The 57152-nt window shown below is 61.5% G+C and carries 53 protein-coding genes (2 of these 53 only partly in view); 27 read left to right on the top strand and 26 right to left on the bottom strand.

Annotated elements, in window-relative coordinates; genetic code table 11:
- Positions 1-200: the 5' portion of a hypothetical protein gene (locus AB5Y84_RS07455; protein WP_005359354.1), read on the bottom strand. 145 nt of this gene lie to the left of the window's left edge; 200 of the gene's 345 nt are visible here — the first part of the coding sequence; it begins with the start codon at positions 198-200; its stop codon lies off the left edge, out of view.
- 200 nt (positions 201-400) lie between these two features.
- On the opposite strand from AB5Y84_RS07455, the gene asnS reads away from it, so the two are divergent.
- The 4 genes from asnS to AB5Y84_RS07435 all read left to right on the top strand — a co-directional run bounded on the left by asnS (position 401) and on the right by AB5Y84_RS07435 (position 5213).
- The gene (asnS, locus tag AB5Y84_RS07450; RefSeq protein ID WP_368176698.1) at positions 401-1801 is read left to right on the top strand and encodes an asparagine--tRNA ligase; all 1401 of its coding nucleotides are present in this window, start codon (positions 401-403) and stop codon (positions 1799-1801) included.
- A gap of 110 nt (positions 1802-1911) precedes the next feature.
- Complete coding sequence (locus AB5Y84_RS07445; RefSeq protein WP_368176697.1) at positions 1912-2667, top strand: substrate-binding periplasmic protein; 756 nt, start codon at positions 1912-1914, stop codon at positions 2665-2667.
- Between the two features lie 373 nt (positions 2668-3040).
- A complete protein-coding gene (locus AB5Y84_RS07440; protein ID WP_005337916.1) occupies positions 3041-4384 on the top strand; it encodes an anaerobic C4-dicarboxylate transporter in 1344 nt (447 codons plus the stop codon).
- A gap of 172 nt (positions 4385-4556) precedes the next feature.
- On the top strand, positions 4557-5213 hold the full coding sequence (locus AB5Y84_RS07435) for a hypothetical protein (protein WP_368176696.1): 657 nt from the start codon (positions 4557-4559) through the stop codon (positions 5211-5213).
- 137 nt (positions 5214-5350) lie between these two features.
- Here AB5Y84_RS07435 and AB5Y84_RS07430 read toward each other — a convergent pair whose 3' ends face one another.
- Positions 5351-6490 (bottom strand): M20 family metallopeptidase, encoded by a 1140-nt coding sequence (locus AB5Y84_RS07430; RefSeq protein WP_368176695.1) that lies wholly within the window; start codon positions 6488-6490, stop codon positions 5351-5353.
- Between the two features lie 134 nt (positions 6491-6624).
- Positions 6625-8001 carry a C4-dicarboxylate transporter DcuC gene (gene dcuC / locus AB5Y84_RS07425; protein WP_005350454.1) on the bottom strand — a complete coding sequence of 459 codons (1377 nt, stop codon included), beginning with the start codon at positions 7999-8001 and terminating at the stop codon, positions 6625-6627.
- Between the two features lie 285 nt (positions 8002-8286).
- Between dcuC and AB5Y84_RS07420 the strand changes: the two genes are divergently transcribed.
- The 8 genes from AB5Y84_RS07420 (at position 8287) to AB5Y84_RS07385 (ending at position 15642) form a co-directional block, all read left to right on the top strand.
- On the top strand, positions 8287-8601 hold the full coding sequence (locus tag AB5Y84_RS07420; protein WP_005337929.1) for a hypothetical protein: 315 nt from the start codon (positions 8287-8289) through the stop codon (positions 8599-8601).
- Positions 8602-8920: 319 nt separating this feature from the next.
- Positions 8921-9271 carry an ArsC family reductase gene (locus tag AB5Y84_RS07415; RefSeq protein WP_076492392.1) on the top strand — a complete coding sequence of 117 codons (351 nt, stop codon included), beginning with the start codon at positions 8921-8923 and terminating at the stop codon, positions 9269-9271.
- Between the two features lie 19 nt (positions 9272-9290).
- Positions 9291-10418, top strand: a complete 1128-nt coding sequence (gene dapE / locus AB5Y84_RS07410; RefSeq protein WP_368176694.1) for a succinyl-diaminopimelate desuccinylase — start codon at positions 9291-9293, stop codon at positions 10416-10418.
- Positions 10415-11104 carry a M15 family metallopeptidase gene (locus AB5Y84_RS07405; RefSeq protein WP_368176693.1) on the top strand — a complete coding sequence of 230 codons (690 nt, stop codon included), beginning with the start codon at positions 10415-10417 and terminating at the stop codon, positions 11102-11104. The genes dapE and AB5Y84_RS07405 overlap by 4 nt, the downstream gene beginning before the upstream one ends.
- The gene (locus AB5Y84_RS07400) at positions 11101-11247 is read left to right on the top strand and encodes a hypothetical protein (protein ID WP_005337933.1); all 147 of its coding nucleotides are present in this window, start codon (positions 11101-11103) and stop codon (positions 11245-11247) included. Before AB5Y84_RS07405 ends, AB5Y84_RS07400 begins: the two co-directional genes overlap by 4 nt.
- A gap of 279 nt (positions 11248-11526) precedes the next feature.
- Entirely contained in the window at positions 11527-13254 is a 1728-nt protein-coding gene (locus tag AB5Y84_RS07395; protein ID WP_005337934.1) for a potassium/proton antiporter, read from the top strand.
- Positions 13255-13297: 43 nt separating this feature from the next.
- Positions 13298-14401 (top strand): beta-N-acetylglucosaminidase domain-containing protein, encoded by a 1104-nt coding sequence (locus AB5Y84_RS07390; protein ID WP_368176692.1) that lies wholly within the window; start codon positions 13298-13300, stop codon positions 14399-14401.
- A gap of 32 nt (positions 14402-14433) precedes the next feature.
- Positions 14434-15642, top strand: a complete 1209-nt coding sequence (locus tag AB5Y84_RS07385) for a cation:proton antiporter (RefSeq protein ID WP_368176691.1) — start codon at positions 14434-14436, stop codon at positions 15640-15642.
- A 73-nt stretch (positions 15643-15715) separates the two neighbouring features.
- On the opposite strand, the gene AB5Y84_RS07380 is transcribed toward AB5Y84_RS07385, so the two are convergent.
- Positions 15716-16348 carry a LysE family translocator gene (locus AB5Y84_RS07380; RefSeq protein ID WP_005344345.1) on the bottom strand — a complete coding sequence of 211 codons (633 nt, stop codon included), beginning with the start codon at positions 16346-16348 and terminating at the stop codon, positions 15716-15718.
- Positions 16349-16580: 232 nt separating this feature from the next.
- On the opposite strand from AB5Y84_RS07380, the gene AB5Y84_RS07375 reads away from it, so the two are divergent.
- From AB5Y84_RS07375 to AB5Y84_RS07365, 3 genes are all read left to right on the top strand, one after another.
- On the top strand, positions 16581-18203 hold the full coding sequence (locus tag AB5Y84_RS07375) for a methyl-accepting chemotaxis protein (protein ID WP_368176690.1): 1623 nt from the start codon (positions 16581-16583) through the stop codon (positions 18201-18203).
- A gap of 175 nt (positions 18204-18378) precedes the next feature.
- A complete protein-coding gene (locus AB5Y84_RS07370) occupies positions 18379-18909 on the top strand; it encodes a DUF1523 family protein (RefSeq protein ID WP_005350438.1) in 531 nt (176 codons plus the stop codon).
- On the top strand, positions 18906-19202 hold the full coding sequence (locus AB5Y84_RS07365; protein ID WP_005344341.1) for a helix-turn-helix domain-containing protein: 297 nt from the start codon (positions 18906-18908) through the stop codon (positions 19200-19202). The genes AB5Y84_RS07370 and AB5Y84_RS07365 overlap by 4 nt, the downstream gene beginning before the upstream one ends.
- 186 nt (positions 19203-19388) lie before the next feature.
- Here the strand turns inward: AB5Y84_RS07365 and AB5Y84_RS07360 are convergent, their stop codons facing one another.
- Positions 19389-19856 carry a hypothetical protein gene (locus tag AB5Y84_RS07360; RefSeq protein ID WP_100646349.1) on the bottom strand — a complete coding sequence of 156 codons (468 nt, stop codon included), beginning with the start codon at positions 19854-19856 and terminating at the stop codon, positions 19389-19391.
- Positions 19857-19889: 33 nt separating this feature from the next.
- On the bottom strand, positions 19890-20825 hold the full coding sequence (gene rihA / locus AB5Y84_RS07355; RefSeq protein WP_368176689.1) for a pyrimidine-specific ribonucleoside hydrolase RihA: 936 nt from the start codon (positions 20823-20825) through the stop codon (positions 19890-19892).
- A gap of 222 nt (positions 20826-21047) precedes the next feature.
- Between rihA and AB5Y84_RS07350 the strand changes: the two genes are divergently transcribed.
- Entirely contained in the window at positions 21048-21776 is a 729-nt protein-coding gene (locus AB5Y84_RS07350) for an RluA family pseudouridine synthase (RefSeq protein ID WP_279498036.1), read from the top strand.
- A 154-nt stretch (positions 21777-21930) separates the two neighbouring features.
- On the opposite strand, the gene udp is transcribed toward AB5Y84_RS07350, so the two are convergent.
- Entirely contained in the window at positions 21931-22686 is a 756-nt protein-coding gene (udp, locus tag AB5Y84_RS07345) for a uridine phosphorylase (RefSeq protein ID WP_005337975.1), read from the bottom strand.
- A gap of 382 nt (positions 22687-23068) precedes the next feature.
- Here udp and yiaY point away from each other — a divergent pair, with 382 nt between their 5' ends.
- The 3 genes from yiaY (at position 23069) to AB5Y84_RS07330 (ending at position 25507) form a co-directional block, all read left to right on the top strand.
- Positions 23069-24220 carry an L-threonine dehydrogenase gene (gene yiaY, locus AB5Y84_RS07340; protein ID WP_368176688.1) on the top strand — a complete coding sequence of 384 codons (1152 nt, stop codon included), beginning with the start codon at positions 23069-23071 and terminating at the stop codon, positions 24218-24220.
- Positions 24221-24356: 136 nt separating this feature from the next.
- Positions 24357-24695, top strand: coding sequence for an outer membrane protein assembly factor BamE (bamE, locus tag AB5Y84_RS07335; protein WP_368176687.1), 339 nt, complete (start codon positions 24357-24359; stop codon positions 24693-24695).
- Positions 24696-24877: 182 nt separating this feature from the next.
- Positions 24878-25507, top strand: coding sequence for an NAD(P)H-binding protein (locus tag AB5Y84_RS07330; protein WP_368176686.1), 630 nt, complete (start codon positions 24878-24880; stop codon positions 25505-25507).
- Positions 25508-25651: 144 nt separating this feature from the next.
- Here AB5Y84_RS07330 and AB5Y84_RS07325 read toward each other — a convergent pair whose 3' ends face one another.
- The 11 genes from AB5Y84_RS07325 to AB5Y84_RS07275 form a co-directional block, all read right to left on the bottom strand.
- Positions 25652-27346, bottom strand: coding sequence for an aspartate aminotransferase family protein (locus AB5Y84_RS07325; protein ID WP_368176685.1), 1695 nt, complete (start codon positions 27344-27346; stop codon positions 25652-25654).
- A gap of 222 nt (positions 27347-27568) precedes the next feature.
- Positions 27569-28585 carry a lipoate--protein ligase A gene (locus tag AB5Y84_RS07320; protein WP_368176684.1) on the bottom strand — a complete coding sequence of 339 codons (1017 nt, stop codon included), beginning with the start codon at positions 28583-28585 and terminating at the stop codon, positions 27569-27571.
- Positions 28586-28686: 101 nt separating this feature from the next.
- Positions 28687-29886, bottom strand: coding sequence for an ABC transporter permease (locus AB5Y84_RS07315; protein WP_368176683.1), 1200 nt, complete (start codon positions 29884-29886; stop codon positions 28687-28689).
- Positions 29886-31100 carry an ABC transporter permease gene (locus tag AB5Y84_RS07310; RefSeq protein WP_021231144.1) on the bottom strand — a complete coding sequence of 405 codons (1215 nt, stop codon included), beginning with the start codon at positions 31098-31100 and terminating at the stop codon, positions 29886-29888. Before AB5Y84_RS07310 ends, AB5Y84_RS07315 begins: the two co-directional genes overlap by 1 nt.
- On the bottom strand, positions 31101-31790 hold the full coding sequence (locus AB5Y84_RS07305) for an ABC transporter ATP-binding protein (protein WP_368176682.1): 690 nt from the start codon (positions 31788-31790) through the stop codon (positions 31101-31103).
- A complete protein-coding gene (locus AB5Y84_RS07300; protein WP_368176681.1) occupies positions 31783-32922 on the bottom strand; it encodes an efflux RND transporter periplasmic adaptor subunit in 1140 nt (379 codons plus the stop codon). Before AB5Y84_RS07300 ends, AB5Y84_RS07305 begins: the two co-directional genes overlap by 8 nt.
- Before the next feature lie 27 nt (positions 32923-32949).
- Positions 32950-36114, bottom strand: a complete 3165-nt coding sequence (locus AB5Y84_RS07295) for an efflux RND transporter permease subunit (protein ID WP_368176680.1) — start codon at positions 36112-36114, stop codon at positions 32950-32952.
- Positions 36107-37162 carry an efflux RND transporter periplasmic adaptor subunit gene (locus tag AB5Y84_RS07290; protein ID WP_368176706.1) on the bottom strand — a complete coding sequence of 352 codons (1056 nt, stop codon included), beginning with the start codon at positions 37160-37162 and terminating at the stop codon, positions 36107-36109. The genes AB5Y84_RS07295 and AB5Y84_RS07290 overlap by 8 nt, the downstream gene beginning before the upstream one ends.
- 41 nt (positions 37163-37203) lie before the next feature.
- On the bottom strand, positions 37204-37674 hold the full coding sequence (locus AB5Y84_RS07285) for a YeeE/YedE family protein (RefSeq protein WP_076492366.1): 471 nt from the start codon (positions 37672-37674) through the stop codon (positions 37204-37206).
- Between the two features lie 13 nt (positions 37675-37687).
- Positions 37688-38101, bottom strand: coding sequence for a YeeE/YedE family protein (locus AB5Y84_RS07280; RefSeq protein WP_042018672.1), 414 nt, complete (start codon positions 38099-38101; stop codon positions 37688-37690).
- A complete protein-coding gene (locus tag AB5Y84_RS07275; RefSeq protein ID WP_005338008.1) occupies positions 38101-38415 on the bottom strand; it encodes a helix-turn-helix transcriptional regulator in 315 nt (104 codons plus the stop codon). Before AB5Y84_RS07275 ends, AB5Y84_RS07280 begins: the two co-directional genes overlap by 1 nt.
- Before the next feature lie 88 nt (positions 38416-38503).
- Here AB5Y84_RS07275 and AB5Y84_RS07270 point away from each other — a divergent pair, with 88 nt between their 5' ends.
- The 4 genes from AB5Y84_RS07270 (at position 38504) to AB5Y84_RS07255 (ending at position 41748) form a co-directional block, all read left to right on the top strand.
- A complete protein-coding gene (locus tag AB5Y84_RS07270) occupies positions 38504-38689 on the top strand; it encodes a DUF2892 domain-containing protein (RefSeq protein WP_005344304.1) in 186 nt (61 codons plus the stop codon).
- 55 nt (positions 38690-38744) lie between these two features.
- Positions 38745-40016: an NAD(P)/FAD-dependent oxidoreductase gene (locus AB5Y84_RS07265; RefSeq protein WP_005350342.1), complete on the top strand. Its 1272-nt coding sequence runs from the start codon at positions 38745-38747 to the stop codon at positions 40014-40016.
- A gap of 380 nt (positions 40017-40396) precedes the next feature.
- The gene (locus AB5Y84_RS07260; RefSeq protein WP_335812598.1) at positions 40397-40801 is read left to right on the top strand and encodes a hypothetical protein; all 405 of its coding nucleotides are present in this window, start codon (positions 40397-40399) and stop codon (positions 40799-40801) included.
- A gap of 218 nt (positions 40802-41019) precedes the next feature.
- The gene (locus tag AB5Y84_RS07255) at positions 41020-41748 is read left to right on the top strand and encodes an MgtC/SapB family protein (protein WP_368176679.1); all 729 of its coding nucleotides are present in this window, start codon (positions 41020-41022) and stop codon (positions 41746-41748) included.
- Between the two features lie 91 nt (positions 41749-41839).
- Here the strand turns inward: AB5Y84_RS07255 and AB5Y84_RS07250 are convergent, their stop codons facing one another.
- The 8 genes from AB5Y84_RS07250 to grpE form a co-directional block, all read right to left on the bottom strand.
- On the bottom strand, positions 41840-42850 hold the full coding sequence (locus AB5Y84_RS07250) for a LacI family DNA-binding transcriptional regulator (RefSeq protein ID WP_201974204.1): 1011 nt from the start codon (positions 42848-42850) through the stop codon (positions 41840-41842).
- Between the two features lie 27 nt (positions 42851-42877).
- Positions 42878-44293: a glycoside hydrolase family 32 protein gene (locus AB5Y84_RS07245; RefSeq protein WP_368176678.1), complete on the bottom strand. Its 1416-nt coding sequence runs from the start codon at positions 44291-44293 to the stop codon at positions 42878-42880.
- Positions 44293-45657 carry a sucrose-specific PTS transporter subunit IIBC gene (locus AB5Y84_RS07240; RefSeq protein WP_368176677.1) on the bottom strand — a complete coding sequence of 455 codons (1365 nt, stop codon included), beginning with the start codon at positions 45655-45657 and terminating at the stop codon, positions 44293-44295. Before AB5Y84_RS07240 ends, AB5Y84_RS07245 begins: the two co-directional genes overlap by 1 nt.
- 83 nt (positions 45658-45740) lie before the next feature.
- Complete coding sequence (locus tag AB5Y84_RS07235) at positions 45741-46697, bottom strand: aminoimidazole riboside kinase (protein WP_368176676.1); 957 nt, start codon at positions 46695-46697, stop codon at positions 45741-45743.
- Positions 46698-46812: 115 nt separating this feature from the next.
- Positions 46813-48303 carry a carbohydrate porin gene (locus AB5Y84_RS07230; RefSeq protein WP_368176675.1) on the bottom strand — a complete coding sequence of 497 codons (1491 nt, stop codon included), beginning with the start codon at positions 48301-48303 and terminating at the stop codon, positions 46813-46815.
- Between the two features lie 264 nt (positions 48304-48567).
- Positions 48568-49710, bottom strand: coding sequence for a molecular chaperone DnaJ (gene dnaJ, locus AB5Y84_RS07225; protein ID WP_005338032.1), 1143 nt, complete (start codon positions 49708-49710; stop codon positions 48568-48570).
- Between the two features lie 101 nt (positions 49711-49811).
- Entirely contained in the window at positions 49812-51740 is a 1929-nt protein-coding gene (gene dnaK / locus AB5Y84_RS07220) for a molecular chaperone DnaK (RefSeq protein WP_368176674.1), read from the bottom strand.
- A 298-nt stretch (positions 51741-52038) separates the two neighbouring features.
- Complete coding sequence (gene grpE, locus AB5Y84_RS07215; RefSeq protein WP_005338036.1) at positions 52039-52614, bottom strand: nucleotide exchange factor GrpE; 576 nt, start codon at positions 52612-52614, stop codon at positions 52039-52041.
- A gap of 291 nt (positions 52615-52905) precedes the next feature.
- Between grpE and nadK the strand changes: the two genes are divergently transcribed.
- The 4 genes from nadK to macA form a co-directional block, all read left to right on the top strand.
- Positions 52906-53790 (top strand): NAD(+) kinase, encoded by an 885-nt coding sequence (nadK, locus tag AB5Y84_RS07210; protein WP_005338038.1) that lies wholly within the window; start codon positions 52906-52908, stop codon positions 53788-53790.
- A gap of 230 nt (positions 53791-54020) precedes the next feature.
- Positions 54021-55685, top strand: coding sequence for a DNA repair protein RecN (gene recN / locus AB5Y84_RS07205; RefSeq protein WP_368176673.1), 1665 nt, complete (start codon positions 54021-54023; stop codon positions 55683-55685).
- Between the two features lie 279 nt (positions 55686-55964).
- Complete coding sequence (locus AB5Y84_RS07200; protein ID WP_368176672.1) at positions 55965-56855, top strand: manganese-dependent inorganic pyrophosphatase; 891 nt, start codon at positions 55965-55967, stop codon at positions 56853-56855.
- A gap of 249 nt (positions 56856-57104) precedes the next feature.
- Positions 57105-57152 carry the 5' portion of a macrolide transporter subunit MacA gene (macA, locus tag AB5Y84_RS07195; RefSeq protein ID WP_213389203.1) on the top strand. The gene runs 1116 nt beyond the window's last position, so only the first 48 of its 1164 coding nucleotides appear in the window; it begins with the start codon at positions 57105-57107; the stop codon falls past the right edge of the window.

Raw genomic sequence — 57152 nt, 5'->3', positions numbered from 1 at the left:
CCGTAGACCAGCCAGGGGGTAAGGGCCGGGTCCCAATAATCGCGCACCTCGATCCCGCCATAGACCAGAAAACCGTAGGCAATTTCGGGCCGGGCATAGTGGTAAAGGGAAAGCAGCACGATAAAGCCGCCCCAGCAGAGCATCACCAGCCCCTGCAACACCCGTGTCAGCCAATCTGGCCCATGCCGCCGATCTTTCACCCACCTCTCCTGCGCCCGTGACACTCTTGTTGAGTGAACCATGCCGAAAACCCCACCAGAGTCCGACATTTTTGCTTGTTTATCAAACCCGCGCGGGTAAGATTGACGGCTTAGTCTGCCATGGTGGGCCATCTGTGCCCGGGCCAGACTCCCTAGTGTTGCAAATAGCGCTGCAAGAACAAGCTGGAGACAATATTTCGATGACGCACGCATCCGTAGTAGATGTGCTGGCCGGTAAGTATCCGGTCGGCACCACCCAAACTGTCAAAGGGTGGATCCGGACTCGCCGTGATTCCAAGGCGGGGATCTCATTTTTGGCCATTTCCGATGGCTCCGGTTTCCATCCGGTACAGGCAGTTGTCCCCAATACCCTGGCCAATTACGAGAATGAAGTGCTGCGTCTGACCACTGCCTGCTCCGTGGAAGTGACCGGCGTGGTTGCCGCCTCTCAGGGCAGCGGCCAGGCTTTCGAACTGCAGGCGACCGAGGTGAAGGTAGTCGGCTGGGTCGAAGATCCGGACACCTACCCGATGGCCGCCAAGCGCCACAGCATCGAATACCTGCGTGAACAGGCTCACCTGCGCCCGCGCACCAACATCGTTGGCGCCGTGACCCGCGTTCGTCACTGCCTGGCGCAAGCCATCCACCGCTTCTTCCACGAAGAGGGTTTCCTCTGGGTTGCGACCCCGCTCATCACCGCTTCCGACACCGAAGGTGCCGGCGAGATGTTCCGCGTCTCCACTCTGGACATGGAAAACCTGCCGCGCACCGACGCCGGCAAGGTGGACTACAACGAAGATTTCTTCGGCAAAGAGGCTTTCCTGACCGTATCCGGCCAGCTGAACGCCGAAACCTATGCCTGCGCCCTCTCCAAGGTCTACACCTTCGGCCCGACCTTCCGCGCTGAAAACTCCAACACCAGCCGCCACCTGGCCGAGTTCTGGATGGTTGAGCCGGAAGTGGCCTTCAACGATCTGGAAGATAACGCCGCACTGGCCGAAGCCATGCTGAAGTATGTCTTCAACGCCGTACTGACCGAGCGTCGCGACGATCTGGAGTTCTTCGCCCAGCACGTGGACAAGGATGCCATCGGCCGTCTGGAGCGTTTCGTCTCCTCCGACTTCGCCCAGATCGACTACACCGACGCCATCGAAGTGCTGAAAAACTGCGGCAAGAAGTTCGAGTTCCCGGTCTCCTGGGGTATCGATCTCTCCTCCGAGCACGAGCGCTATCTGGCCGAGGAACACTTCAAGTCTCCGGTGGTGGTGAAGAACTACCCGAAAGATATCAAGGCCTTCTACATGCGCCTCAACGACGACGGCAAGACCGTTGCCGCGATGGACGTACTGGCACCGGGCATCGGCGAGATCATCGGTGGTTCCCAGCGTGAAGAGCGTCTGGACGTGCTGGATGCCCGTCTGGCCGAGATGGGCCTGAACAAGGAAGATTACTGGTGGTACCGCGACCTGCGTCGCTACGGCACAGTCCCGCACTCCGGCTTCGGTCTGGGCTTCGAGCGTCTGGTGGTCTACGTGACCGGCATGGGCAACGTCCGCGACGTGATCCCGTTCCCGCGTACTCCGCGTACCGCCGAGTTCTGATCAGCGGCATCTTGCCACTGCATTGCAAAAGCCGACCTGCGGGTCGGCTTTTTTATTGTCACCGTTATGGGTGATACTCAGGATCAACCGGCACAAGGAACTCGTCGCCTATGGGATATCGCCTGCTGCTTTCGCTACTGCTGTCCTGCATGCCTGTTCAACTGTGGGCCGAGCCCGTTCGTCTGACCACCCTGGAGTGGCCACCCTACACCAGCCAGAGCCTGCCCGATGGCGGCCTTACCGGTCATATCGTCAAGCGCGCCTTTGCCGAAGCGGGACTGGAAGTGACATTCGACTTCTACCCCTGGCAGCGGGCGGTGCGGCTGGCGGCCGACCCGACCCAGCCTTATAGCGGCTATTTTCCCGAGTACCTCTCCGATACCCTGCCGACCCTGTGGCGCAGCTCCCCCAGCGTGGGCGATAGCGTGCTGGGCATGGCGCAGCGCTCAGGCCACCCCATCCCCTGGCAACAGCTCACGGATCTCGCCCCCTACCGGATCGGCGTGGTGGAGGGGTACGTCAACACCCGTGAATTCGATGCCCTGATGGCCAGCAAGCACCTCAACACTGCCGCCGTCGATGCAGACCTGCTCAACCTGCGCAAATTACAGCGCGACCGGCTCGATCTGGCGGTGATCGACCGGGATGTCTTTCACTGGCTAATCAACCATGATCGCAAGCTGAGCAGCGCCGGATTGCAATTTCACCCGAAGATCCTCGAACACAAGAGCCTGCACATCATGTTTCGCCCCGATCAGCAGGCGTTGCAGCAACGGGTGGCGCAGGCCATTGCCAGATTGGATATTGCCAAGCTGAGCGAGGATTATCAGCGCCGCTATCTGCAGCAAGCACCTGCGGCCAAATGAGCCAACCCGCCGAAGTCAGCCCTTGCTGGCAAAAATAGCCTGAGCGCTGGCTTTTTCACCCTCTTCTGCCGCAATCGAGCCCTTTTTATGCCCCTCCCCTGCAGCCCTGCTGCCACTCTGTGCTGCCCCCATGACCACCCGCTGGCTTGGCCCCGAGTGATACCACTTTGTGAAAAAATGATGTTTTTGTTAGTACGTGGTTTTTAAGTGGTTTAATCAAAAATTCATCGAGTTATTGAAGTAACTCAATTTTTTCACTTTTTCAGGGGAGCAGAATAGCAACTAACCCTTTTGGGCTAAATAAAACAGACAATGACAATTCATGGTTCAGGCTACCCGCGGCAATATGGGTTGAATCACACGAGGTAACGGAATGATCTTGATGGAATTTTTGGTGGTACTCGGCTGCTTGCTGCTGGGTACCCGCTTTGGGGGCATGGGACTCGGTCTCATCAGTGGTATCGGTCTCTTCCTGCTGACCTTCGTCTTCGGCCTGGTGCCGGGCGAACCGCCTGTTCAGGTAATGCTGACCATTCTGGCGGTGATCGGCTGTGCCGCCACCCTGCAGACTGCCGGTGGCCTCAACCTGATGATGCAAGTGGCCGAGCGTCTGCTGCGCCGTCACCCGCAATACATCACTATCCTGGCGCCGCTCACGACCTGGACCCTCACCTTCCTGTGCGGTACCGGCCACGTGGTCTACACCATGTTCCCCATCATCGCTGACATCGCGCTGCAAAAGAACATCCGCCCCGAGCGCCCGATGGCTGTTGCCTCCGTTGCCTCCCAGATGGCCATCTGCGCCTCCCCGGTCTCCGTTGCCGTGGTCTCCATGGTCTCCATTCTGGCGGCCGGTCACGGTATCGGTCAGGCTTACGGCCTGCTCGACATCCTGATGATCGCCATCCCCTCCTCCCTGACCGGTGTCATCGTGGCGGCCCTGTGGAGCCTGCGTCGCGGCAAGGATCTGGACAAGGACGAAGAGTTCCAGGCCAAGATCAAAGACCCGGAGCAGCGCGCCTTCATCTACGGCGGTGGTGAAACCCTGCTCAACACCAAGTTCCCGAAAGAGGCCTACTGGTCTACCTGGATCTTCTTCGCCGCCATCGCTGCCGTGGTATTGCTCGGTGCCAACGAAGGTCTGCGTCCGGTGTTCACCATCAAGGACAAAACCGGCCCGCTCTCCATGAACCTGGTGATCCAGATGATGATGCTGATCGCCGGTGCCATCATCCTGATGCGCTGCAAGGTCAAGCCGGGCGAGATCGCCAACGGTGCCGTCTTCAAGGCGGGCATGGTCGCCATCTTCTCCGTATTCGGGGTGGCATGGATGAGTGAGACCTTCTTCCAGGCGCACATGCCCCTGCTCAAAGAGACTTTGGCCCATGTGGTACAGGCCCAGCCCTGGACCTACGCCCTGGTGCTGTTCCTCATCTCCAAGCTGGTAAACAGCCAGGCCGCCGCCCTCACCGCCATCGCCCCCATGGGTCTGGCGCTGGGTGTCGAACCCAAGCTGCTGATCGCCTTCCTGCCGGCGAGCTACGGCTACTTCGTGCTGCCGACCTACCCGAGCGATCTGGCCTGTATCGGTTTCGACCGCTCCGGCACCACCCGCATCGGCAAGTTCATCATCAACCACAGCTTCATCATTCCGGGGCTGATCGGGGTGGTGACCTCCTGCTCGCTGGGCTTTATCCTCACCAGCATCCTGCTCTAATCGCAGTCGCGTTTACCACGCTATTGCAATACAGGCCCCCGCTTCGGGGGCCTGCTTTTTTCCCGCTCTGTGACCCCAACCCTTTCCCGCCGCCATTTCCGGACACAATACCTTTACCTCTGCCCACGCCGCTGGGTAGCATGCCCCCTCGTTCACCACCGGAATCTCATCCATGTCTCGCGTCATCCTGCTCTGGAGCGGTGGCAAAGATGCCATGCTGGCCCTCTGTCATGCTCGCCAAGCGGGCCATCAGGTGATGGCACTGGCCACCTTTGCCCCGCCAGAGCCCCGATTTCTCGCTCACCCCTTGCCGCTGGTGCGCCGTCAGGCGGAAACCCTCGGGCTGCCCCATCTGCTGGTCACCATAGAAGCGCCGTTCGATCTCGGTTATGAGCGGGCACTGGCGCGGCTCAAGGAGGAGTGGCAACTCGATGGCGTAGTCACCGGCGATATCGACAGCGTGGGCGGTGCGCCTAACTGGATCCGCGAACGCTGCCGCCCGCTGGATCTCACCGTCCATACCCCGCTCTGGCAACTCTCCCGCGAGGCACTGCTGGCGGATCTGCTGGCACGCGGCATCGTCGCCCACCTCTCCTGCGTCGATACCCGGGTGCTGGCTCCCGAGTGGACTGGGCGCACCCTCGATGCCGCCACCCTCGCCGAGTTGCAACAACTGGCCGAGCGCGAAGGCTTCGATGCCTGCGGCGAGCAGGGGGAGTACCACACCATGGTGACCGACGGCCCGGGCTTTGCCGCCCCGCTGCGCCTCGATGACTGGCTGGTGGCGCGGCAGGATCACCTGGCCTATCTGGCCGAACCGCAGGGGTAACGGCCGCAAGCAAGCAGCCAACTCACTTAGCGCGCGAAAAATCGAGATAAAAAAACGGGAGGCAACAGCCTCCCGTTTGGATTTGAGCGGACCAGTTTTGAGCGGGCCATGACGACCCGAACAAGGGATAGACCGGCTTATTTTGCCAGCTTGCCCAGCACCCGCTGCAGCAGGCGGATGCGCGGCTCGATGCTCTCCAGCAGCAGGAACTCCGCCTCCGAGTGGAAACCACCGCCCATGGGGCCGAAACCATCCAGCGACGGCACCCCCGCGGCGGCGGTGAAGTTGGCATCCGAGCCGCCACCGGCCTCCAGCCAGTTGAAGGGGATCCCCTCCTCCTTGGCTGCCGCCTCCACCAGCGCCATCAGCGCCTCGGTGTCACCGCTCGGGCGCATCGCCGGCTTGAAGGTCTGGCGATCCACCTCGACCCGACAACCCGCGAGGAAGGGGTTGTTGGCCATAAAGGTGAGCCGGTCGTGCACCGCAGCGGCCTCTTCGTTGCTCCAGAAGCGCAAATCCACGATCGCCTCGGCAAAGTCCGGTACCACGTTGACACCGGTGCCGCCCTGTACCACGCCGACGTTCATGGTGGTGCCCGTGGTCATGTTGACCTGCTCGTTGATGGCCAGCACCCAATGCGCCAGCTCGGTGATAGCAGAGACACCTTCGGTCAGGGCCGAACCGGCGTGGGAGGCCTTGCCGTGGAAGGTGATGCGGTACTTGGCATTGCCCTTGCGGGCGCTGATGAGATCCCCATTGGAACGGGCTGCCTCGGCCACCAGCACGCAGCCACTCTGTTTGGCTTTTTTCACCAGCCAATCCTTGGACCAGGGGGAGCCAATCTCTTCGTCGCAGTTGTAGCAGACCAGCACCTTGAGCTTGGCAAGCAATGCCGGATCCATCTCTTTGAGGGCATACCAGATAGAGAGCAGGCCGCTCTTCATGTCCGACACACCGGGACCAAAGGCTTGATTGCCTTCGATTTTCAGCGGGCGCTTGGCCGCCGTCCCCTCGGGGAAGACGGTATCCATGTGGCCGCACAGCATCACGTCGTAGTGATCGGCACCCGGCGCATTGGTGATCTCGAGGCAGGGGCCGCACTCGGCAGCGAACTGGTGGCGGGTCACCTGCCAGCCGATGGCCTCATATTTCTCGGTCATGATGTCGGCCACTTTCGCTACCCCGGCCGGGGTGCGAGTACCGCAATCGAGGTTGATGAGCGGGGCCAAATCGGCCAGATAGTTATCGAGGGAAAACGGGCTCTTTACAACTGTCATTATCTTCTCCATGCAACAATCAGCGTTGATGGCCGATCGTCTATTGCAACAATGCGACACAGTGAGAAAAAGGCGGGCAGCCATGCCACCCGCCCGACCGGTAAATTCCAAACACCACTACATAACCCACATCACTACATGAACAGCAGATAGTTGAGGGTCAGCGCCGTCACCAGCGCCCCCGCCATCGGCACGCTGGTGCGTTTGACCACGGTAAAGGGAGATACCTTGGCAATCCCCGCACAGGCGATCAGTACCGCTGCGATGGGAGAGACGGTGCGGCCGATACTGGAAGCGAGCTGCATCGGCAGCAGCATGGTCACCGCAGGTACGCCAAACTTGGCCGCCACCGCCGGTGCCAGGGTCGAGAAGCTGAGGAACGCCGCGTTGCCGGAGCCCATGATGACCGCCGCCACCATGATCAGCGCCACCATCACCAGGGTCATCAGACCGCTGCCGATACCGGCATTGCTGGCAGAGTGCAGCAGGGTATCGATGGCGCCGATGGCCTTGAGGGATTCGGCAAACAGCTCGGCACAGACGATGAGCGCCACCACGGGGCCAAACACCTTGCCCATACCGTCGAGGAAGCTCGATAGCCCGGCAAAAGCGGTACGCACCGAGCGACTACGCAGCAGCTCGCACAGCATGCCGATAAAGACAGACAGCAGCATGGCCACCTCCACGCTCATCTTGATGTCGCTCACCAGCAGCTTGGAGAAGGTCATCATCAGCACGAAGGGGATGATCGGCAGCAAGGCATACCAGGTAGGCGCCTGCACGCTCTCGGTGCCCTGCTCGTCCAGCTCGGCGTGATCGCCGCGATGGAGCGCAGGATCCCAGCCATCCTTGCGATCGCAGTGACGCTGCCAGAAGAAGTGCAGCACCATGGTCACCAGCAGCATGGGAGCCACCAGCCAGATCTGGTAGTCAACGAAATAGCTGGTCGGATCCATGCCGGATTGGCCGGCGGAGAAGATGGCGTTGGTCTGGGTCGGGCCAATTTCAAACGCCTGTGAGGTGGCGATGACACCACAGGCGGAGGCCGGGCTGATGCCGAGGTTGCGCATCACCGGATACATGGTGACCATCAACAGCAGGCCAAGGCCGGTGGCGGAGGTGACGAACAGGGAGACGAATACCGCCACCAGATAACAGATGGAGAGCATCAGATAGCTGGACTGGATGCCCGCCACCGGTTTGACCGCCACCCGCACCAGCGCCTGGGAGGCCCCGATATGGGACATGTAGGTGGCAAAGCCCGCCACCGCCATGATGGTGAGGCCGAGGCCCGCCGCGCGGTAGGAGAAGATCCCCTTGAACACTTCGAACAGGTCGAACAGGGCGAAGCCGGTGCTCTTGTCAGCGGGGAGAATGGGGTGCAGCCCCAACCAGTAGGCCACTGCAAAAATGGCCATGCCCGCCAGCGCCAACACCGCCTGCGGGTTGTAATCCTTGATGATGCCGTAGACCACGGCGACCAGAACGAGCAAGACGAATAAAAGTTCCAATATTCACTCCTGATAAATTTATCGAAGAGCGAAATCTAGTGATCTGACCACTGTTTGCCTTTGATCCCTATCAATAAAGGTGCCGTCACCGTGATTCATTAGCATAATATGTCGGACATGTAACAATTTTTCGTTATTTCAACTGCCGGAAAACCTTTATCACCCCATATCCGGGAATTGTGTGACGCGACTCCCCTCTTTTTTGCGTTGGATCAACATATGACGGCGCCGAACTGGCGAAGATGCGCTTCGACATATAGCGACCATTTCGCGCCGGAGAGAGTTATGACAAGCCAAGCCACCGCAGGTGCTTCGACCTGCGACTACAAGCTGTGGGACATCCTCGTCGAGTCTGCAAAGGAACGCACTACCATTCGTTACTCCAAACTGGCCAAGCAGGCCGGGCTGGAGCAGTGCCAGGATGAACTGCGCACCCTGCTGCAACGCATCCGCATGTACTGCACCGAAAACAACCTGCCGATCCTCTCCGCCATCGTGGTGGATGACGTGGGCAAATACACTGGCCTCTCTTCCAGCCTGCCTGATGCACCCTGGGAACGGGCCCGGGTCTTTGACCATGAGTGGACCACCCTGCACTGATTGAGGTGCATTGATAATGCCGACCAAAACGCGCCCGCTGGCGCGTTTTGGCTATCTGGCGTTTGCCCCCTTCTCTTTTTCTCCTGCAATAGTCGATCTTCTCCCGCAATGCCCAACCCCATCGGGCATGCCAGCCCCACTGCTTCTGACCTTGTGCTCAAAATCGCCGTTCAGGTGTGACCAGTTCCGGTAAAACCCGCGAGCCGGACCATCGGCGTTGCCATGGGATTGCCACAATGCCAGAATCGGGCCCTTGCACTGCGTTGATTCGGATTTTCGGGCACGGCCACGGCCAGCGCCCACAAGAGAAGGACTCCCCATGGCCATCACCCTCTATGGCATCAAGAACTGCGACACCATCAAGAAAGCCCGCAAGTGGCTGGATGAGGCCGGTATCGACTACCGCTTTCACGACCACCGCGCCGACGGCCTGAACCCGGACGATCTGGACAGCTGGCTGGCAAAACTCGGCTGGGAAGCCCTGCTCAACAGCCGCGGCACCACCTTCCGCGCCCTGCCGGATGAGGCCAAACAGGGGCTCGATGCCACCAAGGCGCGCGCCCTGCTGCTGGAACATCCGGCCATGATCAAGCGCCCGCTGCTCGACCGTGACGGCGAACTGACTCTGGGTTTCAAGGCTGATCACTACCAATCCCTCTTCTCCCGTTAAGGACAACTAAGGACAACTGATGTCGGATGTCATCGCACTGGCCAAGGATCTGATCCGCCGCCCCTCCGTTACCCCCCTCGATGAAGGGTGCCAGACCCTGATGGCGGAGCGCCTCGCCAGGATCGGGTTCGTTATCGAGCCCATGGTGTTTGAGGACACCACCAATCTCTGGGCCCGTCGTGGCAGCGAGGGGCCACTGTTCTGCTTCGCCGGCCACACCGACGTGGTGCCCGCCGGGCCGCTGGACAAATGGCACACCCCGCCGTTCGAGCCGACCATCAAGGATGGCGTGCTCTATGGGCGCGGCGCCGCCGACATGAAGGGCTCGCTGGCTGCCATGGTGGTGGCGGTCGAGCGCTTCGTGGCCGAGCATCCGGATCACACCGGGTCCATCGCCTTTCTCATCACCTCCGATGAAGAGGGGCCCTTTATCAATGGCACCACCCGGGTGATCGATACCCTGGAGGCCCGCAACGAGAAGATCCGCTGGTGCATCGTCGGTGAACCCTCCTCCACCGCCGTGGTCGGGGATGTGGTGAAGAACGGCCGCCGCGGCTCCATCACCGGCGATCTGCTGGTGCGCGGGGTGCAGGGCCATGTCGCCTATCCCCATCTGGCTGACAACCCCATTCACAAAGCCGCGCCAGCGCTGGCGGAACTCGCTGCCACCGTGTGGGATGAGGGCAACGCCTACTTCCCCCCCACCAGCTTCCAGATCGCCAACATCTCGGCCGGCACCGGCGCCTCCAACGTCATTCCGGGCGAGCTGCAGGTCCAGTTCAACTTCCGCTTCAGTACCGAACTGACCGACCTGGATATCCGCGAGCGGGTCGAAGCGTTACTGGATAAACATGGCCTCGATTATCAGCTGAGCTGGACCCTCTCCGGCCAGCCGTTCCTCACCGACACCGGCGCGCTGCTCGATGCCGCTGTGGCGGCCATCGAGGCGGTGAACGGTCAGCGACCGGCCCTGCTCACCACTGGTGGCACCTCGGACGGGCGCTTTATCGCCCCCACTGGCGCCGAGGTGATCGAACTTGGCCCCGTCAACACCACCATTCACAAGGTGAACGAGTGCGTGAAGGCGGACGATCTGGATCTGCTGGGGGACATGTACCAAGGGGTGCTCGAGAGATTGCTGGCATGACGCAGGAACAACTGCTGGGGCTCGACGAGAGCCACCTTATTCTGGTGGGGCGCGGCCCCCACCGGCTGACTGCCGCCACCGCGGCGGCCTTCAACGACATGCAGGTAGCCGCCGCCTATGAGGGGTTCAACCTGCAGGCGGCCTCCAGCTGGCGCAGCTTCGAGCGCCAGCTCGCCATCTGGAATGGCAAGTGGCGCGGCGAACGGCCGCTGCTCGATGCCCACAGCCAGCCCATCGATTCCCTGCAACTAAGCGAGGTGGAGCGGCTGCACGCCATCCTGCGCTGGAGCGCTCTGCCCGGCACCAGTCGTCACCACTGGGGAACCGATCTCGACATCTACGACCCGGACTGTTTGCCTGCCGATACCAAACTGGCACTGGAGCCGTGGGAGTATGAAGCCGGGGGCTGGTTTGCGGATCTCAGCGAGTGGCTCAGCGACCATATGAGCGACTTCGGCTTCTTCCTCCCTTATGCCAAACCGGTCGGGGCAGAGAGCGGGGTAGCCTACGAGCCCTGGCATATCAGCTTCTCGCTGGAGTCCGACGAGCAGCGGCTCGATCCCGCGGCACTGGCGCTTTGCCTGCAACAGGCGGATATTGAAGGCAAGTCGACCATATTGGCCAACCTTGATGAAATTTTGGCCCGTTATGTCACCACCTGTCCTGACGAAAGGAAAATCCCATGAATCTCTGGCTGTGGATAGGGTTGCCGCTGCTGTTCCTGCTCGGGCTGTTTCTCAATGCCATCAAAGACATGAAACGGCTGGAGAAGCAGTTGCCCAACTACAAGGACAAGATCCGCGAAGTGAAGGATGACGAGGACGACTGAATCCCGCCCCATCCCGTGGGGAGCGCCCTTGTGCTCCCCTCTCCCTCTGCTGTGCCGTTTCGCTTTTCCCCGCCCTCTCCTCCCTGCGCATCCTGAAATCGACGCTCCTTTGACTCCGCTTTCGTTAACCCCGTCACAGTCAGAATATGGCGCGGCCATGCTGAAAAAAGGGATGAAAAATGTAAGAAAGTGCAAATTGATGCACAAATAAGCCACACAAGGGGGGCCTAACTGCATATAATGTGCCTACTTTGCACATTACCAGGAAGGAGTTCGCCCTTGGATGCCGCTACCATCAACAGTTTCTTTTTTGTCGCTGCCCTGTTGGTGGGAGCCAGCGTACTGTTGAGCGCCCTCTCTTCCCGCCTCGGTATTCCCATTCTGGTTATCTTCCTCGCCGTCGGCATGCTGGCCGGTGAAGATGGCCCCGGTGGCATCCACTTCGCTGACTACTCCATCGCCTATCTGGTGGGCAACCTGGCGCTCGCCATCATCCTGCTCGACGGCGGCATGCGCACCCGGGTCTCCTCGTTCCGGGTGGCACTCTGGCCTGCCTTGTCGCTGGCGACGGTCGGGGTGGCCATCACCACCGGCCTGACGGGGCTCGCCGCTGCCTGGTTGTTTGACCTCAACCTGATGCAGGGGATGCTGATCGGCGCCATTGTCGGCTCCACCGATGCGGCGGCGGTCTTCTCCCTGCTCGGCGGGCGCAGTCTCAACGAGCGGGTGAGCGCCACTCTGGAGATAGAGTCAGGCAGCAACGACCCCATGGCGGTGTTTCTCACCGTCACCCTGATCGAGGTGCTCGCCACCGCCCAACAAGGGCTGGATGGGGGCTTCTTGCTGCTGCAACTGGTCAAGCAGTTTGGTCTTGGCGCCGGGATCGGCCTTGGTGGCGGCTGGCTGCTGTGGCGCCTTATCAACACCGCCCGCCTGGCGCCGGGGCTCTATCCGCTGCTCACCGTCAGCGGCGGTCTGCTGATCTTCGCCCTCACCACGGCGGTCGGTGGCAGCGGCATTCTCGCCATCTATCTCACCGGTCTGTTGCTCGGCAACCTCGCCCTGCGCAGCCGCAGCACCACATTGTCGGTGCTGGACGGTCTGACCTGGCTCAGCCAAATCGGCATGTTTCTGGTGCTGGGGCTGCTCGCCTCCCCCCACAAGCTGCTGCCCATCGCCCTGCCCGCGCTGGCGCTGGCGATGTGGATGATCCTGTTTGCCCGCCCGGTGTCGGTCTGGATCGGGCTGCTGCCGTTCAAGAACTTCGCCCCCCGCGAGCGCTGGTTTATCTCCTGGGTTGGCCTGCGCGGCGCCGTGCCCATCATTCTGGCGGTCTTCCCCATGATGGCGGGGCTGCCCAACGCCCAGCTCTACTTCAACGTCGCCTTCTTTGTGGTGCTGGTCTCGCTGATTTTGCAGGGCAGCTCGCTACCGCTGGCCTCAAAACTGGCGCGGGTGGAGGTACCGGCACCGCCGTCGCCCATCAACCGCTCCGGGCTCGAAATCGATCTCGACAGCCAGTGGGAGACCTTCGTCTACCAGCTGGGGGAGGAGAAGTGGTGCATCGGCTCGCCGCTGCGGGATCTGCAGATGCCTACCGGCACTCGGATCTGCGCCCTGTTTCGTGGCCGCGAGCTGCTCCACCCCTCGGGCAGTACCTGTCTGCAGGCCGATGACATCCTCTGCGTCATCGGTCACGAACGCGACCTCCCCGCCCTCGGTCAGCTGTTCAGTCAGGCGCCGGAACAGGATCTCGGCCCCCGCTTCTTCGGTGACTTCCTGCTGGAAGCGGCCGCACGACTGGTGGATCTCGCCCCTCTTTACGGGCTGGATGTGAGCGAGGTGGCGGATCAGACACTGGGCGATTTTATTGCAAGCCAGTTGGGCGATAATCTGGTGGTCGGTGACAACATCGAATGGCAGGGCCTGATCTGGACCGTGGCCGAAATGGACGAGAGCGTGCCGGGCAAGATCGGGGTGCGCTTTCAGGAAGAGGACCCGGTCTGACTGACCGTCCCGTATCAAGTCCCCAGCAAGAAGGGAGAGTGTTATGCCATATCAAAGTTTGCTGTCCGGCCCCCTGCCCCCCGCTTCCAATCTGGGGGTCATTGAAGGCTTTTTTGGCAAGGGATGGAGCTGGCAGGCCCGCGCCCGCTACGCCCAGTGGCTGCCACGCCACGGCTACGGCTTCTATATCTACGCTCCGAAAGAGGATGGCTATCTGCGCAAGCACTGGGCCCTCCCCTGGCCCGAGCAGCAGCTGGCCGATCTCGCCGAGCTGGCGCGCCAGTGCCGCGCCAACGGGCTCGCCTTCGGGGTGGGCTTGAGCCCCATGGGGGCGCATCACGACTACGATCGCAAACGCTCGGCGCTGCTTGAGAAAGTGCTCCTCATCGACGAGATGCTCCAGCCTGACATTCTGGCGGTGCTGTTTGACGACATGAAGGGGGATACCCCGGATCTGGCTCGTCACCAGCTCACCATCGCCCACGACATCGCGGCCCACAGCAAGGCAAGCCGCCTTATCTTCTGCCCCAGCTACTACTCGACCGATCCGGTACTGGAGAAGGTGTTTGGCGCTATGCCTCCCCGCTATCTGGAGGAGCTTGGCGAACAGCTCGACCGCCGTTTCGAGATCTTCTGGACCGGCCCCAAGGTCTGCTCGACCGAGTATCCGGCGGTACACCTCAAACAGGTGACCGAACTGCTCGGCCGCAAGCCCTTCCTGTGGGACAACTACCCGGTTAACGATGGCAGCAAGGCGAGCAGCTACCTGCATCTGCGCGCCTTCGAGAATCGCCCTGCCGAGCTGGCAGAGCTGGTCTCTGGCCACGCGGTCAACCCGATGAAACAGGCAGCACTGTCCGCCCTGCCCCTCGCTACCCTGCCGATGAGTTACCGGCTCGGCAAGCAGTACGACCCCGACAAGGCGCTGCATGCCGCCCTCAACGCCACCTGCGGCCCGCAGATTTCGGCGATGATCGAGGCCGACCTGCCGCTGTTTCAGGATCTGGGGCTGGCACAGCTCACCCCCGAGCAGATTGCCGCCCTCAAGGCGCGCTATCTGCCGTTTCGTGACCAATCCTGCGTCGACGAAATCGTGCGCTGGCTGGACGGGGAGTATGTGTTCGATCCCGACTGCCTGACCGATTAAACCGCCCCTGCGGGGGGCAGAAAGGAGGTTGTATGGATGCACACCTGCTTTACCAGAATCTGGCGGTGATCGCCGCCTTCTTGCTGGTCTACAGTCTGATCGCGGGGCGCTTCGAGTCAAAGCTGGTCAACGGCCCTCTGCTATTTCTGCTGACCGGCTGGCTACTGGGACCCGGTGGGCTGGAGCTGCTCTCCCTCTCTATCGACAGCGCTGGCATCAAGCTGCTGGCCGAACTGACGCTGGTTATCGTGCTGTTCAACGATGCCGCCAACACCAACTGGCAGGTATTGCTGGCCAACCGCCAGCTCCCCATCCGGCTGCTACTGATTGGCCTGCCCCTCACCCTGCTTTGTGGCGCCCTGTTTGGCCACTGGATCTTCCCCGACCTGCCACTGCTGGAGATGGCGATCCTCTCCACCATTCTTGCCCCCACCGATGCGGCGCTCGGCAAGGCGGTGGTAAGCAACCCCGCGGTGCCGGCACCAGTGCGTGAAGGGCTCAATCAGGAGAGCGGCCTCAACGACGGCATCTGCGTGCCTGTGCTGCTTCTACTGCTGGCCCTTATCGCCCCCACAGAGCAGCACGCAGGCACCGCCACGCTGGCTATCACCCTGATGCTGGAGGAGATCGGCATTGGCCTGCTGATCGCCTTTGTGCTGACCAGCCTCACCATCCGGCTGCTGAAGATCTCCTATCTCAATGGCTGGCAACTGCCACTCTGGCGTCAGCTCACCATGCCGGGGCTGGCCCTGCTCTGCTTTGCGCTGGCCCAGACGCTGGGTGGCAGCGGCTTTATCGCCGCCTTTGTCGGTGGCCTCTTTATCGGCCACCGCCTCGGCGAGCACAAGCACGCCTATATGGACAGCTGCGAAGGCTACGGCGACCTGCTCTCCGTGGTGATCTGGATGGTGTTTGGCGCGACCCTGATGCCCATTCTGCCGGAGCTGCTGCACTGGCAATACTGGCTCTATGCCATTGCCAGCCTCACCCTGCTGCGGATGGTGCCGGTTTGGCTCAGCCTCATCGGTACCGGCCTCAAGCCGGAGCTCAAGCTCTTTATCGGCTGGTTCGGCCCGCGGGGCCTTGCCAGTATCGTCTTTGCGGTGATGGTGCTGCAAAACGAACCAGCCCTGATTGGCCAGCACCCCATCATCGCCACCGTGCTCTGCACCATCATATTGAGCGTCATCCTGCACGGCCTCACCGCCAACCCCTGGGTCGAGCGTTTCAAGCCTCGCTGAGCCACCCTGCGCCCATAAAAAATGCCACCGATCGGTGGCATTTTTCTTTTCTGCCGAGGGTCACTGACGGCGCTCACCCGAGCGCCAGCCAGACTCCCACCCCCAGCATCAGAGTACCGGCGATGCGGTTCATCAGGGTGACATTGCCGCTCTTGGCGAGGAAGTGGCGCAGAGTACGGCCACCGCTGGCATAGAGCAGCAGGCAGGAGAACTCGATAACCAAAATCAGCGCCACCAGCGCGCTGATCTGCGGCGCCATCGGCTTGTCGGCAGAGATAAAGGGGGGCAGCAGGGAGATCATGAAGGCCCACCCTTTGGGGTTGGCGATGGCGGTGACAAAGCCCTGCAGCGCCAGCCCCATGGCGCTGGTCTGTTGACCGGCCGAGAGATCCGCCGGAATGGCCATCTTCCCCTTGGCCTGCCACATCTGGATGCCAAGCCACACCAGATAGGCGCCCCCCACATATTTGAAGGCGGCGAAGATCCCCGGATAGTTGAGCATGATGGCTGCCACCCCGATCACCGACAGCACCGAGACCAGCCCGACCCCGATCAGCTCTCCCCACATCATGTGCAGGGTACGGCGCACCCCCAGGCTCATCCCCAGCGTCATCGACAGAGTCATGCACATGCCGGGGGTCACCGAGACAAAGAAAAAGGTCGGGATAAACAGAGCCAGAATGGCCGGATCGATCCAGCTGGACACAACACACCTCCATATGACGAGAGCGGGAAATCACGAAAACGGGACAGGATTGACACAACCCAGCCAGTTGTACCACATATTCAGGGGATAAAGCGCTCAATCATGCCTAAATGGCTCCTTTCTCACAAGAAAAAACCTTTTCTTCGGCACATTTCAGCAATAAAAGCCTGTGACAGCTCCTGACGTGCATGTGTAAGATGTCGGCTCCTCCAATTCCGGATTAGAGCCATTTATGTCATTGAATAATCTATCAATACGTGTCCAGGTCTTGATACCTTTGCTGCTGGCCAGCCTGCTGATGATGGTGATGATCGCCATCAGCAAACAGGGTCTGGATGAAGCCATCAATGACATAGATGAGACGACCCAGACCGTGGTCCAGCACAAGGACGATATTGCCAAACTGATCCACGCCACCTACCGGCTACGCACCAGCGCCATCTATGGCCTCTACGATGCCAAGCTGTTTGCCGTACTACCTGCGAACCTCAACAGCGCCGAGCAGGAGATCAACGCCATCCTCGGCCGTCTGGTGCTCCCCGGTGCCGAGCAGGATAACCGTCAGGTCGCTGCCGCCCTGCAGGCCTACCTCAGCCATACCCGCAGCAACATGCTGCCGCTGCTGGCGCAAAAACATCATGGGGGCGGCGATCCGGTCGCCTACGAGTCGGCTCGCCTCCATTTCCGTGAGCTGGGTGAACAGCTGATCAAGCAGATAGACAGCATGTCCGCCCACATCAACCAGCTGATCCAGCAAGAGCTGGCCGAAGAGCAGGCCCACTACGACGCCACCCTGCTGCGTACCCTGCTGCTCACCGCCGGTACCCTGCTGGCGGCGCTGATCTGCGGCTGGGTCCTCTCCGGGCGCATCGTCAGCCCCATCGGTCAGTTGCAAGAGGTGATGCACGCCGTGGCGCAAGGGCGCTTCAACGTGCGCGCCAAAGCGGAGGGCAACAACGAACTGACCCGTCTGGCCAAAGATATCAACCTCACCCTTACCCAGCTCGGCAACACCATCGAGAACCTGACTGGGATCAGCAACAGCGTTGCCTCCGCCGCCACCGAGCTGGCCGCCGTGATGACCCAGTCCGAGGCCAATGCAAAGCAGCAGCACAGCGAGATCGAACAGGTCGCCTCCGCCGTGACCGAACTCTCCAGCACCGCTGACAATGTCAACCACAATGCAGCCATCGCCGACGAGCTGGCGCGGGATGCCAATGGCCGGGTCGAACAGGGGCTCGCCCTCTTTACCGAAAGCATCGCCGCCAACAGCCGGATGGCAGGCAGTCTGGAAGATGCCGCCGCCATCGTGGCCCAGCTCAAGTCCCAGTCCGAGCAGATCGGCAAGGTAATTGAAGTGATTCAGGGGATCTCCGAGCAGACCAACCTGCTGGCGCTCAATGCCGCCATCGAAGCAGCTCGCGCCGGTGAAACGGGGCGTGGTTTTGCGGTGGTGGCCGATGAGGTGAGAATGCTGGCGGCCCGTACCCAGGACTCCACCAAGGAGATCCAGGCCATCATCGAGCGGCTGCAGAGCCAGTCCCAATCCGCCAACAACGGCGTACAGGAGACTCTGGAGATCCTCAGCCATAACCAGCGCTTGTCCGCTCAGGTGCAGGATCTGCTAAGCGGCATTACCGGTGCCGTACGCCAGATCAACGACGCCAACGCCCAGGTCGCCACCGCCGCCGAGGAGCAATCCTGCGTCACTGCCGACATCAACCGCAACATCACCAATATTCACGAGATCGTGAGCCAGAGTTCCGCCGGCATCAGCCAGAGCGCCAGTGCCAGCAACGAACTCTCCCAGCTCGCCGAGCAGCAACGCAAGCAGCTGGCCCAATTCCAGCTGTAAGCGCACAAAGTGAACCAGACAAAAAGGCCCGCAAGGGCCTTTCTTGTTGATGGAGCAATGGCTTTGTCTCTGTTTTAAACGCCATTTTTTGGCTTGTGGCGCCATAAGGGGCTGGGCTGCCCTGTCAAATATCGGTATGGTAGAGGCACGTTACTCCCCCTCACGTGAGCACACCATGAGCCTGAGATTCAAGAAACCCGCTTTTATCGCCTTGGGGCTCATCGCCCTCATTTCCGCCGCCTGGCTCGACTACTACCTGCCGGAGCACACCATCGCCACCATCACCGGGGTCGAGGTGAAGCGCACCGACAAGGATGGCCCCATCAGCCAGAAGAACCCGGCTGACGGCCCCACCACCGACGTCTATTACATCTACACCGAGCGCCCCGGCGAGAAGATCCGGGTGTTTCGCAATGAAGATACCGAGTGGGGCTGGCCCTTCTACTTCAAATTCAACGCCGCCGACGTCCAGGCCAAGGCTAAGTCCATGGAGTTCGAGAAACGCCTGGCCATCATCACCTCCTACGGCTGGCGCGTGAACATGTTCTCCATGTTCCCCAACGTCACCAAGATCGAGAGCACAGAGCCTGACGCCTCCACCTGGAGCTTCTTCCGCTGGTTCTGGTTCGGCCTCTGGGCCCTGGTGATGGGCAAAGCAGCCATCGCAACCTGGCGCTACTTCGATCGTCTTGAGGACGAGCTATGAGCGAGCCGAGCAAGACCCGCACCAGCTTCTACCGCCGCCTCTACGTGGCCTGGCTGATCAGCCAGGGCACGGATACGGTGCCTGCCATTATGGAGGCAACCGGCATGCCGCGCCGCACCGCGCAAGATACCCTGAGCGCGCTGGCCGAACTCGATATCAGCTGCGCCTTCGAGCAGACCGAGGGGGCTCGCCATCTGCAGGGACACTACCGTATCAGCGACTGGGGTCCCATCAATCCGGCGTGGATCAAGGCTCAACTGCCGCTTATCAAAGAGACGTTGAGCTATCCCTGAAATGATGTCGAGTCAGGCCTGCGACTGGGGAACCTATTGCAATCCGGCATGGATTAAGGCCCAGCTGCCGCTTATCAAGGAGACGCTGAGCTATCCCTGATCAGGGCGCTAAGCAACAATAAAAAAGAGGGGCCAGCCGGCAAGGCTGGCCCCTCTTTTTTCAGGCCGATGGCGTGACAGGTGGCCCTACTCGGGCATGGCCGAATCTTCCAGTTCCCCGTCAGACTCGCCGCGGGTGCAGTCGATGATGGAGCGCTTGGGGTTGTTGGGATCGCGCAGCAGCAGGGGCGCCAACCCATCGTCATGCTTCTGCTCGTCGCCAAACTCGCTGCCGTAGGCGTTGTGGGTCAACCGGCGGGCATTGGCGATGGGAGTATCGACAAAGAGAGCGTGCACTTCGAAGCTGGAAGCGGGCACGATAAAGCCGACCACCGGCAAGCCGTGTAGCTCCTCGTGCACCTTGTACCAGGCAAAGCCGTCGCTCACCTTGTAGGGGGTGTAGTTGGCCAGTTGTAGATTGGCGGGCCTGCCCGTCTCATCCACATAGAGATCGGTAAATTCACAGGTCGCCAGCCCCTGCCACATCCGCTCGAATGGCGTCGCACAGCCTGTCAGTTGCAACCCGGCCAGCAGCACCAAGCCTCTTTTCCACATTCCCCGCCCCTTCTTGCAAAAATGAACCGGCGCTCAGTCAAACGCCCGCAGCCGCGTCACCAGCAGATCGATAAAGCCCGGACGATCCAGCCCCAACAATACCAGCGCATTGGCTAGCTTGCCGTTCAGACCATAACGATCCACCACCGTCATCCCCACGGTATGCTCCCCGCTGGTCTCAATATCGACCCGGCACTCGACTCCGTGGAACAGCTCGGGAGCCAGCAACCAGGCAATGGTACAGGGGTCGTGGAGCGGTGCACCAGCAAATCCCCACTTGGGATCCCGATGGTAGATCATGAAAAAGTCGAGCAGCTCGGCCACGCACTGTGCCACCGGATTGGTGATGGCGCGCACCCGCGCGATATCCTCATCCATCACCTGCGCCTCATGGGTCACATCAAGGCCACACATGGTGATGGGGATACCCGACTTAAAGACCATATCGGCCGCTTCCGGGTCCACATAAATATTGAATTCCGCCGCCGGCGTCCAGTTGCCAGCCCCTGCGGCGCCCCCCATCAGCACGATGCGAGCAATCCTGGGTTTGAGCTCGGGATGTGCCGCCAGCAGCAGGGCGATATTGGTCAGCGGGCCGGTTGGCACCAGAGTCACGGGCTCCGGGCTCTCGCGCAGACATCTGGCCATCAGCTCGATCCCCGTCATCCCCTGCGGTGCAAAGGCGGGATCCGGCAGTTTGGGGCCATCAAGACCCGATTCGCCATGGACGTTGTCGGCGATGATAAGCTCCCTGGCCAGCGGTTTCGGTGCCCCCGCCCCCACCGGAATATCGTCACGCCCCAGCAAGGTGAGGATGCGCAGGGCATTGTTGAGGGTCTTGTCCGGCGTCTGGTTGCCCGCGCTGGTGGTGACCGCCAGCACGTCAAGTTCAGGGCTGGCCAGCGCCAGAATGAGGGCGATGGCGTCGTCGTGGCCGGGATCACAATCGAGAATAACGGACAGTGCCATGGGATGAGTCCTTACAACATAACAGGGAGCCATACCTTAACAAGCAAGCCTCGGATGAACTCGGGAGGGGGTCACAAAACGGGGCCTTGTTGCTGACCTGGGCGGTTTGCACTGTACACCGCCCCGCTCAACGCGGCTCATTATCAATAGGTTGCATGGCGTCATGCCGTTCATTTTCCGAGGCAGCGCACCGCCCATTCGCCCGGCCGCGCCGGTTCGGGTATGATCGCACCCCGTTTCCAGCCTTTGCCACCTATGTCCGTTATCCTCGACACCTTTATCGCCCCGCCCTGCAGTGCCGCCATCGAGACCCTGTTTGAGGATGAGCATCTGTTGCTCATCAACAAGCCGAGCGGCCTGCTGAGTCTGTCAGGCAAGAACCCGCAGAACCTCGACTCAGTTCACTATCGACTGGTGCAGGATTTCCCAGGCTGCACTCTGGTGCATCGCCTAGATTTTGGCACCTCAGGCATCATGGTGGTCGCCAGAAACAAGGCCATCAATGCCCTGCTCTGCCAGCAGTTCAGCCAGCGGGCGGTGAGCAAAGCCTACAGCGCCCTGTTGTGCGGTCATCTGATTGACGACGAAGGGGTTATCGACGCCCCCATCGCCAAGGACCCGGCCATTTTCCCGCTGATGAAGATCTGCGCCGCCAGTGGCAAACCCGCTCGCTCCCGCTATCAGGTAGTTGAGCGGCTGGAGCAGCAGATGCAGGGACAAACCGTGCCTTTGACCCGGGTACGACTGCTGCCGGAGACCGGCCGCACCCATCAGCTGCGCATCCATAGCCAGCTGCTGGGCCACCCCATCCTCGGCTGCGATCTCTATGGCGGACTGCTGCCAGCCGGCTGCGAACAGGCACCGCGGCTGATGCTGCATGCCAGCGAGCTGGATTTTACTCATCCGGTGAGCGGAGATCCGATGCAGATCCGCTGTGCAGCGCCTTTTTAGGAGCAATCAGTAGAGGTCGTCAGTAGATGGCAATAGACGCGAGTGCGGCGGGAATAGAGAAAGGGGTGACGGGAGAGGAAAAGCGGTAAACGGCGGATAAAGATAGGGGCCGAGCTTTCGCAACGGCCCCCACCCCCCACTCTTTGTGGTGCTATCAGATCAGCTTGCGGGCAGCGCCCAGTACGATCTTGATGGCATCAGATTCGGTCTTCGCCATGGTCTCGGCGTTCGGGATCTCTTGCTGGGTACGGTTGACGATAACGCCAGCCACCATACCGGCACGCAGGCCCTGGCTGGAGCACATGGTCAGCAGGGTTGCGGACTCCATCTCATAGTTCAGCACGCCCATGGCTTGCCACTCTTTCATGGAACCCTGGAAACGGCTCACTACACGGCCGGATACGGTGTCGTAACGCTCCTGACCCGGGTAGAAGGTGTCAGAGGAGGCAGTCACACCGATGTGCAGCTTGGAGCCCATCTCTTTGGCGGTGTTCACCAGCGCTGTGGTGCAGTCGAAGTCGGCAACAGCCGGGAACTCCATCGGTGCGAAGTGCAGGCTGGCACCGTCGAGGCGCACGGAACCGGTGGTCACGATCACGTCACCCACGTTCAAGTGCGGCTGGATGGCGCCAGTGGTGCCGATACGCAGGAAGGTGCGGATGCCCAGCTGGGCCAGCTCTTCTACCGCGATGGAGGTGGACGGGCCACCGATACCGGTAGAGCAGATGATCACGGCCTTGCCGTCCATCTCGCCACGCCAGGTAGTGAATTCACGATGGCTGGCCAGGTGCACCGGGTTATCCAACAGCTCTGCGATACGCTTCACGCGCTCGGGGTCACCGGGGACGATCGCCAGGGTGGCGCCTTGCAGATCCGCTTTCTTCAAACCCAAGTGAAATACATCAGACATATTGGACTCCTGGTTGCCCCCTGCCAGCATGGTCAGGGCACAAGTTAAGATGATTCTTTATGATACTTTCAAGCCTTTACCCCCCTCTTTGGGGAGGCGCCAACTATGGTCGAAAGCGCTTTCCAATTCCTTGAAGCGCCTCACACTTCCACGCATTGACAGTGACAAACATCGCGCAAAACGTTTGCTAACTCAATGAAATAATTGACAAACGTTTTTCTGCCAATCGAGTCAGATGCGGGAAAGTCAAGCCTGGTTCAGCGCTTAATTAACGACTCGTGATCGACCCCGTAAAGTTGTAAACAAGATGCTTTTGTATCCCTTTCTAGATGGTAGCCTAACTCTCAACTACCACTTAATGGCTAACTATAGGAAGTCCATCATGGCTACATTCAAATTCTATATTCCCGCTATCAACCTGATGGGTGCCGGCTGTCTGCAAGAGGCTACCGCCGATATCAAGGGTTACGGCTATCGCAAGGCGTTGATCGTCACCGACAAAATTCTCAACCAGATCGGCGTGGTCGCCAAGCTCACCACCCTGCTGGCTGAACATGGTATTGAAAGCGCTGTTTTCGATGAGACCAAACCCAACCCCACTACCAGCAACGTCGAAGCGGGTCTGGCCATGATCAAGGCCAACGGCTGCGATTGTGTCATCTCGCTGGGTGGCGGCTCGCCCCACGACTGCGCCAAGGGCATCGCGCTGGTCGCCGCCAACGGTGGCAGCATCAAGGATTACGAAGGGGTGGATCGCTCCGCCAAGCCGCAGTTGCCGCTTATCGCCATCAACACCACCGCCGGTACCGCCTCCGAGATGACCCGCTTCTGCATCATCACCGACGAAGCGCGCCACGTGAAAATGGCCATCATCGACAAGCACGTTACCCCGCTGATGTCGGTCAACGACCCCGAGCTGATGCTGGCCAAGCCAGCCGGTCTCACCGCCGCCACCGGCATGGATGCCCTGACCCACGCCATCGAAGCCTATGTCTCCACCATCGCCACCCCGGTGACCGATGCCAGCGCCGTGATGGCCATCGAGCTGATTGCCAAGCACCTGCGCACCGCCGTTCACCATGGCGATGACCTGCATGCCCGCGAGCAGATGGCTTATGCCCAGTTCCTGGCCGGCATGGCTTTCAACAACGCAAGCCTGGGCTATGTGCACGCCATGGCCCACCAGCTGGGCGGCTTCTATGACCTGCCCCACGGTGTCTGCAACGCCGTGCTGCTACCCCACGTTCAGGCGTTCAACGCCCAGGTGAGCGCCGCTCGTCTGAAGGATGTCGCCCGCTACATGGGTGTGGATGTGAGTGCCATGAACGACGAGCAGGGCGCCGCCGCTGCCATTGCCGCCATCAAGCAACTGGCGATGGATGTGAAGATCCCGGCCGGTCTGGAGCAGCTCGGCGTCAAGGCCGATGACTTCGGCACTCTGGCTAGCAACGCCCTGAAAGATGCCTGCGGTTTCACCAACCCGAAACAGGCCAGCCACGAAGAGATCGTCGCCATCTTCCGCGCGGCGATGTAACAGCAGCCGGATTGCCAGAAAGGGTCGCAGTGCGACCCTTTTTATTGGCTGATGGATCAATGGCTTTTTACTTCCGTGGAGGGAGTCGGTATGATTTGCCGAGCCAAAAAGACTGTATGGATGATCTGAACTCGATATGCGGATGAAACACCTGATTGCCGCGGCTTTGACCGCCCTCACCCTCTCCGGTTGCAGCCTGGTCTATCGTATCGATATTCCTCAGGGCAACTATGTGGAACAAAAACAGGTCGACAAACTGCGCCAGGGGATGACCCGCGAGCAGGTCAGCTATGTGCTGGGGACCCCCATGCTGCGTGACGGCTTTGACCCCAACACCTGGTACTACCTCTATGAATTCCAGCCGGGCCACGGCAACAAGGAGCGCAAAGAGCTCACCGTCACCTTCGCCAATGACAGGCTGACCACAGTGACGGGTGACTTCCCGCTGCCAGCAGCTTTCAATACCCCGCTCTGATATCCCGCAAAACCGGCCTCGCGCCGGTTTTGTTTTATCCAGCCCCGCGTAATTCATCCTGCCCTTGATCCTGTCAGGGGATACAGTGTCATCTCCCCCATTGCAGCTGCTCGCAAATTGCCTGATGCTGATGAGCAGCCACCATGGCATCAACACCATCGAATGACACAGGGAGAATCCCCATGAGCCGGATCCTGATTGCCGGAGCCAGCGGCCTGATCGGTCGCGAACTGGTGCAGCAACTGCCTGCCGAACATGAACTGACTCTGCTCTGTCGCAAGCCGGGCAAGGAGGCGCACCACTGGCTGCCGGTCAATTTTGATGATCTGGCTAGCGTCACCCTCTCCCGCCCGGTCGATATCGCTTTCTGTGCCCTCGGTACCACCCGCAAGGAGGCGGGCTCTGCCGAGGCGTTTCGCCGGGTCGATCTCGACTATGTGGTCGCCTTTGCCGAACTGGCCCGCCGCCACGGCTGTCAACGCCTCATCGTGGTCTCAAGCATGGGAGCCAGCACATCGTCCCCGGCGCTCTATCCGCGTACCAAGGGGGAGATGGAGCAGGCCCTGCTGGCCCAATCCTGGCCACGGCTCGCCATCGTGCGGCCCGCCATGCTGCTCGGGGATCGCCAGCCACCGCGCCTCTCCGAGCAGATCTTTCAGACCATCTACCCGCTGTTTCGGCCACTGCTGGTGGGCAAGCTCGCCCGCTGGCGCGCCATCGAGGCCCGTCAGGTGGCTCGCGCCATGATCGCCCTCTCGAAACTGCCCGCCGGATGCGAGATTGTCGAGAACGAGCAACTGCTGGCCCTCTGAACTAGGCCTTCCCCACTACTTACGCACAGTGCTGCAAAAACAAAAGAGCAAGCCAATTGGCTTGCCCTTTGTTTATCTGTTGGCGATGTACCCTGACCGCCTCTTGCCATCACAGGCCGCGCTCGACTGTCAGGGCAACATCCATCAACCGCAAATATGGTCGATAAAGGCGTCGATCTGCTCGCGAGTGCAGGCAGGGTTCATAAATACCGCCTTCTCCCCGGCGATGTAGGAGTACTTGCCGCGGGCGTCATAGTCGGAGTGGGCCACCGCCTCCACCCAGTTGGTGTAGAGCCCAACCTTGCCGCGCCCCTTGAACAGGCTGCGGTGGTAATCGGTATTGCGCTGCAGTCGCGCCTTGTAGGCAGGGTCACTGGAGCGGGCCAACTCGAAGGCAAATTCGGCCTCCGGATCGCTCACCCACTCGGGGTTGTAGATCTTGAAGCCGACGCTCGGCCCCTGATTCTCCTGCGCCACCAGCTTGACGTTGCCCAGCTGGCTTAACCGGAAGCGGAAGTAGTTGGCATTTTGCAGGCAGTGGGCCAGCACGGTGCGATACCCCTCCACCCCCATGTAGTTGAGCGCTGCATAGGCACCGAACAGACCGCTCGCGCCGCGGGAGCACTCGATGGTGGATTGCAGGTGGGTCTGGCCCTGAATGTCCCGCTCGAAGTAGGAGAAGTTCTCCGGGTCATTCTCCATCGCCTTGAGGTCATCCTGCTCTTTAATCATCACCAGACTGGAGGTGTAGGGTACATAGCCCCACTTCTGGAAATCGACGGTGAAGGAGTCGGCATATTTCAGCTCGGCAAAGCGTGCCACGTTGCGCTCGATCCCCGCCAGGGTGGCGCTGTTGATGGCGAGCGGGTTGGCGGCAAAGTCGTAACCCAGGAAGAAGATCATCGACCAGCCGATAGCGGCGTCGACGTGGATATGGGGCTTGACCGCCACCTCGAACTGCTCGCAGAGGCGATTGCGCAGCTCGAACACGGGTTTCACCTGATCCACCCCGAAGGTGTCGGTGGTGCCCATGGTGAGCATGATGGTGGGCACCACGTGTTTCAGGGCAAAACAGGCGGTCAGGGTGCGTTCGAGGTGGTCGAGATCGATGTCGTTGTTCTCGCCGACCTGAATGCGGATGGTCTTGTTCTCGATATCGACCCCGAGCAGGGAGAGGTTGGTGATGTTGGAGTAGTGACCGCCCTGGGAGTTGATGATGCGGTAATCCTGATAGTGGCCGAGCCCCTTGTGCTTGGCCTCCGGCAAGCTTTTGCGAATGCCGAGCAAGTAGCCATAGAGGTTACAGAAGGTCCCCCCCTGGGTGAAGATGCCGGTGGCGCGAGCCGGGTCGTAACCCGCCAGCAGGGCAATCTGGCGCACTACCTTTTTCTCCAGCTCCTCGGCCACTCCGGCATATTCGGAGTAGACCAGATTGGGGTTGGCCAGAATGCCCAGCTGGGCACCGTAGATGGCGGGATCCGCCGACATGGTGATGACGTTCTCGACGCTGGAGGGGTTCTCCCAATCCTTCGATAGAGCAGCGGCAAACAGCAGCTCGGCCATCGGCTCGCCCGGGGTGCGCATGGTGGCGGGCACCGGCATGGTCTCGCAGAGATCGGCCAGGCGGGCACGGCCATCAGGCCAGTCATTCAAACGGGCATCGGGGGCCAGGCCACGGACCCGAAATTCGTTGAGGGTGGCAAATCCGGGTTCGCGAAAAACGGGCCAGAGATCGGGATTGCGCGAGAAAAAGTTGGCTTTGACGGTGGCGAAACGGGCGGAAAAATCGGGGTGGACGGCATTGACGTTTTCGTCTTGCAGATAAACTAAGTCACTCATTTTTATACCATTAGCACAGCAAATGTGCGGCCGTTATACCCCTGAGGCAGCGGGGCCGACAGTGACAATATCTAATGGCCTACCCTACTTTTTGTCATGTATCAGTCATCACAAGGGCTGGCAAAAAGGCGCCTTTGAGGCGCCTCTTTATATTTCGTGATCTTGCTCCCATCCTGGCTGACTGCGCCCTCACTACCGGACCGCCATCCGCGCAGCGCCCCCTCAACGCAGGGAGGCCAACAGCCACTCGGCAAACTCCGCCAGCTCGCCCTGCTGATGTGGGAAAGCCGCCAGCCAGGGCTGCAGGCGCGCGGCAACAGCGTCCGGTCGATAGCCGCAACCCGCCAGTTCGGCCGCCAGCCGATCAAACGGGGCCGGCTCCAGAGTATCGCTAAAGAGCTGTGCCCGGGTGATGACCCCCTTCTCCACATCAAAGTGCAGCTCCACCCCGCCCCAGCTGAACCGCTCCTCCAGCAGATGGCTGAAAGCCGGTGCATGGCCGTAGTTCCACTCCCAACTGTGCTGGCGGGCGAAGGTCTCGGCAAAGCCCGGCAGATCCGGCATCTGCTCCGGGGAGATATGCTCGGGCTCAACTCGCGCGCCGTAATGGTGGAAAAAGGCCTCCTGCAGCGCCTCGCTCACCTGTTGATGGTCGATCCCCGGCAGCAGTTCGCACAGATTGGCCACCCGGCTGCGCACCGAGGTGATCCCCTTGGCCGCCAGCTTCTTGGGGTCGGGGTTGAGGTAGTTGGCAAGGCGGCCGAGATCGGCATCCAGCAGCAGGGTGCCGTGGTGGAACCCGCGATCCAGAGTCTCCCGATAGGCCGACCCCGATACCTTGCGCTCCCCGTCCGGGGTCGCCACCAGCAGATCGTTGCGACCGGAGGCAAACGCCTCGATCCCCAATCGCTTAAGCCCATCCAGCACGATGGCGGTGGAGACGCTCTTGTCATACTCCGGCTTGCCCGCCATGAAGGTGAAGCAGCTGTTGCCAAGGTCGTGGAACACGGCGCCGCCACCGCTGCTGCGACGCGCCAGGGTGACCCCGTCCTCCTCCATGCGGCGGGTATTGCACTCCTTCCACGGATTCTGGGCACGGCCAATCACCACGGTATTGGCATTGCGCCAGAGGAACAGCACCCGCTGGCCGGGGTCCATCTGGCGGAAGATGCACTCCTCAACGGCCAGATTGAACAGGGGATCGTGAGAGTCAGAGACAAGCAGACGCAGAGCTGTCATGGGAAAGCCTTTATCAAGTCATTAGGGAAGCAGTCAATAATCCGAGCAGCGGATAGTAACATCTTGCCACAAGCCCTGCTCGTGCCCCCTCATCGGCGGGGTCAATCCCCCCGCAGGGCAACCACGGGCTCGAGACGCACTGCCCGCAAGGCAGGGGCGACCCCGGCCAGCAGGCCAACCAGGGCGCTGCAACCGAGCGCCAGCAGCAGATAGAGAGGATGGAGGGTGAGCGGCAAGCCGGCCGCCAGCAGGGTGAGCAGCAGCTTGAGCCCGCCGAGCAGGGCCAACCCCATGGCCCCGCCCAGCAGCGCCAACACCACGGCTTCGAGCAGGAACAGCAATAGAATGCGCCGCCGTGGACAACCCAACGCCATCAGCAAGCCCACCTCGGGGATCCGCTCCTGCTGGGCGATGCTCATGATGCTGAAGATGCCGACCGCCCCGATCAGCAGCGAGATAATGCCGAGCCCGCCAACCGCCAGCTTGATGATGGAGAGTATTTTGTCGAGGCTGCTCAGCATGTCCTGCTGGGAGGTGAGGGTGAAGTCCTCGGCGCCGTGGCGGGCGATCAGCACCCGCCTGATCTGGGCGGTGATATCGGCCTCCGTCTGTCCGGAGCGATAGATGACGTCGATCTCCTGCAGCCCCTCCTTGTTGAACAGCGCCTGGGCGTGAGCGGCGGGCAGATAGATCATGTCGTCCAGATCAAAGCCCAGAAATTGCCCCTTGGGGGCAAGTACTCCGGCCACCCGAAAACGGCGATCACCGGCCCGCAGCAGACTGCCCGGCGCATCGCCACCGGGAAACAGCTCAGCCGCCACCTTGGCCCCCAGCACCGCATAGGCGCGGGGCATGGCACTGTCATCCGCAGGCAGAAAACGCCCCTGCACCAGGGTGAGCCGCCAGCCGGAGAGCGCAGCCGGACCTGTGCCCAGAATGGCGGTGCTGCGGGTCAATCCGCGGCTGCGCACCTCCCCTTGCCCCTGCACCACAGGGAGCGCCGCCTCTACCCCTGCCAATCTGGCGAGGGCATCGGCATCCTCCAGCAGCAGGGGACGGCTGCTGGAGAGGATGCCGGGCGGGCCGCCTGCGGTTTCGGTCTTGCCCGGGGTCACGGCGATCAACCGGGTGCCAAATTGGGAGAAGCTGTCGAGCAGATAGAGCCTGAGCCCCTCGCCGATGCCGGTGAGCAGGGTCACCGAGGCGATCCCGATGGCAATGCCGAGCGCCGACAGCAGGCTGCGACTGCGCCCAGCCAGCAAGGCGCGCCAGAGCCAGAACAGCAGATCAGCGGCGCGCATCAGCCACCGCTCCACTGCCCGCTGCGCAGGCTGCTGACCGGATCTTGCCGTGCCGCCCGGGAGGCGGGCAGCCAGCTAAAAAACAGCCCGGTCAGCAGGGCCGCCGGTATGGTGCAGAAAGTAGCGAGCAGAGGGACCGCCGCCGGAAATCCGGGCCAAATCACTCCGGCGAGTGCAACAAGGGCATAGCCCAAGACCGTGCCAAACAGCGCGCCACTGCCGCTTAGCAGCAGCGCCTCCCACAAAAACAGCTGGCGGATCTGGCGACTGTCGGCCCCCAGTGCCTTGAGCAGGCCGATCTCGCCGGTGCGCTGGCGGGTGCTGATCAGCGCCAGATTCATCATCATGATGCCGGAGACCAGCAGGCTGATGGCGCCGATGCCGGCAACGGCCAGGGTGAGGGTCGAGAGAATGGTGGAGAAGGTGGCCAGCATGGCGTCACGGCGCACCACGGTCACATCGAGCACCCCGTGGCGCCCCTGCATCAGCTGCTCCAGTCGCTTGACCAGCGGCGGCACCGCTTGCCCCGCTAGCGGCTGGATCAGCAGCCGAAACAGCCCCTCGGTATTAAACAGCCGCATGGCGCTACCGACCGGGATCAGCGCGGCTTCGGCCATGTCCATCCCTAGATTGCTGCTCTGGCTGGTGAAGACCCCCACCACCCGAAAGCGACGATTGTCAAAACGCAGCCACTGGCCGACCGGATCGGCCTGACCGAACAGCTCACGGGCCACCTTGGCCCCGAGCAGGACGGCCGGTCGATCCTCTGCGGCATCCCCCGGCAGCCAGCGGCCGGAGAGCAGCTCCAGCCCGTGGGTATCGCGCAGCCCGTTGCTGCTGCCAAGCAGCATGGTCTGGCGCAGCCGCGCCCCCTGTTTGGCCTCGGCAAAGCCCATCACCAGCGGCACCAGCCGCACGTTTGGCTGATGCTGGCCAAGGTAGTGCATGTCATCGAGGGTGATCTGCCGCAGACTGTTGCCGGTGACCGGCGGCAGCCCGCCGGTGGTCTCCTTGCGGCCCGGGAACATCACCAGCAGATCCTTGCCAAGGGAGCTGAACTGGTCGGCCACATAGCGCCTCGCCCCCTCCCCCAGCGCGGTGAGCAGCAGCACCGAGGTGACGCTCAGACTCACCGCCAGGATCAAGACCAGCGCCCGTGAACGCTGACGCAATAACGCCACGGCAGCAAAGCGGATTACATCGGGCCGCCTCATTCAGCCCCCGCCGCTATCAGTGTTGATTCGGCCATCGTTCATCAGGATCCGCCTGCCCGCACGCTCACCGAGGCGCGGATCGTGGGTCACCACCACCAGCGTGATCCCCTGCTCCCGGTTGAGCCCCTCCAGCAGGCTAATCACCTCCTCCCCGGAGCGGGAGTCGAGATTGCCGGTAGGTTCGTCGGCCAGGATCAGCCGCGGCGCCATTGCCATGGCTCGTGCGATGGCTACCCGCTGACGCTGACCGCCGGAAAGCTCGGCAGGGCGGTGTCCGGCCCGGTTCTCCAGCCCCAGCTCTCCCAGCAACTGCTGGCTTCGGCGATGGCGCTCGGCAGGGGCGATCCCGCACAGCATCAGCGGCAGCTCGACGTTTTCACGGGCGGTGAGGCGGGAGATGAGGTGAAATGACTGGAACACGAAACCGATGCGATGGCCGCGCAGCTGGGCCAATGCGGGTTCTGACAGGGTGGCGGTGTCCTCCCCTCCCAGCCAGTAGCGCCCCTCGTCTGGCCGATCCAGCAGCCCCAACACATTGAGCAGGGTCGATTTGCCGGAGCCCGAGGGGCCCATCACCGCCAGATACTCCCCCTCGGCAACCCGCAGGGATACGCGATCGAGGGCAGCCACCTCGCTCCCCCCCAGAGTGAAACGACGGCTGACGGCATCAAGGCGAATGAGATCACTCATCCGTCTGCTCCGTGGCGGCGCTGAAAGGGCCCTCCCCGACAATCTGTCCGGGCTGGGCTGCCAGCCGATCACCGGCGGCGAGCCCCTCGGCCACCTCAATCCAGTTCCAGTTTTCCACCCCCCAGCGGGGCACCACCCGCACCAGCTTATCCCCTTCCAGCCGCAGCACGCTGCCATCGTCGGCCCGGCTGCTGGCCGCCACCCGCAGCACATCGGTGGCGCGGGTCACCTCGACTTCAAGGTCGGCGCTGTAGCCGATAAGCAGGGGGACATCGGTGGGCAGGGCAGTGAGCGTAGCCTCCACTTCCACGGTGCGGGCCTGCTTCTCCAGCTCCTTCACATAGGGGGCGATACGGGTGACGGTAGCGGCAAAATCGCGCCCGGGCATGGCATCGAGCAGTACCCGGGCAGACTGGCCCACCTTGAGGCGGGCAGCATCCACCTCATCGATGGGGGCTGAGACATAGAGACAGCGATCGTCGATAAGATCGATCACCGGAGGCATGGCCACTCCGGGCGGTGAGGGGGTCATGTATTCGCCCAGCTTGCTGTTGACCTCCGCCACCACCCCGGCAAACGGCGCCAGCAGGCGACGCTCGCTCAAGCGAGCCTCCACCTGGGCGACCTGCGCCTCGTCAACCCGCTCCTGCTGACGGGATGCCTGACAGACATAGCGGCGGGTATCGGCCAGATTCTGGGCCTGCTCGGCGAGGGTGCGAGAGGTGAGATTTTTGGCCAGCAAGGTGGCCAGCCGGTTGGCCTCCCGCTCGTAGTAGGCCGCCTCGCTGCAACGCTCCTCGCGCTGGGTCTTGCCAAGGGCCTGCTGGGCACGGGCACGGGCAAGATCGGCGTGAATATCGTCACTCCAGAGGGTCAGCAGCAGATCTCCCCGGGCTACCCGCTCTCCGGCCTTGACGGCGATCTGCTCCACCACGCCGCCACCGGGCAGACTGAGCCCGGCCCGCTGACACGACTTGATGGTGCCAGCCCGGGTGTTGACCACGGTGACCAGCACATCCCCCCGCCCGACCTCAGCCAGCCTGATCGGCGTCGGCTGCGGTCGCCACCACCATGCCACAGCAGCCACCGCCACCACGGCGCCACTTCCCCACCACAACCAACCTCTCTTCATCGCGCATCCTTTCGCTAGTGACTCCCGTCATGAGCGTCGGGAGAGCAGGGCATAATAGAGCAAGGGTATCACCACCAGGGTGAGCAAAGTGGAGACCAGGATCCCGAAAATCAGGCTGATGGCCAGTCCGTTGAAGATGGGATCATCGAGGATAAACAGAGCCCCGATCATCGCCGCCAGCGCCGTCAGCATGATGGGTTTGGCCCGCACCTGCGCCGCTTCGATCACCGCCTGCTCGAACGCCACTCCGGCGCTGCGCTGCTGCTCGATAAAGTCCACCAGCAGGATGCTGTTGCGTACGATGATCCCGGCCAGGGCGATCATCCCGATCATCGAGGTGGCGGTAAACTGGGCCCCCAACAGGGCGTGGCCCGGCATCACCCCTATGATGGTGAGCGGAATGGGAGCCATGATGATGAGCGGCACCAGATAGGAGCGGAACTGGGCCACCACCAGCAGATAGATGAGGATCATCCCCACTCCGTAGGCGATACCCATGTCGCGGAAGGTCTCGTAGGTGATCTTCCACTCACCGTCCCACAACAGCGCCCCCTCCCCCAGCTTGTCGGGCTGCTGCACGTAATATTGGGGCAGGTCGATATCGGCACCGGCGGCAAACATGCCGTAGAGCGGGCTGTCGGTGTGGCCACCCATGTCGGCCACCACCATCACCATGGGCTGCATGTTCTTGTGCATGATATAGCTGGGGGCCACCTCATCACGGCGACTCACCAGCTCGGAGACCCGCACCAGCTGGCCGCTCTGGCTGCGCACCTTGAGGGCCAGTACGCCCGCCAGATCCCGTTTGTCACCGGGTGCCAGTTCGATGCGGATCGGCACCGGATACTTGGCGCCGTGACCCTGCAGCCAGCTGGCATCCTGATAACCCACCCCGCCATTGAGGGTGTTCACCAGATCCCCGAGAGCGACCCCGAGCAGGGCCGCCTTGCTGCGATCCACCACCAGCCGCCACTTGGGCTGCGGGTCGGTCAGATAGATATCCACATCCACCAGATCCGCCGTGGCCACAAAACGGGCCTGTACGGCGCGCGCCGCCGCTTCACGGGCGGCAGGCGTCGGGCCATACACTTCCGCAACGATGGGTGACCAGACCGGTGGGCCGGGCGGCACCTCAACGACTTTCAGGTTGCCCCCTGCCGCACTGGCGATGGCCTGCAGCGGCTCCCGAACCGACTGGGCAATCTGGTGGCTACTGCGATCCCGCTCATGCTTGTCCACCAGATTGACCTGAATATCCCCCACGTTGGCGCCGCTGCGGATAAAGTAGTGACGAACCAGGCCGTTGAAATTGATGGGGGCGGCGGTGCCGGCGTAGATCTGGTAATCCTTCACCTCCTCCACCTTGGCAAGCTCCCGCCCGACCGCCAGTAGGGTGCGCTCGGTCTGCTCCAGGGTCGCCCCCTCCGGCATATCGAGCACCAGCTGAAATTCCGACTTGTTGTCAAAAGGGAGCATCTTGAGCACCACCCACTGCACCACCGGCATGGCGGTAGCCGCCCCGACCAGCAGCAACACCACCAGCCAGAGCTTGCGTCTGGCCTTCTTGGCGCCATCACCGATCAGAAAAGGGGTCATCAGCCGGTGAAAGAGACCAGCCTTGGCTTCACCGTGGGCACCGTGCACCTCCCCCTTGAGCAAATGACTCGCCAGCCAGGGGGAGAAGATAAAGGCCACCAGCAGGGAGATGAGCATCCCCATGCTAGCATTGATGGGGATGGGGCTCATGTAAGGGCCCATCAGGCCGCTGACAAAGGCCATCGGCAGCAAGGCCGCGATGACGGTCAGGGTCGCCAGTATGGTCGGCCCCCCCACCTCGTCCACCGCCCCCGGAATCAGATCCTTGAGCGCCCCCTTGCCCAAACCGCGATGGCGGTGGATGTTCTCCACCACGACTATGGCGTCATCCACCAGAATGCCGATGGAGAAGATCAGCGCAAACAGTGACACCCGGTTGAGGGTAAAGCCCCAGGCCCAGCTGGCAAACAGAGTCAGCGCCAGGGTGATGACGATGGCAACGCCCACCACCAGAGCCTCGCGCCAGCCCATGCTCACCAGCACCAGCAGCACCACCGCCGTGGTGGCAAAAATCAGCTTGCCGATCAGGGTGTTGGATTTGGTCTCGGCGGTGACGCCGTAGTCCCGGGTCACCGTCACCTCGACCCCGGCCGGAATAAGCCGATTCTTGAGACTCTCGACCCGCGCCTCCACCCGCTTGGCCACATCAACCGCGTTCTGGCCCGGCTGCTTGCCGATGGCCAGGGTCACCGCCGGATAACTGGCCTGCCCCATCCCCATCCAGCTGCGTTTGGTCGGAGTCTCCTGACCCAGCGAGACCCTGGCCACATCCCCCAGATAGACCGGCTTGCCGTCGTGCAGCCCCACTACCAGCTCTCTAGCCTCCTGCTCACTTTGCAGGAACTGCCCCACCTGCACCTTGATCTCACTGTTGTTCTGCTCGATAGCCTGTGTGGTGCCTACCTGATTGGCGGCCGCCAGTCGCTGGCTCAGATCGCCCCAGCTGATGCCGTGGGCGCTGAGGGCCACCGGATCCGGCATCACCCGCAACACGGCGCTCTGGCTGCCCAGCGTGTAAATATCGCGGGTACCGGGAATGCGCTTGAGTTCGGTCTCCAGCTCATGGGCGACCCGGGTCAGCTCGGGTGCCCCCAGTTGCTTGCTCCCCTCTTTGCTCCATAAGGTCAAACTGACGATGGGGACATCATCGATCCCCCGGGGTTTCACCAGCGGCTGACCGACTCCGATCCCCTGTGGCAACCAGTCGCGGTTGGAGTCGAGCTGGTTGTTGAGATCGACGATGGCCTGCTCACGGCTCACCCCCACCTTGAACACCACCACCAGCAGGGCGCCATCGGGTTGGGAGAAAGAGTAGAGAGTATCAATCCCCTTTATCTGGGAGACCACCTGCTCGGCAGGGGTGGTGACGAGAGAGGCCACTTCAGCCGGGCTGGCTCCTGGGAAGGGAATGTAGACATCGGCGAAGGTGACATCGATCTGCGGCTCCTCCTCCTTGGGGGTCACCAGCACCGCAAACAGGCCGAGCAACAGCCCCACCAGCGCCAGCAGCGGGGTGATGGCCGAGCCCTGAAACCGCGCAGCCAGCCGACCGGCAGGCCCCAGCCTCTCCTTGTTGCCGTTCAGCTCGCTACTCATGGGCCACCTCCTGCTGCTGCGCCCAGGCATCGGGGGCCAACTTGTCACCGGCTTGCAGCCCGGCCAGGACCTCGCACTGCCCTTCAAAGCAATAGCCGACCCGCACCGGCGTCAGGGCCCAGCCAGCGGGCTGCTGCAGATAGACGCCATTGAACTCCCCTTGCCGCAGCAGGGCGCGTACCGGCACTTGCAACACCTGACGCTCACCCTGCTTGAGCTGCACCTTGAGCCACATGCCGGGCAATACCCCGGTGGTTTGCGGAGGCAAGTCGAGGCGCAACCTGAAGGCGTGGCTCTGGCTGTCGGCATAGTTGAAGCGGGTCAATTTGACCGGGGTAACAGACTTGCCATCGGGCAGCAGCACCTGCACATCCGCAGGCTCACGAGCCAGCGTCAGGGCGGATTGGGGTAACTCCACCTCCACCCGCAAGGTGTCGAGGGAGAAGCCGGAAAGCAGCGGGGTACCGGGGGCGACAGTCTCCCCCAACTCCACCAACCTCTTGGTCACTACCCCGGCATAGGGAGCCAGAATGCGGGTATAACCGTAGGCCTCGCGGGCCTGAGTGAGGGCCGCATCGGCAGCGTTCACCTCGGCGCGGGCGGCACGATCCGTCGCCTGGGCATTGTCGAGCTGGGCGCGGGTGATCACCCCCTTGGCAATCAGCGCCTGAAAGCGGGCAAGCTGGCGCTCGGCTTCCACCTGCTGGGCCTGCGCCCGCGCCAGCCGCGCCTCGGCACCCGTGACGGCGGCAAACTGCTCTTTGCCGCTGATCTCCAGCAGCGGCTGCCCCGCCTGCACCTGATCGTTCACATCCACCAGCATGCGGGAGACCCGGCCGCTGGTCTGGGCCGCCACCGTCCCCTGATTGATGGCACTGACGGTACCATCCAGCGTCAACCAGTCGGTCACCGGCTGTGGCGCCACTGTCAACAGGGGCACTGTCAGTGGGGCAATAGGCTCCCCGTCTGCGGCAAAGGCCTGGGGGAATGTCATGGCCTGCGATGTCATCACCAATAAGGTGATCCCCAGCAACCGGATCTTTTCCATCATTACTCTCCTTCCCTGGCGTAATCTGTCACTTCACGGGATCAGGCGGTATGGGACTGGCGCACCTTATCCACTCCCCGAGCTGGCGCCTTGGTCAGCACCCTGGCCAGCCCTCTGTCAAACAGCAAGATCCCGGCCACCATGGCCGCAATAAACAACATTATCATGGGCTGCCCGCTGGAAATGAGACTCAGAGCAGGCCCCGGGCAGATACCGACCAATCCCCAGCCGATGCCAAACAGCGCGGCCCCACCGATCAGCCGGCGATCCAGCCGAGGGGCTGGTACGGCTGCGATGGGCTCCCCCAGCACACTCTGGCGACGGGGTTTCACCAGCAGAAAATAACCCGGCATAAAGACCAGCAGGGCCCCTCCCATCACGAAGGCGAGGCTGGGATCCCAGGCCCCGGCCAGATCGAGAAAACCGGTGACCCGGGCGGGATCCATCATGCCGGAGATGGCCATCCCCAGTCCGAACAACACACCCGCAAACAAACTTGTCAGCAACTTCATGGCAATCAGCCCCTTACAGCAGATGATGAGTGACGAAGACGGTGATAAAGCCAGCCGCCATAAAGGTCAGGGTGGCGACGATGGAGCGCCGGGAGAGCCGCCCCATGCCACAGATGCCGTGGCCGCTGGTGCAGCCATTGCCAAGACGGGTACCGATGCCGACCAGCAGACCGGCCAGCAGCACTACAGGCCAGCCGGGCAAGGTGGTGAATGCGGGCATGGTGGCCCAACCCAGAGTCAGCGCCAACCAGGCGCCCGCCCCCAGCCCCAGCAGAAACAGCACCCGCCACGGTGCACGGTGTTGCAGTGCACCGGCCAAAATGCCGCTGATCCCGGCCACCCGGCCGTTGAACAACATCAGGATCAGGGCCGACAGCCCCGCCAGCATGCCACCGCCCAAAGAGAGCAGCCATTGGCTTTCCATCATCAAGATTCCTTATTTTCCGAGTGACAAAAATGGGTTTGCAGCGCTCCCAGCACATCGGCCGCCGCCTCGCTCACCAGCGAGTAGTAGATCTGCTGGGAGACCTTGCGCGAACGAATCAAGCCGTAGCGCTTCAATACCGAAAGTTGCTGAGAGAAGGCCGACTGCCCGAGCTGGCTATGGGCCAGCAGCTCCCCGACCCCCTTCTCCCCCTCCACCAGCTGGCAGAGCACCATCAGGCGTTCGGGATGAGCCAACGCCTTGAGCAGGGAGGCGGCGGCTGTCGCATGTCTGTTCATCTCGTCGAATTGGCTCATAAGAGTAAATTAGCAATTGCTGATATTTGTTCTATTGTATAAAACAACACTAAATTAGCAATACCTAAAGTAGATAAGGAGAAAGACCATGACAGTAGATAACGGAGTCAGAATCGTCGCGGGTTGCATGTTGCTGCTCTCGCTGATCCTTACCACCTGGGTTCATCCGGGCTTTGTCTGGTTGAGTGCCTTTGTCGGGGTCAACCTGATCCAGAGCGCATTCACCGGTTTCTGCCCGGCAGCGATGATCCTCAAACGGATAGGATTTAAATAACAGGGTCGGATGACCCAGGCTCACATGAGCGTGTAATAAACGCAGGAGGCTGAACATGGCAACGGTAATCGTCATCGGCGCGGGTCTGGGGGGCATGTCTGCCGCCTACGAACTCAAGGCCGAACTGGGCAAGCAGCATGAGGTGATCCTCATCAATGACAAACCGGACTTTGAATTCACCCCCTCCAACCCCTGGATTGCCGTCCAGTGGCGGGAGCGCAAGGAGACCTCGATACCCATCGAACCCCATGTGAAGAAAAAGGGGATCCGCTTTATCCATGCCGCCCTGACCGAGCTGCAACCAGCCGCGCAGCAGCTCACCCTCTCTGATGGCCAGACCCTGCGTTACGACTTTCTGGCGATCTGTACCGGTCCGGCCCTCGCCTTTGACGAGGTAGCGGGGGCTGGCCCCGAATCCGGTGGCACCACCAGCGTCTGCACCCTCTCCCACGCCGAAGAGTGCCGTCACAGCGTCAGCGCACTGGTCGATGAGCCCGGCCCTGTGATTGTCGGCGCCATGCCGGGCGCCTCCTGCTTCGGCCCCGCCTACGAGTATGCGTTCATCCTCGATCGCCACCTGCGCGACAAGAAGGTGAGAAAAAATGTGCCCATGACCTTTGTCACCAGCGAGCCCTACATCGGCCATCTGGGTCTCAACGGCGTGGGCGACTCCAAGGGGATGCTGGAGAGCGAACTGCGGATGCGCGACGTGCAGTGGATCTGCAATGCCCGCACCGTGGCGGCGCAAGATGGCCAGATGACGGTGGAGGAGCTGGACGATGAGGGCAACATCAAGCGCACCCACACTCTGCCCTACAAACACGCCATGATGCTGCCCGCCTTTGTCGGCATTGCGCCGCTGCGGGGCATCGAGGGGCTGGTCAATCCCCGCGGTTTTGTCATCGTCGACGAGCACCAGCGCAACCCCGCCTTCCCGCAGATTTACGCCGCCGGGGTCTGCATCGCCATTGCACCGCCGCACAAGACGCCGGTACCAACCGGGGTGCCCAAGACCGGCTACATGATTGAGGCAATGGTGCGCACCCTGAGCCACAACATCAAGGCGGAGCTCAGCGGCCAGCCGCCGGTGACCAAGGCAGTGTGGAATGCCATCTGTCTGGCGGACATGGGGGACACCGGCGCCGCCTTCGTCGCCATGCCGCAGATCCCGCCGCGCAACGTCGCCTGGTTCAAGAAAGGAAAGTGGGTCCATCTGGCCAAGATCGCCTTCGAGAAATACTTCCTGCACAAAATGCAGGTGGGCGATACCGAGCCCATCTACGAAAAACTGATGCTCAAATACCTTGGCATCGACAAGACCGAATGACCCTGCAGACCCGGCCCTCGCCGGGTCTCTTTTTACGGCCCTGCGCGGCAAAACGGGGCTTTCGATTATGTTTCAAGATGTTGCTGCAAGCGGCGTGGGGTTTACCCTGCCTGCCGCCTCGGCTATCATTCGAGCCTCTTATCAATAGCGGAGACCATCAGTGGGCAACTCATCAAGTGACAGTTGTAGACCGACCCTCATCGTCGGTACCAAGGTCGCGAGCTAGCCGCAGGTCTTTCTCTGCCGCATGCTCGCAACCCTGCGAGAAGCGGAAATCCACTCCCCTCTTCTCCCTTTTTACACTTGACGTCTGGCAACCAGTGGCCAACCGCCACGGTCGCCATGCCTGCATAGTTTCTGCTTCCCACAAGGAGGCTGCTATGCGTTTTATCTCAATCAAACCGGCTGCGGATCGCGCGGTATCAACAGGTTCTGTTGCTACCCGGGCTCACCCCCTGTTGAGCCGGCTCGGCCGTGGCATGCTGCCACGCTGGCTGGGCGGCAAACAGCGTCAGCACCACTACCGGCTGCAGATCCGCTGTGAGGATCGCGCCGATATGGAGCAGGTGCTGGATATGGTGAACCACACGTTGCAACCGGCTGGGCTGCAACCGATGCAATCGATGAAGCCGGGTCGCGGCGGCGGGCGAGAGCTGGTGCTCAACCTGCAGTGCACCCCGCCCCAGCGCCGCTATCTGGTGCAGTTTGTTCATCAGGTCGGGGTGGCACATCCGGTGCGCTGGCAACTGCGCCCGCGCATCGACTGCGATCCCGAGCTCAACTGACCGCTCATCTGCGTTAACCACAGTGAAAGGGGCCAGCCACGCTGGCCCCGCTTGCTGCGTCCTCTCCGAGCGTCAGGGCATCTGATGATGCTCGCGCCCCGGGACGCCGCGTTTTTGTTTTTCTGCTGGCCATCCGCGCAATCATCCCCTGACCCATCCGCCTCCCGGCGTTTCATCATGGATTGCGCCAAGCCAGCACTTATCGGAAGGAGTACGCCATGAAGATGTGGCAACAAATTGACATGCCCTCCCTGCTCGACACCCTGGCCAGCCTGCTGCTCGCCTTTGTGCTCGGCAGTCTGGTCGGGCTGGAGCGCCAGTACCGCCAACGTACCGCAGGCCTTCGCACCAACGTGCTGGTCGCCGTGGGGGCCGCCCTGTTCGTCAGTCTGGCCCAGCGTATCTATGACCTGCACGGCGGCAACTACAACGTGGTCCATGTGGTGGCCTATATCGTCTCCGGCATTGGCTTTCTCGGCGCCGGCGTCATCATGCGCGAGTCGGGCAATATCCGCGGCATCAACACCGCCGCCACCCTCTGGGGCGTAGCAGCGGTCGGCGCCGCCTGTGGCGCCGGGCTGGCCATGGAGGCAATTCTGGGCGCCCTGTTCGTGCTGGCCGCCAACACTCTGCTGCGACCGCTGGTCAACCAGATCAACCGTCGCCCGGTGGACAATACCGACACCGAAGTGACCTACAAGGTGACGGCGCTCACCCCACGCGAGCACCAGAAAGAGGTGCTGCACTGGCTCGAAGAGATGCTGGAGCAGGCCAACTACCCCTTGAGCGAACTCGATATCGAGCCGTTTGGCGAGGGGGATCTGGAGATCTCGGCGGTGTTGCTGGCTACCTCCATCGATGGCGACGAGCTGGATGCCCTGATGCAAAAGCTGGCCATCCACCCCCATATCAAGCAGGTGTTCTGGCGCACCAGTACCACCGACTGAGCTGTCAGCCAGAGTCATGGCTCCATCCGCCCGCAGCAAAAAGCCCCGCCAGCAATGGCGGGGCTTTTTCATATGGATGGGCGAAGAGTGGCTAGCGGCGACTGCGCCAGCGCACCCTGGGGGTGATCACTTGGGCAGTCTGCGCGGGAGGATTGCCCGCTATCAGTTGCTGCATCAGCTCGAAAGCGGCGTGGGCCAGGGCCGGACAATCCTGCGCCACCGAGTCGATGCGCATGGGAATGCAGTCGAGCAGGTCGTGATCATCGAAGGTACACAGGCGCATGCCCGTCTCCATCAGCCCCGCCTCGTTGAGGTAGCGCAGCACCCCTTCCAGCAGGGTAAAGGAGGCAGTAAAGAGCCCCCTGGGAGGCGCCCCCAGCTCGGCCACCAGCTCGGCCATCAGCTGATAACCGGAGCTCGGCTGGTAGTCGCGATGGCGCACCCGGGCGGCATCGGCTTCAAAACCGGCGCGATGGAGCCCCAGCTCATAGCCCGCCAGCCGGTGACGGCTGGGGGAGAGATCCAGCAGGCCGCCGAAGTAGTAGATCTCCTCGCCGCACTCGCTGGCCATGTCCCGCACCAGCTCGGCGGTGGCCTTGCAGGCATCGGAGATCACCATGGGCAGGCGCGACTCGCCAATATGGCGGTCGAGCTGTACCACCGGCAGGCGGTCGTGGATGCGGGCATAGATGTCATCGCTGTGGCCGCTGGAGGCGACAATCAGCCCATCCACCTGACGGCTGATGAGGTTGTCCACCACCCGCTGCTCGAGGGCGGGATCATCCTCGGAGCAGGCGATCAGCAGCTGGATACCCGCCTCCCGGCAGTGGGCCTCGAGGGCACGGGCGATGCGGGCAAAACCGAAGTTGGTGAGATCGGGGATCACCAGCCCCCAGGTGTAGCTGCGGGTCTCGCGCAGGGAGCGGGCATGAAAGCTCGGCAGGTAGTGACACTCCTCCGCCACCGCCTGAATGCGCTTGCGGGTATCGTCGGCAATGCGGTACTCCGCACTCTTCCCGTTGAGCACCAGACTGGCGGTCGCCTTGGACACCCCCGCCAGTTCGGCGATCTGGGCAATCGTGATCCGTTTCTTCTTCTCCACCTGGCCTCCCGGCTGACTAGAACCGGGCTATTGTACTAGGCATGCCGACAGCGGCCAGTGATTGAGGCAAATTTTGCAGCCATCATCGCCGTTGCCTGATGATAGTTGCGGCTTTTCCCCGGGGAAGTAGCGCGCCGACAGGCTGTGACGACCCTCATCGATGAAGCACTCCAGACTGGAGCGATCGCACAGCACGGTGATCCGCCCGCCAGCCCATGGGCTGCTGCGGGTCTCCCACGCCCCGCTCTGCCAGTTCTGGCGCCGCAAGGTGATGCGGTCCGGCTGCCACACCAGCTCGGCCACGGCACCGAACCAGAGGCTCCCCTCACCGCAGAGATCCAGATCGAGCCAGGCCGAGTCGATGGCCAGCCCCGGAAACTCGCCAAGCGTCCCCTCGAAACGGGTCAACTCTCCCTTCAATGCCGCAAGCTCAGCCACCGGCCGCTGGCAGAGCCACTCATCCTGCCAGAACAGCTCCCGCGGGCAGCTCATCTGGTGGATCCAGCCGTGAGCGACCGTAGGCTGGCTCATCTCGTTCTCCTCCGGCAGCCCCAGCCAACCGAACAGGAGGCGGCGCCCCTGACTGTCTCGGGTGGTTTGCGGCGCATAGAACTCGAAGCCCCGATCCAGCTCGTGAAAAGCCCCGTGCTCGAAGTGCTCGCCGTCGAAATCACCGGTCAGCCAGCCACACTGGTAGAGGTTGCGATAATCCTCGCCTGCCGGGGCAATTCCTTGCGGGCAACTTATCAGCACATGGCGCGTCCCCAGCGGGAAGAGATCCGGGCACTCCCACATATAGCCAAACTCACCGAGACCGCCTCGCCCGCTACCGGCGATGGGCCCCACCCGCAGCCAGCTTTGCAGGGTGTCGCCGCGATAGAGCAGCACTTCCCCCTTGTCATCCAGAGTGCGAGCCCCCAGCACCATCAGCCACTGCTGGCCGTCGTGCCACACCTTGGGATCGCGCACATGGCCGCTGTAGCCTGCGGGCAGATCCAGCACCGGCCCCAGCTTGGCAAAACCGGCCTCACCGTCGGCGCGGGCCAGACACTGATAAGCGGTACGACTGCCATCCGGGTATTTGACGTTGCCGGTGTAGATGAGGGTCAGACGCCCCTGCTCATCGCTCACCGCCGAGCCCGAATAGCAGCCGTGGCTCTCATAGGCTTCGGTGGGCAACAGCGCCACCGGCTCGTGCTGCCAATGCAGCAGATCGGTGGAGGTGACATGACCCCAGCCCTTGTTGCGGTGCTCGCAGCCCAGTGGATTCCACTGGTAGAAGAGGTGGTAGCGCCCGTCATGCTCGATAAAGCCGTTGGGATCGTTGAGCAGCCCCACCGGGGCTGCCAGATGCCAGCGGGGCCGATGGGGATCGGCCGCCGCCTTGAGCTGTCCGGCCAGCAGCGACCGGACAATCTGGTTGAGAAGATCGCTTTCCTTCATCACTCCACCTTGTACTTGAGCAGGTAGGAAGCGGCGAAGGCGGCGCCAAAGGCGATCACTAGCCCGATGATGTAATGAATAAGGCTCATGGGCTGGACGATGGCCATGCCGGGAATACCGGTCAGCCCCACCGCCGTCATCCCCACCTTGGCCGCCACCACGTAGACGCCGCCGCAGGCCCCGCCAAACAGACCGGCGAGGAAGGGTTTGATGTAGCGCAGGTTGACGCCAAAGATGGCCGCTTCCGTGATACCCAGCAGGCAGGACATGGCAGCCGGCACGGTAATGGCCTTGATCTTCACGTCGCGAGTCTTGAAGTAGACCGCGAGGCAAGCCCCACCCTGTGCCACGTTGGCCATGGCCCAGATGGGCAGCAGGAAGTTGACGCCAATTTGCGGATTGGCCAGCAGCCCCGCCTCGATGGCATGGAAGCTGTGGTGGATGCCGGTGATGACGATAAGCGAGTAAGTGCCGCCAAATACCAGCCCCGCCAGCCAGCCCGCCTGTTCATAGAGAGCGCTCAGACCGAACGAGATGCCATCCCCCAGCACCCGCCCAGCCGGGCCGATAAAGAGCAGCGCCACGAAGCCGGTGATGATGACGGTGAGAAACGGGGTGAGGATCAGATCCAGCGCATCCGGAATGCGCTTGCGCAGCTGTTTCTCCAGATGGGACATAAACCAGACCGCCAAGAGCACCGGGAAGACGGTGCCCTGATAGCCGATCATCGCCACATCCAGCCCGAAGAAGTCCATAGTCTTGAAGCCACCGGCCACGCCCCAGGCGTTGGTCAGCGCCGGGTGGGTGAGGATGCCGCCAAGGGTAGCCCCGAGGTACGGATTGCCGCCAAACTCCCGCGCCGCCGTAAAGCCGATGAGGATCGGCAGTATGATAAAGGCCGCCGAGCTGAACATGTCGAGCATCACAAACAGGGCGCTGTCGGCATTGACCCAACCGTAGGTGCGCACCATGCCGAGCAGCCCCATCAGCAAGCCCGAGGCGACGATGGCCGGAATGATCGGCACGAAGATGTTGGAGAGGGTTCGCGCCAGCCGCTGGGCCACGTTGAGCTTGGCCGCCGCCATGTCGGTCAGCTCCGCCTTGCTGGCGGTGCCGGTCCCGGTCAGGGTGACGAACTCCGCATAGACCTTGTTGACCAGGCCGGTGCCGAAAATGACCTGGATCTGGCCCGCGTTGCTAAAGCACCCCTTGACCCCCTCCAGCTTGTCGATGGCGGCCTTGTTTACCTTGCTGTCATCGGCCAGCACCAACCGCAGCCGGGTGGCGCAGTGGGCAGCGCTGACGATATTCTCCTTGCCCCCGAGCAGGGGCACCAGATCCTTGGCTATCGCACTGATATTCATATTCTTCCTCTTATGACCCGCCACGCTGGCGGGCCCTAGTCACATGAGAGTAGGGGCTGTCGAACCGGGCTTCTAGCCGCAGCTCAACAGCCATCTGCGCTTGATCGCAAAAAAACATCCAGTTCGGAGCGGGTCGGCAGCGCCGTCATCGCCCCCTTGGCGGTGGTGGCGAGCGCCCCGCAGCCGTGAGCCTGAGCCAGAATGGCGGGCAACTCGGCCAGCGTCGGCAGCGACGAGCGCCCGGCCAGCGCCGCCAGCAGCCCGGCGACGAAGGCATCCCCCGCCCCCGTGGTGTCGATGGGCGTCACTTTCTGCCCCACCCACTCCAGCAACTCGCCACCCAAACGGGCCACCACCCCGGCCGCGCCCCGGGTCACCAGCACCAGCGCCGGGCCAGAGAGAGTTGCAAGCCCAGCGACCAGTTCATCCTCGCCACTCAGCAGTTGCAGCTCCTCGATGGATAGCTTGACCACATCCGCCTGTGCAATTGCCTGACGCACCAGCGGCAGCATCTCGGCGGGGTTGCCCCACACCTCGGGGCGCAGGTTGGGGTCGAAACAGACCCGCCCTCCTGCCGCCTTGATAGCCGCCATGGCCTGCAGGCAGCTGGTGCGTACCGGCTCGTTGGCGAGCGCGATGGAGCAGGTGAGCAGCCACTGACCGGCATCGAAGCGGGGCAACTCATCCGGGGTGAGGAACTGGTCTGCACTGGGGCGCACCATAAAGGTGAAGCTGCGCTCCCCCTCATCATCCAGTGCCACCAGCACGGTAGAGGTGCGATGGTCTGGATCGAGCCGCAGCGTACCGATATCCACCCCCTCACCGCTCAGGGTCTCGGCCATAAAGCGGCCGAACGGATCGGCACCAACCCGGCCGATAAAGGCCGCATCGCCACCCAGCCGTGCCACGCCAACAGCCACATTGGCGGGTGCGCCCCCCGGACACTTGAGGTAGTGCAACGCCCCTTCCGGGATCAAGTCCACCACCGCATCCCCCATTACCCACACTCGATTCGTCACCTTGCTACTCCACTGCTGCATCGGATCCTCGGTCAAACCCGAACTCTGTTCTGTTGGTTGGCATTATCAGCTAAACCGTTTTAGCCAACCAACAGATCTCGGTACCGGCTGCCATTTTTGTGATCGGGATAACGAACTAGAACCAGGTTTCCATCTGCACGCCAAAGTTCCACTCGCCACCGGCGGTGAAGTTGCTCTGGCCCATGGCATCGTCACTGGCGTAGTTGTCGAGCTCGGTGGACCAGTCCATCCAGCTGGCGAACACCCGCAGTTCGGGCCGCTCTAAGAAACCGGCGGTCTGCGCCTTGAAGGTGGGGGCGAAGGTGAGCTTGGTGAAATTGCCGTTCACCGCCTGGCGTCCCTTGTAGCCCTTGGGATCGAGATCCATGTACTGCCAGGCCGCCTCGTAGACCAGCTCGACGTTCTGGCTCAGCACCTGCGCCACCCGGGTATTGACGGTGAGCCAGCGGTATTCGTCCCCTTTCACGTAGCGATCCTGACTCTGCTCGGCCAGTAGAGCCGGGGCAAAACGCCAGCGCGAGTTGAGATCGGTAGCGCCAAACACGGCGACCCTCACCGCATCGGCATCCGGCAACAGCTCGCTGTCAGAGCCCAGCCCCTTGACCTCGGCCCCCAGCCCATGACCATACAACACCGCCGCCTTGGCAAAACCGGGGTTGATGCCAAAGAAGCTCTCGCCGTGGTAGGCCAGCAGGGTATGAGCACCCTTGTCCGCCGCCTCGCTGCCCGCCCCCTTGTCATTGATGCGGGCGTCATTGTCCTTGGCCGAGAGACCGTTCACCATCCACTGCCAGTTACCGACGCGGTTGTTCATGGTGAGGATGTAGCTCTCGATATCGGAGAGACCGCTGGCGCTGATGTCGCCGTAATCGCGGCCATAGAGGGAGAAGTTGGCCTTCCAGCTGTCGGCCAGCTGCACGTCGTAGACGCCACCGCCGGTACCGGCCAGGAACACCACGTCGGAGTCAAGCCAGTGGATGTCGAAGTTGTCGCGGTCAAAGCGCTTGCCCGCCCACAGCACCGCATTCTTGAAGGGACCGTCGAAGCTCGCCAGATTGCCGATCTCGGCAAACACCTGACGGGTATTGAGGCTCGAATCGCTGGCGGTCCAGTCGTTGCTGGTCTCCACCCCGTCCGCCAGCATCAGCTTGTAGCGGGCCCAGCTGCCATCCTCAAAGGTCTGGGTTTTCAGCAGATTGGCCTCCATGTAGGTGTCATCCTCGTTGCCAAGGCGACCGACGGCCCCGCCCACCGAACCGGCTGGCGTGATGTAGGGGCCGCCGCGCCCGCCGTTGCCATTGCTGTTTACCAACAGGCCCGAGCGGGCGTAGCCGTGAAACTCGAAGCCCTGGGCACCAGCAGTCTTCTCATCCACCTTCTGGCTGCGGTTGTCGGCCACCTGCGCCTGCTCGCTGGCGGCGCTCGCCTTCACTTCCGCCTGACTGGCACGACTCTCTGCCGCCTCGGCTCTCGCTTCAGCCGCCTGTACCCGCGCCTCCAGCGCCGCCAGACGGGCCTCGATACCGCCATCCGCCGCCCACAGCGGGCTGCTCATCCCCAATCCCAGCGCTACCGCCAGCGCCAACTTGCTCTTGAACATCATCATCTTCCTCACCTGTCATCTGTGGCCCGGACGGGCGCTGTTGTTATCGACAGCCAGAGCATAGCTAAACCAATTTAGCTAACTCAACATGACAACTAAACCGTTTCAGCAACAGTGTGAGCAGGATAACATTTGTACAGCAGGAATTGGCGGAAGTTGTGAGGAGGATCCCTCATCAGGATCCACTCAATAGGGCGGATCCTGGCGAAATGGCGGGCAAAAAAAGAGCCGGCACAAGGCCGGCTCTGTTTATTCGGGTCGCTGAAATCAGCTGGTCAGATCGTCGAAGAAGCGTTTCACCCCTTCGAAGAAGCCTTCCGATTTCGGCTTGTGGGTCTTGGCAGCAGCACCGCTGAAGGATTCGTCCAGCTGGCGCAACAGCTCTTTCTGCTGCTCGGTGAGGTTGACCGGCGTCTCGATCACCACCTTGCACATCAGATCCCCTACCTGACCGGAGCGCACGGACTTCACGCCCTTGCCGCGCATGCGGAACATCTTGCCGGTCTGGGTCTCCGGGGTGACCTTGAGCTTGACGCGGCCATCCAGGGTCGGCACTTCAATCTCGCCACCGAGGGCAGCAGCGGTAAAGCTGATGGGCACTTCGCAGTAGAGGTTGTTGCCGTCACGCACGAAGATCTCGTGCTCTTTGACGTGCACCTGTACGTAGAGATCACCTGCCGGTGCTCCTGCTTCCCCCGCTTCCCCTTCGCCGGAGAGACGGATGCGATCGCCGGTATCGACGCCCGCCGGAATTTTCACCGACAGGGTCTTGGTGCGCTGGTAGCGACCTTCACCGTGACACTTGCGGCACGGATCCTTGATGATCTTGCCGCGGCCGTGACAGTGCGGACACGCCTGCTGCACCGCAAAGAAGCCCTGACGCATCTGCACCTGGCCGGAGCCGTGGCAGGTCGGGCAGGTCTGGGCACTGCTGCCGGTGTGGGCACCGGAGCCGTTACAGACTTCGCAGTGAACCAGAGTCGGCACCTTGATCTCCTTGGAGACCCCGCGTACCGCCTCTTCCAGCGTCAGCTCCATGGTGTAACGCAGGTCGGAGCCACGGGCCGGGCCACGACGGGCACCACCACGGCCACCGCCGAAGATGTCACCGAATACGTCACCAAACATGTCAGCGAAGTCGGCACCGCCGCCAAAGCCACCGTGGCCACCGCCACCCTGGCTCGGGTCGACACCGGCATGGCCGTACTGGTCGTAACGGGCACGCAGATTGGCATCGGTCAGGACCTCGTAGGCTTCCTTGACCTCTTTGAACTTCTCTTCGGATGCGGCATCACCCTGATTACGATCCGGGTGATACTTCATGGCCAGGCGCTTGTACGCCTTCTTGATCTCGCGATCGTCGGCATCTTTCGCCACACCCAGTACTTCGTAGAAATCGCGCTTCGACATACTCATCCTGTGGTTACGCAGACGGGCGTTGGTTACCCAACGCCCGTGAATTCATTGACCAAGCCGATGGGCGAAGCGGACTTCGCCCATCTGGGTAGGGCTTACTTCTTGTCGTCTTTCACTTCTTCGAACTCGGCGTCTACTACGTCGTCGTCAGCCTTGGCAGAAGAGGAGGTCTGACCGGCATCAGCACCGGCTGCACCCTGGGCCTGAGCCTGCTGCTGGGCAATTTCCATCAGCTTCTGGGACGCTTCCAGCAGAGCCTGCTGTTTGGCTTCGATAGCAGTCTTGTCGTCACCCTTGATGGCCGCTTCCAGCTCGCTCAGAGCGGCTTCGATCTTGGTCTTGTCGTCGGCAGGCAGGGCTTCACCGGCTTCGGTGATCTGCTTGCGTACGGAGTGGACCAGACCATCAGCCTGGTTGCGAGCCTGTACCAGCTCTTCAAACTTCTTGTCCTCGGCCGCGTTGGCTTCGGCTTCGCGTACCATGCGCTCGATCTCGTCATCAGACAGACCAGAGGAGGCCTGGATGGTGATCTTCTGCTCTTTGTTGGTCTCTTTGTCTTTCGCAGAGACGTGCAGGATACCGTTGGCATCGATGTCGAAGGTCACTTCGATCTGCGGCAGACCGCGCGGTGCCGGACGGATGCCTTCCAGGTTGAACTGGCCCAGAGACTTGTTGTCGCTGGCGCGCTTGCGCTCACCCTGCAGCACGTGAATGGTCACGGCAGACTGGTTGTCTTCGGCAGTGGAGAACACCTGGGACTTCTTGGTCGGGATAGTGGTGTTCTTCTCGATCAGCGCAGTCATCACACTGCCCATGGTTTCGATACCCAGGGAGAGCGGGGTAACGTCCAGCAGCAGTACGTCGGTCTTGTCACCGGACAGTACGGCACCCTGGATGGCAGCACCCATGGCTACGGCTTCGTCCGGGTTGACGTCTTTACGCGGCTCTTTGCCAAAGAACTCGGCAACGGTCTTCTGAACCAGCGGCATACGGGTCTGACCACCAACCAGGATCACGTCGTCGATCTCGCCAACTGCCAGACCGGAGTCTTTCAGGGCGACACGAACCGGCTCCAGAGAGTCCTTCACCATGTCTTCCACCAGGGATTCCAGCTTGGCGCGGGTCACCTTGATGTTCATGTGCTTCGGACCGGTGGCATCTGCAGTGATGTACGGCAGGTTGACGTCGGTCTGCTGGGCAGAAGAGAGCTCGATCTTGGCTTTTTCGGCGGCATCTTTCAGACGCTGCAGAGCCAGCTGGTCGTTGCGCAGGTCGATGCCCTGCTCACGCTTGAACTCGTCTACCAGATAGTTGATGACGCGGTTGTCGAAGTCTTCACCACCCAGGTGGGTGTTACCGTTGGTCGCCAGTACTTCGAAGGTGGTTTCGCCTTCCACTTCGTCGATCTCGATGATGGAGATATCGAAAGTACCGCCACCCAGGTCATATACGGCAACCTTGCGCTCGCCCTTGACCTTGTTCACGCCGTAAGCGAATGCAGCAGCAGTCGGTTCGTTGATGATGCGTTTTACATCCAGACCGGCGATGCGACCGGCATCCTTGGTAGCCTGACGCTGGGCGTCGTTGAAGTAGGCCGGAACAGTGATAACGGCTTCGGTTACCGGCTCGCCCAGGTAGTCTTCAGCGGTCTTCTTCATCTTCTTCAGCACTTCGGCAGAGATCTGCGGCGGTGCCATTTTCTTGCCCTTCACTTCAACCCAGGCGTCACCATTGTCAGCTTTGGCGATGGCGTACGGCATGATTTTCAGGTCACGCTGCACTTCTTCATCTTCAAAACGACGACCGATCAGACGCTTGATGGCGAACAGGGTGTTTTTCGGGTTGGTGATGGCCTGACGCTTGGCCGGCTGACCAACCAGGATCTCGCCATCATCGGCATAGGCAATGATGGACGGAGTAGTACGATCGCCTTCTGCGTTCTCGATCACGCGAGCAGTGTCGCCATCCAGAATAGCGACGCAGGAGTTGGTAGTACCCAGGTCAATACCGATGATTTTACCCATTTGACGAATCTCCAAATACTTTGAATAAACTGGCGAGGAACTCGCCTTAATGCGTTAACGGCTAGGTGGGGGCTGCCAATCTGGCTTTCAAGCTCCCGGCATCAAATTTTTTGTGCCGCCGCGGCCTTGCTACCTATATGGGGTCGCCAGACGCAGCTTCAAGCCCCAACCCTAAAAAACCACACCCTTTATCATGGTTGCGCGGTCACGTTGAGCCGTGAAACCGGGCAAGATGAACAGGTGCTGCACTGCGAAACAAAAAGCCCGCCACAGGGCGGGCTCGGACACCCACAGCCAATCAGTCGACCGCTTTGGCGATCATCACCATGGCAGGACGGATCACCCGACCGTTGAGGTCATAGCCCTTCTGCATCACTGCAATGACGGTGTTCGGGGCCACATCAGCACTCGGTACCATGCTCATCGCCTGATGGGCGTTGGGGTCAAACGGCTGGTTGATCGGGTCGAGCGCAACCAGACCGAACTTGGCCACACCGCTCTGCATGGATTTGAGGGTCAGCTCGACACCTTCGATCATCGGCTTGAGGGCTTCGTTCTCCTTGTCGGCCAGTTCGATGGCACGCTCAAGGTTGTCCAGCACCGGCAGCAGTTCATTGGCGAACTTCTCCAGAGCGAATTTGTGCGCCTTCTCCACATCCAGCTCGGTACGACGGCGCAGGTTCTCCATCTCGGCGGCGGTACGCAGGGCGCGTTCACGCTCTTCCGCCGCTTTTTGGATGGCGGTTTCCAGCTGCGCTTCCAGTTCGGCAATGCGGGCCTGCTCGGCTGTCACTTCACTGTCTACATCGGTCGGCTCGACTGGCTGGGCTTCCACTTGCTCCATCGCTTCAACCTTTTGCTCTTCGTGGTTCATGACATCTCCAATTCCGGGGTTACTTATGAGGGCCCTGACGTCTGGTTGAGCGACCGGACGACAACAGACCGACTATGTTGGCGCTATTATGGGGATGCATCCCCGGCTTTCAAGGGGTAAAGGGCAATCTGGGTTGCTGAATAGCCGCAACCGGCGGTTTATCCGGGTTGCCGCTCACCGTTTAACCATTAGCCTCAAGGGGATAGCCAGCCCCGTCACACGGGAGAGCGTCACAAGCGGAGCAAAGCACTGTATACTGGCCCGCAATACCCATCCCAGATCTGACTGACTATGGATTCTCCGTTCAAAACCATCGCCCTGATTGGCAAACCCCACCATGAGGGGGCCAACCAGACGCTGACCGGCCTGCATCAATACCTGACCGCCCGCGGCTTTCGGGTACTGGTGGAGAGCCGGGTCGCCCAGACCCTGAGCATCCTCGATGAAAACGTGATGGATCTGGTGCAACTGGGCCAGCAGGCCGATCTCGCCATCGTGGTCGGCGGTGACGGCAACATGCTGGGGGCGGCGCGGGTGCTGTCGCGCTTCGATGTGGCGGTGATCGGGGTGAACCGGGGCAACCTCGGCTTTCTGACCGATCTCTCGCCACAAGATTACCTGCTGCCGCTGGAGCAGGTGCTCTCCGGCCACTACAAGAGCGAACACCGCTTCCTGCTGGAGGCCTCGGTCTATCGCCACGGCGAGCGCAAGTCGAGCAATCTGGCGGTCAACGAGGCGGTGCTGCACCCGGGCAAGATCGCCCACATGATCGAGTTCGAGGTCTATATCGATGGCAGCTTTATGTATAGCCAGCGCTCGGACGGCATCATAGTGGCCACCCCGACCGGCTCGACCGCCTACTCCCTGTCAGCAGGTGGCGCCATCCTCACCCCCAAGCTCAACGCCATCACGCTGGTGCCCATGTTCCCGCATACCCTGAGCAGTCGCCCCATCGTGCTCGATGCCGACAGCGAAGTACGGCTGCTGGTCTCGCCGGATAATCAGGACGATGCCATGCAGGTCAGCTGTGACGGTCAGGTGACCCTGGCGGTCCACCCGGGGGACGAGATCCTGATCAAGAAGAGCCACCATCAGCTTCATCTGGTTCACCCGCTCGACTACAGCTACTTCCACGTGCTGCGCAACAAGCTCGGCTGGGGCAGCAAGCTGTTTTAATCGGCGCTGACCGACAACGGCATTGCCAGAGAGGGCGCCTGAATTGGCGCCTTTCTCATGTCTGTCGTAGCAACGTCCCCTGCACTCTCATATCAGTACCGCATTTTCATAGCCATACCGCACTGGCGCACCTTTCCTGTACTAAAAATGACGGCGCCCTCTTTACTGTATATAAGACCAGTATATACTGGATGCATACACAGTAATGTTGACCTATACAGGATGAGACCATGCTGACCCAGCTGACCGTCAACAACTTCGCCATCGTCAAGTTTCTCGAACTCGATCTGCAACCGGGCATGACCTGCATCACAGGTGAGACCGGCGCCGGTAAATCCATCGCCATCGATGCTCTCGGTCTCTGCCTCGGAGAGCGGGCCGAAGCCGGCATGGTGCGACCCGATAGCGACAAAAGCGAGGTCAGCGCCCGTTTCCTGCTGGACAACAATCCGGCCGCCCGCGCCTGGCTCGCTACCAACGAGCTGGAAAACGAAGGTGAATGTATCGTGCGGCGAGTCATCTCCGCCGAGGGGCGCTCACGCAGCTATATCAACGGCGTGCCTGTCCCCCTCACCCAGCTCAAGAATCTGGGTCAGCTGCTGGTCAACGTACACGGTCAGCATGCCCACCAGATGCTGCTCAAACCCGACTACCAGCTCGCCCTGCTCGACGGTTATGCCGGTCACCATCTGCTGCTCGACGAGGTACGCCAGCACTATCAGCAGTGGCGCCAACTGCAAAACGAGCTGAACCGGCTCAAGGCCGAGCAGCAACAGCGGGAGGCCCGTCGCCAACTGATCGAGTATCAGGTGCAGGAGCTGGACGAATTTGCCCTGCAGCCGGGGGAGTTTGAAGAGATAGAGGAGGAGCACCAGCGTCTGGCCAACGGCACAGAGCTGATGCAGGAGTGCGGGGCTTGCCTCGATCTGCTCTATGACAACGAAGAGACCACTATCGCTGGCCTGCTGCAATCAGCCGTCGATCGAGCCGAGGTGCTGGTCAGCATGGACAGCCGCCTCAATCCGGTACTGGAGATGCTGAACGAAGCGCTGATCGGGGTGCAGGAGAGCCACAGCGAACTGCGCAGCTATCTCGATCGGCTGGAGCTGGACCCCGAGCGTTTCAACGAGCTGGAAGCCCGCCTCTCCAAGGCGATCAATCTGGCCCGCAAGCACCACGTCAAACCGGCGGATCTGGCCCTGCACCATCAGGAGCTGGCCTCTGATCTTGCTCGCCTCAACTCCGATGAGGAGCGGTTAGAGGGGATGGAAGATGAGCTGGCCGAGGCCCGTCAGGCTTTTGTCCAAGCCGCCGAGGCCCTGAGCCAGAGCCGTCAGCGTTACGCCCAGGAGTTGGGCGCCAAGGTAACCAGCAGCATGCACGAACTGGCGATGCCCGATGGCCGCTTTGCCATCGAGGTGCGCCCCGATGCCCAGAGCAGCCTCTCTCCGCTGGGTATAGATCGGGTGGAATTTATGGTCACCACCAACCCAGGTCAGCCCATCCAGCCGCTTGGCAAGGTAGCTTCGGGCGGTGAACTGTCACGTATCAGCCTCGCCATCGTGGTGATCAGCGCTCGCAAGGTCTCCACCCCGACCCTGATTTTCGACGAAGTGGATGTGGGGATCAGCGGCCCGACTGCCGCCGTGGTGGGGCGCCTGCTGCGCCAGCTCGGCGAGTCCACTCAGGTGATGGTGGTCACTCATTTGCCTCAGGTGGCAGGCAACGGCCACCAGCATATGGTGGTGAGCAAGCATACCGATGGCAAAACCACCGAAACCCGGATGGATGCACTCGACCAGAATGCCCGCCTCAATGAGCTGGCACGCCTGCTCGGTGGCGACCAGATCACCGACAACACATTGGCCAATGCCCGCGAGCTGCTGCGCCGTTGAATCAGGCCAAAACGCCGATTTGCAGCGATGACGACTGACAGGGCTGACCGAACATGCTGACTTCGCAGGCACAGGCGAGCGCCATAGCCTCCACAGTCAGCAATAGCCAATAGCCAGCTGTGAGCACCGAACTCGCGTCAGGATTACCGACCCAGATCAATAAAATGGCGAGTTAGGCGAAGCTGGCAGCAACATGGGCGTGGATCCGGTTGCCTTCATGTGGCGGATTTCGCATAGTGTTGCCCCCCTTTATGGGTATCCAATTGTGAGGCTTTGTCTATGATCCACGTTTTTGGTCACAAGAATCCTGATAGCGACAGTATCTGCAGTGCGCTGGTTATCACCGACTGGCTCAATGGCCAGGGCCGTCAGGCCACCCCATGGCGTCTGGGTGACCTGCGCACTGAAACCCGTTTTATTCTGGAGCAGGCTGGCGTCAGCGAACCCGAGTTGCTGACCAAAGATCTGACCGGTGAAGATGTCTGGCTGGTGGATTTCAGTGATCTGGAACAGGGCCCTGCCACACTGGCACAAGCCAATGTACTGGGCCTAGTGGATCACCACCGTCTCGGCACTCTGGTCACCCAGTCTCCGCTGGATGCCTGGATCCGGGCTGTCGGCTGCACCTGCACCATCGCCTTCGATCTGCTGAGCCAGCAAGGCACTGTAACCCGCAGCCAGGCTCGCCTGATGCTGGGTGCCATCATGAGCGACACCCTCTGTCTCACCTCGCCCACCACCACCGAGCAGGACAAGATCGCCTGCGAGCGTCTTGCACCGCTGGCCGAAGTATCGCTGGCCGAGTTCGGCCAACAGCTGCTGATGGCGAAAACCGACCTGAGCGGCCTGACTCCGGCTCAACTGTTGCAGCAGGATGAGAAGGCATTCCAAGCCGAAGGTCTGAACTTCATCATTAGCCAGATTGAAGTGGGCAGCGAACAACAGCTTGCCGACCAGATCGAAACCCTGCAGCAGGAGATGGCCCAGCGCGTGGCGAGCGAAGGGCTCGACTTCTTCGTGCTGATGGTGACTGACCTGACGGCCGCAGCCAGCCGCATCTACTTTACTGCACACCCGAAAGTACCGGCAGAGTCCAGCTACCACCCAGGCTTTGTCAGCCGCAAGAAGCAGGGTCTGCCCTGGGTGATGGATCTGCTGGCCAAGGCCTGATCCTCCCTCGCCATCACCTATTCCAAAGCCCTGCCTCTGCGCAGGGCTTTTTCATAGCCACCGCCAGCGGCACCCCTATCCTCTTGCTGACCATCTTGCTCATCACTGCGGTCTCTCGCTTACTCCTTTCACGGATTATTGACAGTTAACGCCATAACTTTGCTTACATATTTGCGGTTGTTATTTATCAGGGCTTTGCTGCAGGATAATCGCCGCGCACAACCTTTTCCGTTTCCATTCAGGTGATCGATGAACATAACCCCCAAGCAGAGAACCCTGGCCATCACCATGCTGATC

This window comes from Aeromonas sp. s11 (genome assembly GCF_040907945.1).
Taxonomy (GTDB): Bacteria; Pseudomonadota; Gammaproteobacteria; order Enterobacterales; family Aeromonadaceae; genus Aeromonas; species Aeromonas veronii.
The sequence above is the reverse complement of the archived record's forward strand: the minus strand, read 5'-3'. Positions and strand labels throughout refer to the sequence as shown.

Coding starts and splice junctions, on each gene's coding strand:
- asnS (WP_368176698.1), top strand. CDS start 401: ATGACGCACGCATCCGTAGTAGATGTGCTGGCCGGTAAGTATCCGGTC.
- AB5Y84_RS07445 (WP_368176697.1), top strand. CDS start 1,912: ATGGGATATCGCCTGCTGCTTTCGCTACTGCTGTCCTGCATGCCTGTT.
- AB5Y84_RS07440 (WP_005337916.1), top strand. CDS start 3,041: ATGATCTTGATGGAATTTTTGGTGGTACTCGGCTGCTTGCTGCTGGGT.
- AB5Y84_RS07435 (WP_368176696.1), top strand. CDS start 4,557: ATGTCTCGCGTCATCCTGCTCTGGAGCGGTGGCAAAGATGCCATGCTG.
- AB5Y84_RS07430 (WP_368176695.1), bottom strand. CDS start 6,490: ATGACAGTTGTAAAGAGCCCGTTTTCCCTCGATAACTATCTGGCCGAT.
- AB5Y84_RS07420 (WP_005337929.1), top strand. CDS start 8,287: ATGACAAGCCAAGCCACCGCAGGTGCTTCGACCTGCGACTACAAGCTG.
- AB5Y84_RS07415 (WP_076492392.1), top strand. CDS start 8,921: ATGGCCATCACCCTCTATGGCATCAAGAACTGCGACACCATCAAGAAA.
- dapE (WP_368176694.1), top strand. CDS start 9,291: ATGTCGGATGTCATCGCACTGGCCAAGGATCTGATCCGCCGCCCCTCC.
- AB5Y84_RS07405 (WP_368176693.1), top strand. CDS start 10,415: ATGACGCAGGAACAACTGCTGGGGCTCGACGAGAGCCACCTTATTCTG.
- AB5Y84_RS07400 (WP_005337933.1), top strand. CDS start 11,101: ATGAATCTCTGGCTGTGGATAGGGTTGCCGCTGCTGTTCCTGCTCGGG.
- AB5Y84_RS07390 (WP_368176692.1), top strand. CDS start 13,298: ATGCCATATCAAAGTTTGCTGTCCGGCCCCCTGCCCCCCGCTTCCAAT.
- AB5Y84_RS07385 (WP_368176691.1), top strand. CDS start 14,434: ATGGATGCACACCTGCTTTACCAGAATCTGGCGGTGATCGCCGCCTTC.
- AB5Y84_RS07375 (WP_368176690.1), top strand. CDS start 16,581: ATGTCATTGAATAATCTATCAATACGTGTCCAGGTCTTGATACCTTTG.
- AB5Y84_RS07370 (WP_005350438.1), top strand. CDS start 18,379: ATGAGCCTGAGATTCAAGAAACCCGCTTTTATCGCCTTGGGGCTCATC.
- AB5Y84_RS07365 (WP_005344341.1), top strand. CDS start 18,906: ATGAGCGAGCCGAGCAAGACCCGCACCAGCTTCTACCGCCGCCTCTAC.
- AB5Y84_RS07360 (WP_100646349.1), bottom strand. CDS start 19,856: ATGTGGAAAAGAGGCTTGGTGCTGCTGGCCGGGTTGCAACTGACAGGC.
- rihA (WP_368176689.1), bottom strand. CDS start 20,825: ATGGCACTGTCCGTTATTCTCGATTGTGATCCCGGCCACGACGACGCC.
- AB5Y84_RS07350 (WP_279498036.1), top strand. CDS start 21,048: ATGATCGCACCCCGTTTCCAGCCTTTGCCACCTATGTCCGTTATCCTC.
- udp (WP_005337975.1), bottom strand. CDS start 22,686: ATGTCTGATGTATTTCACTTGGGTTTGAAGAAAGCGGATCTGCAAGGC.
- yiaY (WP_368176688.1), top strand. CDS start 23,069: ATGGCTACATTCAAATTCTATATTCCCGCTATCAACCTGATGGGTGCC.
- bamE (WP_368176687.1), top strand. CDS start 24,357: ATGCGGATGAAACACCTGATTGCCGCGGCTTTGACCGCCCTCACCCTC.
- AB5Y84_RS07330 (WP_368176686.1), top strand. CDS start 24,878: ATGAGCCGGATCCTGATTGCCGGAGCCAGCGGCCTGATCGGTCGCGAA.
- AB5Y84_RS07325 (WP_368176685.1), bottom strand. CDS start 27,346: ATGAGTGACTTAGTTTATCTGCAAGACGAAAACGTCAATGCCGTCCAC.
- AB5Y84_RS07320 (WP_368176684.1), bottom strand. CDS start 28,585: ATGACAGCTCTGCGTCTGCTTGTCTCTGACTCTCACGATCCCCTGTTC.
- AB5Y84_RS07315 (WP_368176683.1), bottom strand. CDS start 29,886: ATGCGCGCCGCTGATCTGCTGTTCTGGCTCTGGCGCGCCTTGCTGGCT.
- AB5Y84_RS07310 (WP_021231144.1), bottom strand. CDS start 31,100: ATGAGGCGGCCCGATGTAATCCGCTTTGCTGCCGTGGCGTTATTGCGT.
- AB5Y84_RS07305 (WP_368176682.1), bottom strand. CDS start 31,790: ATGAGTGATCTCATTCGCCTTGATGCCGTCAGCCGTCGTTTCACTCTG.
- AB5Y84_RS07300 (WP_368176681.1), bottom strand. CDS start 32,922: ATGAAGAGAGGTTGGTTGTGGTGGGGAAGTGGCGCCGTGGTGGCGGTG.
- AB5Y84_RS07295 (WP_368176680.1), bottom strand. CDS start 36,114: ATGAGTAGCGAGCTGAACGGCAACAAGGAGAGGCTGGGGCCTGCCGGT.
- AB5Y84_RS07290 (WP_368176706.1), bottom strand. CDS start 37,162: ATGGAAAAGATCCGGTTGCTGGGGATCACCTTATTGGTGATGACATCG.
- AB5Y84_RS07285 (WP_076492366.1), bottom strand. CDS start 37,674: ATGAAGTTGCTGACAAGTTTGTTTGCGGGTGTGTTGTTCGGACTGGGG.
- AB5Y84_RS07280 (WP_042018672.1), bottom strand. CDS start 38,101: ATGATGGAAAGCCAATGGCTGCTCTCTTTGGGCGGTGGCATGCTGGCG.
- AB5Y84_RS07275 (WP_005338008.1), bottom strand. CDS start 38,415: ATGAGCCAATTCGACGAGATGAACAGACATGCGACAGCCGCCGCCTCC.
- AB5Y84_RS07270 (WP_005344304.1), top strand. CDS start 38,504: ATGACAGTAGATAACGGAGTCAGAATCGTCGCGGGTTGCATGTTGCTG.
- AB5Y84_RS07265 (WP_005350342.1), top strand. CDS start 38,745: ATGGCAACGGTAATCGTCATCGGCGCGGGTCTGGGGGGCATGTCTGCC.
- AB5Y84_RS07260 (WP_335812598.1), top strand. CDS start 40,397: ATGCGTTTTATCTCAATCAAACCGGCTGCGGATCGCGCGGTATCAACA.
- AB5Y84_RS07255 (WP_368176679.1), top strand. CDS start 41,020: ATGAAGATGTGGCAACAAATTGACATGCCCTCCCTGCTCGACACCCTG.
- AB5Y84_RS07245 (WP_368176678.1), bottom strand. CDS start 44,293: ATGAAGGAAAGCGATCTTCTCAACCAGATTGTCCGGTCGCTGCTGGCC.
- AB5Y84_RS07240 (WP_368176677.1), bottom strand. CDS start 45,657: ATGAATATCAGTGCGATAGCCAAGGATCTGGTGCCCCTGCTCGGGGGC.
- AB5Y84_RS07235 (WP_368176676.1), bottom strand. CDS start 46,697: ATGCAGCAGTGGAGTAGCAAGGTGACGAATCGAGTGTGGGTAATGGGG.
- AB5Y84_RS07230 (WP_368176675.1), bottom strand. CDS start 48,303: ATGATGATGTTCAAGAGCAAGTTGGCGCTGGCGGTAGCGCTGGGATTG.
- dnaJ (WP_005338032.1), bottom strand. CDS start 49,710: ATGTCGAAGCGCGATTTCTACGAAGTACTGGGTGTGGCGAAAGATGCC.
- dnaK (WP_368176674.1), bottom strand. CDS start 51,740: ATGGGTAAAATCATCGGTATTGACCTGGGTACTACCAACTCCTGCGTC.
- grpE (WP_005338036.1), bottom strand. CDS start 52,614: ATGAACCACGAAGAGCAAAAGGTTGAAGCGATGGAGCAAGTGGAAGCC.
- nadK (WP_005338038.1), top strand. CDS start 52,906: ATGGATTCTCCGTTCAAAACCATCGCCCTGATTGGCAAACCCCACCAT.
- recN (WP_368176673.1), top strand. CDS start 54,021: ATGCTGACCCAGCTGACCGTCAACAACTTCGCCATCGTCAAGTTTCTC.
- AB5Y84_RS07200 (WP_368176672.1), top strand. CDS start 55,965: ATGATCCACGTTTTTGGTCACAAGAATCCTGATAGCGACAGTATCTGC.